At 68.9% G+C, this 56807-nt stretch carries 54 protein-coding genes and 1 riboswitch (2 of these 55 only partly in view); of the genes, 24 read left to right on the forward strand and 30 right to left on the reverse strand.

The annotated features are described in order from the left end of the window. Window positions 1–531, forward strand: the 3' portion of a protein-coding gene (locus tag OHB23_RS02125) for an SDR family oxidoreductase (RefSeq protein ID WP_307109540.1). Its footprint begins 384 nt before the window's first position; 531 of the gene's 915 nt are visible here — the last part of the coding sequence; the start codon falls outside the window, past its left edge; its stop codon occupies window positions 529–531. 35 nt (window positions 532–566) lie between these two features. Then, a complete protein-coding gene (locus OHB23_RS02130; RefSeq protein WP_328810785.1) occupies window positions 567–1748 on the forward strand; it encodes a zinc-dependent alcohol dehydrogenase in 1182 nt (393 codons plus the stop codon). Between the two features lie 8 nt (window positions 1749–1756). Here OHB23_RS02130 and OHB23_RS02135 read toward each other — a convergent pair whose 3' ends face one another. Next, entirely contained in the window at window positions 1757–2122 is a 366-nt protein-coding gene (locus OHB23_RS02135; RefSeq protein WP_051613505.1) for an STAS domain-containing protein, read from the reverse strand. Between the two features lie 204 nt (window positions 2123–2326). On the opposite strand from OHB23_RS02135, the gene OHB23_RS02140 reads away from it, so the two are divergent. Beyond that, window positions 2327–4261, forward strand: coding sequence for an acetoacetate--CoA ligase (locus OHB23_RS02140; RefSeq protein ID WP_328810786.1), 1935 nt, complete (start codon window positions 2327–2329; stop codon window positions 4259–4261). Between the two features lie 9 nt (window positions 4262–4270). Here OHB23_RS02140 and OHB23_RS02145 read toward each other — a convergent pair whose 3' ends face one another. Continuing rightward, window positions 4271–5128: an NmrA family NAD(P)-binding protein gene (locus tag OHB23_RS02145; RefSeq protein ID WP_197027820.1), complete on the reverse strand. Its 858-nt coding sequence runs from the start codon at window positions 5126–5128 to the stop codon at window positions 4271–4273. Window positions 5129–5347: 219 nt separating this feature from the next. Between OHB23_RS02145 and OHB23_RS02150 the strand changes: the two genes are divergently transcribed. Continuing rightward, a complete protein-coding gene (locus OHB23_RS02150) occupies window positions 5348–5671 on the forward strand; it encodes a winged helix-turn-helix transcriptional regulator (RefSeq protein WP_261776138.1) in 324 nt (107 codons plus the stop codon). Here the strand turns inward: OHB23_RS02150 and OHB23_RS02155 are convergent. Next, the gene (locus tag OHB23_RS02155) at window positions 5668–5901 is read right to left on the reverse strand and encodes a DUF3072 domain-containing protein (RefSeq protein ID WP_027506404.1); all 234 of its coding nucleotides are present in this window, start codon (window positions 5899–5901) and stop codon (window positions 5668–5670) included. The two genes, OHB23_RS02150 and OHB23_RS02155, sit on opposite strands and share 4 nt — an antisense overlap. Before the next feature lie 167 nt (window positions 5902–6068). Between OHB23_RS02155 and OHB23_RS02160 the strand changes: the two genes are divergently transcribed. Continuing rightward, window positions 6069–6230 carry a hypothetical protein gene (locus OHB23_RS02160; protein WP_155957078.1) on the forward strand — a complete coding sequence of 54 codons (162 nt, stop codon included), beginning with the start codon at window positions 6069–6071 and terminating at the stop codon, window positions 6228–6230. 32 nt (window positions 6231–6262) lie between these two features. On the opposite strand, the gene yczR is transcribed toward OHB23_RS02160, so the two are convergent. The 3 genes from yczR to OHB23_RS02175 form a co-directional block, all read right to left on the reverse strand. Then, the gene (gene yczR / locus OHB23_RS02165; protein WP_328810787.1) at window positions 6263–7726 is read right to left on the reverse strand and encodes a MocR-like transcription factor YczR; all 1464 of its coding nucleotides are present in this window, start codon (window positions 7724–7726) and stop codon (window positions 6263–6265) included. A gap of 44 nt (window positions 7727–7770) precedes the next feature. Further along, window positions 7771–8133: an LGFP repeat-containing protein gene (locus tag OHB23_RS02170; protein WP_051613506.1), complete on the reverse strand. Its 363-nt coding sequence runs from the start codon at window positions 8131–8133 to the stop codon at window positions 7771–7773. A 127-nt stretch (window positions 8134–8260) separates the two neighbouring features. After that, complete coding sequence (locus OHB23_RS02175; protein WP_027506406.1) at window positions 8261–9550, reverse strand: adenylosuccinate synthase; 1290 nt, start codon at window positions 9548–9550, stop codon at window positions 8261–8263. 292 nt (window positions 9551–9842) lie between these two features. Here OHB23_RS02175 and OHB23_RS02180 point away from each other — a divergent pair, with 292 nt between their 5' ends. Beyond that, complete coding sequence (locus OHB23_RS02180) at window positions 9843–10505, forward strand: hypothetical protein (RefSeq protein WP_027506407.1); 663 nt, start codon at window positions 9843–9845, stop codon at window positions 10503–10505. Here the strand turns inward: OHB23_RS02180 and OHB23_RS02185 are convergent. From OHB23_RS02185 to OHB23_RS02220, 8 genes are all read right to left on the reverse strand, one after another. Next, the gene (locus tag OHB23_RS02185; protein WP_037186296.1) at window positions 10502–11344 is read right to left on the reverse strand and encodes an energy-coupling factor ABC transporter ATP-binding protein; all 843 of its coding nucleotides are present in this window, start codon (window positions 11342–11344) and stop codon (window positions 10502–10504) included. The two genes, OHB23_RS02180 and OHB23_RS02185, sit on opposite strands and share 4 nt — an antisense overlap. Then, complete coding sequence (gene cbiQ, locus OHB23_RS02190; protein ID WP_027506408.1) at window positions 11341–12096, reverse strand: cobalt ECF transporter T component CbiQ; 756 nt, start codon at window positions 12094–12096, stop codon at window positions 11341–11343. Before cbiQ ends, OHB23_RS02185 begins: the two co-directional genes overlap by 4 nt. Next, window positions 12097–12423: an energy-coupling factor ABC transporter substrate-binding protein gene (locus tag OHB23_RS02195; RefSeq protein WP_222638850.1), complete on the reverse strand. Its 327-nt coding sequence runs from the start codon at window positions 12421–12423 to the stop codon at window positions 12097–12099. It lies immediately after the preceding gene. Then, a complete protein-coding gene (locus OHB23_RS02200) occupies window positions 12416–13099 on the reverse strand; it encodes an energy-coupling factor ABC transporter permease (RefSeq protein WP_204869804.1) in 684 nt (227 codons plus the stop codon). The genes OHB23_RS02195 and OHB23_RS02200 overlap by 8 nt, the downstream gene beginning before the upstream one ends. 1 nt (window position 13100) lies before the next feature. Beyond that, a riboswitch (adenosylcobalamin (AdoCbl) riboswitch) is annotated at window positions 13101–13247 on the reverse strand. A gap of 57 nt (window positions 13248–13304) precedes the next feature. Beyond that, complete coding sequence (locus tag OHB23_RS02205; RefSeq protein WP_222633144.1) at window positions 13305–14219, reverse strand: cation diffusion facilitator family transporter; 915 nt, start codon at window positions 14217–14219, stop codon at window positions 13305–13307. Between the two features lie 129 nt (window positions 14220–14348). Then, a complete protein-coding gene (locus OHB23_RS02210; RefSeq protein ID WP_328810788.1) occupies window positions 14349–15221 on the reverse strand; it encodes a type IV toxin-antitoxin system AbiEi family antitoxin domain-containing protein in 873 nt (290 codons plus the stop codon). Between the two features lie 153 nt (window positions 15222–15374). Further along, window positions 15375–16547, reverse strand: coding sequence for an FUSC family protein (locus OHB23_RS02215; protein WP_204869801.1), 1173 nt, complete (start codon window positions 16545–16547; stop codon window positions 15375–15377). A gap of 10 nt (window positions 16548–16557) precedes the next feature. Continuing rightward, complete coding sequence (locus tag OHB23_RS02220; RefSeq protein ID WP_027506413.1) at window positions 16558–16974, reverse strand: DUF3151 domain-containing protein; 417 nt, start codon at window positions 16972–16974, stop codon at window positions 16558–16560. Window positions 16975–17031: 57 nt separating this feature from the next. Here OHB23_RS02220 and OHB23_RS02225 point away from each other — a divergent pair, with 57 nt between their 5' ends. Beyond that, window positions 17032–17559 (forward strand): Rv0361 family membrane protein, encoded by a 528-nt coding sequence (locus OHB23_RS02225; protein WP_222638852.1) that lies wholly within the window; start codon window positions 17032–17034, stop codon window positions 17557–17559. 9 nt (window positions 17560–17568) lie between these two features. On the opposite strand, the gene fbaA is transcribed toward OHB23_RS02225, so the two are convergent. Then, complete coding sequence (gene fbaA / locus OHB23_RS02230; RefSeq protein ID WP_027506415.1) at window positions 17569–18609, reverse strand: class II fructose-bisphosphate aldolase; 1041 nt, start codon at window positions 18607–18609, stop codon at window positions 17569–17571. A 191-nt stretch (window positions 18610–18800) separates the two neighbouring features. Between fbaA and OHB23_RS02235 the strand changes: the two genes are divergently transcribed. Both OHB23_RS02235 and OHB23_RS02240 read left to right on the forward strand, forming a co-directional pair. Then, window positions 18801–19634, forward strand: a complete 834-nt coding sequence (locus OHB23_RS02235) for a DedA family protein (protein WP_231476412.1) — start codon at window positions 18801–18803, stop codon at window positions 19632–19634. Window positions 19635–19649: 15 nt separating this feature from the next. After that, window positions 19650–20327 (forward strand): DedA family protein, encoded by a 678-nt coding sequence (locus tag OHB23_RS02240; protein WP_051613508.1) that lies wholly within the window; start codon window positions 19650–19652, stop codon window positions 20325–20327. Between the two features lie 10 nt (window positions 20328–20337). Here the strand turns inward: OHB23_RS02240 and OHB23_RS02245 are convergent, their stop codons facing one another. From OHB23_RS02245 to OHB23_RS02255, 3 genes are read right to left on the reverse strand one after another with little or no spacing between them, the layout of a single operon-like run. After that, window positions 20338–21435 (reverse strand): glycoside hydrolase family 76 protein, encoded by a 1098-nt coding sequence (locus OHB23_RS02245; RefSeq protein ID WP_222638853.1) that lies wholly within the window; start codon window positions 21433–21435, stop codon window positions 20338–20340. Between the two features lie 47 nt (window positions 21436–21482). Further along, complete coding sequence (locus tag OHB23_RS02250) at window positions 21483–22157, reverse strand: TrmH family RNA methyltransferase (RefSeq protein WP_027506418.1); 675 nt, start codon at window positions 22155–22157, stop codon at window positions 21483–21485. Between the two features lies 1 nt (window position 22158). Then, window positions 22159–22947: an SDR family oxidoreductase gene (locus tag OHB23_RS02255; RefSeq protein ID WP_027506419.1), complete on the reverse strand. Its 789-nt coding sequence runs from the start codon at window positions 22945–22947 to the stop codon at window positions 22159–22161. A gap of 110 nt (window positions 22948–23057) precedes the next feature. Here OHB23_RS02255 and OHB23_RS02260 point away from each other — a divergent pair, with 110 nt between their 5' ends. After that, complete coding sequence (locus tag OHB23_RS02260; protein ID WP_027506420.1) at window positions 23058–23468, forward strand: hypothetical protein; 411 nt, start codon at window positions 23058–23060, stop codon at window positions 23466–23468. Then, window positions 23465–23971: a methylated-DNA--[protein]-cysteine S-methyltransferase gene (locus OHB23_RS02265; RefSeq protein WP_222626475.1), complete on the forward strand. Its 507-nt coding sequence runs from the start codon at window positions 23465–23467 to the stop codon at window positions 23969–23971. Before OHB23_RS02260 ends, OHB23_RS02265 begins: the two co-directional genes overlap by 4 nt. On the opposite strand, the gene OHB23_RS02270 is transcribed toward OHB23_RS02265, so the two are convergent. Then, window positions 23892–24590 (reverse strand): lysoplasmalogenase, encoded by a 699-nt coding sequence (locus OHB23_RS02270; protein ID WP_328810789.1) that lies wholly within the window; start codon window positions 24588–24590, stop codon window positions 23892–23894. The genes OHB23_RS02265 and OHB23_RS02270 overlap by 80 nt on opposite strands. A gap of 76 nt (window positions 24591–24666) precedes the next feature. Between OHB23_RS02270 and OHB23_RS02275 the strand changes: the two genes are divergently transcribed. From OHB23_RS02275 to thiD, 4 genes are all read left to right on the forward strand, one after another. Next, window positions 24667–25113 carry a MarR family winged helix-turn-helix transcriptional regulator gene (locus tag OHB23_RS02275; protein WP_056444311.1) on the forward strand — a complete coding sequence of 149 codons (447 nt, stop codon included), beginning with the start codon at window positions 24667–24669 and terminating at the stop codon, window positions 25111–25113. After that, window positions 25110–26351: an MFS transporter gene (locus OHB23_RS02280; RefSeq protein ID WP_222638856.1), complete on the forward strand. Its 1242-nt coding sequence runs from the start codon at window positions 25110–25112 to the stop codon at window positions 26349–26351. The genes OHB23_RS02275 and OHB23_RS02280 overlap by 4 nt, the downstream gene beginning before the upstream one ends. A 205-nt stretch (window positions 26352–26556) precedes the next feature. Further along, window positions 26557–28032, forward strand: a complete 1476-nt coding sequence (locus tag OHB23_RS02285) for a hypothetical protein (RefSeq protein WP_328810790.1) — start codon at window positions 26557–26559, stop codon at window positions 28030–28032. Window positions 28033–28107: 75 nt separating this feature from the next. After that, the gene (gene thiD, locus OHB23_RS02290; RefSeq protein ID WP_056443661.1) at window positions 28108–28896 is read left to right on the forward strand and encodes a bifunctional hydroxymethylpyrimidine kinase/phosphomethylpyrimidine kinase; all 789 of its coding nucleotides are present in this window, start codon (window positions 28108–28110) and stop codon (window positions 28894–28896) included. 3 nt (window positions 28897–28899) lie between these two features. Here the strand turns inward: thiD and pyrE are convergent, their stop codons facing one another. The 4 genes from pyrE to OHB23_RS02310 form a co-directional block, all read right to left on the reverse strand. Next, window positions 28900–29436 carry an orotate phosphoribosyltransferase gene (gene pyrE / locus OHB23_RS02295; RefSeq protein ID WP_037186299.1) on the reverse strand — a complete coding sequence of 179 codons (537 nt, stop codon included), beginning with the start codon at window positions 29434–29436 and terminating at the stop codon, window positions 28900–28902. A 24-nt stretch (window positions 29437–29460) separates the two neighbouring features. Continuing rightward, a complete protein-coding gene (locus tag OHB23_RS02300) occupies window positions 29461–30027 on the reverse strand; it encodes a hypothetical protein (protein ID WP_156380596.1) in 567 nt (188 codons plus the stop codon). A 69-nt stretch (window positions 30028–30096) separates the two neighbouring features. Then, a complete protein-coding gene (locus OHB23_RS02305) occupies window positions 30097–30885 on the reverse strand; it encodes an SDR family NAD(P)-dependent oxidoreductase (RefSeq protein ID WP_204869786.1) in 789 nt (262 codons plus the stop codon). A 55-nt stretch (window positions 30886–30940) separates the two neighbouring features. After that, entirely contained in the window at window positions 30941–31570 is a 630-nt protein-coding gene (locus tag OHB23_RS02310) for a hypothetical protein (protein ID WP_056444305.1), read from the reverse strand. Window positions 31571–31784: 214 nt separating this feature from the next. On the opposite strand from OHB23_RS02310, the gene OHB23_RS02315 reads away from it, so the two are divergent. Next, window positions 31785–37253, forward strand: a complete 5469-nt coding sequence (locus tag OHB23_RS02315; protein ID WP_328810791.1) for an ATP-binding protein — start codon at window positions 31785–31787, stop codon at window positions 37251–37253. 82 nt (window positions 37254–37335) lie between these two features. Here OHB23_RS02315 and OHB23_RS02320 read toward each other — a convergent pair whose 3' ends face one another. Beyond that, entirely contained in the window at window positions 37336–38181 is an 846-nt protein-coding gene (locus OHB23_RS02320) for a hypothetical protein (protein ID WP_328810792.1), read from the reverse strand. A gap of 118 nt (window positions 38182–38299) precedes the next feature. Here OHB23_RS02320 and OHB23_RS02325 point away from each other — a divergent pair, with 118 nt between their 5' ends. Further along, the gene (locus OHB23_RS02325) at window positions 38300–39706 is read left to right on the forward strand and encodes an amino acid permease (protein WP_027506428.1); all 1407 of its coding nucleotides are present in this window, start codon (window positions 38300–38302) and stop codon (window positions 39704–39706) included. An 18-nt stretch (window positions 39707–39724) separates the two neighbouring features. Here the strand turns inward: OHB23_RS02325 and OHB23_RS02330 are convergent, their stop codons facing one another. Continuing rightward, window positions 39725–41257: an HNH endonuclease signature motif containing protein gene (locus tag OHB23_RS02330; RefSeq protein WP_328810793.1), complete on the reverse strand. Its 1533-nt coding sequence runs from the start codon at window positions 41255–41257 to the stop codon at window positions 39725–39727. Between the two features lie 32 nt (window positions 41258–41289). Further along, complete coding sequence (locus OHB23_RS02335; RefSeq protein WP_328810794.1) at window positions 41290–42234, reverse strand: helix-turn-helix transcriptional regulator; 945 nt, start codon at window positions 42232–42234, stop codon at window positions 41290–41292. A 95-nt stretch (window positions 42235–42329) separates the two neighbouring features. Here OHB23_RS02335 and OHB23_RS02340 point away from each other — a divergent pair, with 95 nt between their 5' ends. From OHB23_RS02340 to OHB23_RS02355, 4 genes are all read left to right on the forward strand, one after another. Continuing rightward, window positions 42330–42698, forward strand: coding sequence for a VOC family protein (locus OHB23_RS02340; protein WP_222633156.1), 369 nt, complete (start codon window positions 42330–42332; stop codon window positions 42696–42698). Between the two features lie 106 nt (window positions 42699–42804). Continuing rightward, window positions 42805–44400 (forward strand): MFS transporter, encoded by a 1596-nt coding sequence (locus tag OHB23_RS02345; protein ID WP_037186303.1) that lies wholly within the window; start codon window positions 42805–42807, stop codon window positions 44398–44400. A 65-nt stretch (window positions 44401–44465) separates the two neighbouring features. Further along, complete coding sequence (locus OHB23_RS02350; RefSeq protein WP_328810795.1) at window positions 44466–46238, forward strand: EAL domain-containing protein; 1773 nt, start codon at window positions 44466–44468, stop codon at window positions 46236–46238. A 22-nt stretch (window positions 46239–46260) separates the two neighbouring features. Then, window positions 46261–47436, forward strand: coding sequence for a GTP-binding protein (locus tag OHB23_RS02355; protein ID WP_328810796.1), 1176 nt, complete (start codon window positions 46261–46263; stop codon window positions 47434–47436). 10 nt (window positions 47437–47446) lie between these two features. Here the strand turns inward: OHB23_RS02355 and clpB are convergent, their stop codons facing one another. Continuing rightward, entirely contained in the window at window positions 47447–49993 is a 2547-nt protein-coding gene (gene clpB, locus OHB23_RS02360; protein ID WP_328810797.1) for an ATP-dependent chaperone ClpB, read from the reverse strand. 206 nt (window positions 49994–50199) lie between these two features. Here clpB and OHB23_RS02365 point away from each other — a divergent pair, with 206 nt between their 5' ends. After that, a complete protein-coding gene (locus tag OHB23_RS02365) occupies window positions 50200–51363 on the forward strand; it encodes a globin domain-containing protein (protein WP_027506432.1) in 1164 nt (387 codons plus the stop codon). On the opposite strand, the gene OHB23_RS02370 is transcribed toward OHB23_RS02365, so the two are convergent. Both OHB23_RS02370 and OHB23_RS02375 read right to left on the reverse strand, forming a co-directional pair. Then, on the reverse strand, window positions 51357–51614 hold the full coding sequence (locus OHB23_RS02370) for a DUF2277 domain-containing protein (RefSeq protein WP_027506433.1): 258 nt from the start codon (window positions 51612–51614) through the stop codon (window positions 51357–51359). The genes OHB23_RS02365 and OHB23_RS02370 overlap by 7 nt on opposite strands. Window positions 51615–51744: 130 nt before the next feature. Then, window positions 51745–52038, reverse strand: coding sequence for a WhiB family transcriptional regulator (locus OHB23_RS02375; RefSeq protein WP_027506434.1), 294 nt, complete (start codon window positions 52036–52038; stop codon window positions 51745–51747). A 232-nt stretch (window positions 52039–52270) separates the two neighbouring features. On the opposite strand from OHB23_RS02375, the gene otsB reads away from it, so the two are divergent. Beyond that, window positions 52271–54823, forward strand: a complete 2553-nt coding sequence (gene otsB, locus OHB23_RS02380; protein WP_328810798.1) for a trehalose-phosphatase — start codon at window positions 52271–52273, stop codon at window positions 54821–54823. On the opposite strand, the gene OHB23_RS02385 is transcribed toward otsB, so the two are convergent. Beyond that, complete coding sequence (locus tag OHB23_RS02385; protein WP_056444302.1) at window positions 54820–55908, reverse strand: LacI family DNA-binding transcriptional regulator; 1089 nt, start codon at window positions 55906–55908, stop codon at window positions 54820–54822. The genes otsB and OHB23_RS02385 overlap by 4 nt on opposite strands. A gap of 183 nt (window positions 55909–56091) precedes the next feature. Here OHB23_RS02385 and OHB23_RS02390 point away from each other — a divergent pair, with 183 nt between their 5' ends. Next, a protein-coding gene (locus OHB23_RS02390; RefSeq protein WP_328811573.1) for a metal ABC transporter solute-binding protein, Zn/Mn family crosses the window boundary here: on the forward strand, window positions 56092–56807 show its 5' portion. Its footprint extends 196 nt past the window's final position; the window shows 716 of its 912 coding nt (coding positions 1–716); its start codon is at window positions 56092–56094; the stop codon falls past the right edge of the window.

A 56807-nucleotide genomic window follows, 5' to 3' on the forward strand; every position in this document is an offset into this window, starting at 1 on the left:
ATCGACACCGCGGTGCGCGAACTGGGCGGTCTCGACATTCTCGTGAACAACGCGGCGTTCCAGATGGCCCAGAGCGGCGGTATCGCCGACATCACCACCGAGCAGTTCGACCGCGTACTGAAGACCAACCTGTACGCGTTGTTCTGGCTGTCCAAGAAGGCTGTGGCCGTGATGGATCCGGGCTCGACCATCGTCAACACCTCCTCCGTCCAGGGCGTGAGCGCCTCACCCGAACTGCTCGACTACGCCACCACCAAGGCCGGCATCATCAATTTCTCCAAGGGGCTCGCGAGCGACGTCGCCCGACAGGGCATCCGCGTGAACGTCGTGGCACCCGGACCCATCTGGACACCGCTGATCCCGGCCACGATGCCGTCGGACAGTGTCGACGGTTTCGGCGACCAGGTGCCGCTCGGACGTCCGGGACAGCCCGCGGAACTCGCACCCGCGTACGTGTTCCTCGCCTCGGGCGAGTCCAGCTACATCACCGGGCAGGTCATCGGCGTGACCGGCGGTTCCCCGATCACCTGAGCATTCCCGCATCCGCACGACACGAAAGGCACATCATGAGAGCAGTGACCTGGCACGGCAAGCGCGACGTCCGCGTCGACAACGTCCCGGATCCGACGATCCAGGATCCGACGGACGCCATCATCGAGGTGACGTCCACCAACATCTGCGGCTCCGATCTGCACCTCTACGAGGTGCTCGGGCCGTTCATGAACGTCGGTGACATCCTCGGCCACGAACCGATGGGCATCGTGCGCGAGGTCGGCAACGCCGTGTCGACGCTGGCGGTGGGCGACCGCATCGTCGTCCCGTTCCAGATCTCGTGCGGCTCGTGCTTCATGTGCGATCAGTCGCTGTACACCCAGTGCGAGACCACCCAGGTACGCGAGACCGGTATGGGCGCAGCACTGTTCGGCTACTCCGAGCTCTACGGATCGGTGCCGGGCGGCCAGGCGCAGTACCTGAGGGTGCCGCACGCCGACTTCACCCACATCAAGGTCCCGGAGGGCCCGAGCGACGAGCGATTCGTCTACCTGTCCGACGTACTGCCCACCGCGTGGCAGGCCGTGCAGTACGCGGGGGTGCCCGAGGGCGGCTCGCTGACCGTGCTGGGCCTCGGTCCGATCGGCGACATGGCGGCACGCATCGGCACCCATCTCGGATACCGCGTCATCGGCGTCGACCGCGTACCCGAACGGCTCGAGCGTGCTCGCGCTCGCGGCATCGAGACGGTGGATCTTCGGGCCCACGGCGGGCAGGTGGGGGACGTGGTCCGCGAACTGACCGACGGCCGCGGTACCGACTCGGTCGTCGACGCGGTCGGAATGGAGGCCCACGGCTCACCGGTGGCCAAGGCCGCGCAGCAGGTGGCGGGTCTGCTCCCGGACGCCCTCGCGAAACCGTTCATGGAGAAGGCCGGAGTGGACCGCCTCGACGCGGTCTACTCGGCGGTCGACATCGTACGCCGCGGCGGCACGATCTCACTGTCCGGCGTGTACGGCGGCGCGGCGGATCCGATGCCGATGATGACCATGTTCGACAAGCAGATCCAACTGCGCATGGGTCAGGCGAACGTCAAGAGGTGGGTCGACGACATCATGCCGTTGCTGACGGACGACGATCCGTTGGGCGTGGACGATTTCGCGACCCACACCCTGCCGTTGACGCAGGCGCCGCACGCCTACGAGATCTTCCAGAAGAAGCAGGACGGAGCCGTGAAGATCATCCTGCGTCCGTGACGAGCGGGTCAGCTCGCGAGCGGCTCCGGTTCCACCGAAGCCACGACCGGCACGAGACGGGTGAGGCCGAGGACACCGAGAGTGCGCCGCACCCGAGGTGACGGCGAGATCACGACGTCGATCGCGGTCGGGGCGTCCGACAGGACGTCCTCGATCGCGGTCACGCCGGCCGAGCTGAAGAACCGGACGTCGGTGAGGTCGACCGTAACGGGGCCGTCCGAGACGGCCGCTCGGAGGCAGCGGGTCAGGTCGCGCGCGGTGACGAGGTCGACGTCGCCACGGACGGCGACGATGCGGCGGCCGTCGTGGCCTGCGTGGACGACGACGTCGAACGGGCTGGAGGAGTGGTGGGAAGGAGCAACCGTGGTCATCATGTTCCTTCTGCGGCGCTGCTCGGACGCGGTGTCTCGCACCGGTACCGAGGGTGTAGCGAAGGGCCCTGGGCTGGACCGCCTTGCAGACAACTCTGATCGATCGACATCGCGGTTCGGCCAACCGGAACATCACGATCAGGTCACGGCGAGTAACGGAATGATCACGGCGCCGGGCTCGCCGAGCGGGTTCATCAGACTGTCCTCATGAACCCCCGCCCTCTCGCCCGGTTCTCGGACTCGGTCGTCACGTTCACGGGACGCTCCTCTTACGACTACGGCGCGCTGCATCGCTGGTCGGTCGACGAGCCGGAACAGTTCTGGACCGGTGTCGGCACCTTCTTCGACGTGCCGCTCACCGGTCACGAGTCCGTCCTGTCCCCCTCGGAGGACCCCCGCGTGTTCAGCGGGCGGCAGTGGTTCCGGGGTGCCCGCGTGAACTACGTGGATCGCGTACTGGCGTGGTGCGACCGGTCACCCGAGTCCGTGGCGATCATCGACGACACCGAACCGGGCGGGCTCGGCACCCGCACATCGTCGTACGCGGAACTGGCCGAGCAGATCTCCTCGATCGCCGCCGCGCTGCACCGCCTCGGCGTGCGGAGCGGCGACCGGGTGGCCGGTTACGTCCCGAACACGACCGAGGCCGCCGTCACGTTCCTCGCCACCGCCGCACTCGGCGCCGTCTGGACCTCGTGCGGGCAGGACTACTCCGCGGCCGCCGCGGTGGACCGGCTCGGACAGCTCGAACCGACGGTGTTGGTGACCGCCGACGGCTACCGCTTCGCCGGTGTGGACCGCGACCGCCGGGACCAGGTGGCGGTACTGCAGGCCTCGATTCCCTCCCTGCGGGCGGTGATCGCCTTCTCCCGACTCGGCACCGACGTACCCGGAGCCGTCCGATGGGACGATCTGCTCGACGAGGGGCGCGGTGGCCCACGGGTGATCCCCGAGCCTGTCCCGTTCGACCACCCACTGTGGGTGCTGTTCTCCTCCGGCACCACCGGGCGCCCCAAGGGCATCGTTCACGGACACGGCGGTGTGCTGCTCGAGCACCTCAAATCTGCTGCGCTGCAGTCGGACATGACCGAGGACGACGTGTTTCTCTGGTACACCTCACCCAGCTGGATGATGTGGAACTACCTGCTGGCCGGGCTGCTCGTGGGCTCGACCGTCGTCTGCTACGACGGCAGCCCCGGCCATCCGGACGCCGGCGCACTGTGGGAGCTCGCTGCGCGGCACCGCGTGACAGTGCTCGGCACCAGTCCCGGGTACCTCCTGCACTGCGAGAGTGTCGGGGTCGAACCGGCTCGGGCACAGGACCTCTCGGCACTGCGCATTCTCGGGGTCACCGGGTCGGTCCTCCCCGCCGCGGCGCACGGCTGGGTGGCGGAGCACGTGGGGCGGTCGGTGCACCTCGCGCCGGTGTCGGGCGGCACGGACGTCGTCAGCGGATTCGTGGGAGCGCCCACCGGGGTGCCCGTGGTCCCCGGCGAGATTCCTGCCGTGAATCTCGGTGTCGCTCTGGAGGCGTGGAGCGACGGCGGGACCCCGCTGGTGGACGAACCGGGTGAGATGGTCATCGTCGCGCCGATGCCCTCCATGCCCGTCGGGTTCTGGAAGGACCCGAGCGGTGACCGCTACGCCGACGCATACTTCTCCACGTTCCCCGGCGTCTGGCGGCACGGCGACTCGATCACCGTGACCAGCGGGGGCAGCGTGGTGATCCACGGACGATCGGACGCCACGCTCAACCGCAACGGTGTGCGCATGGGCAGCGCCGACATCTACGGCGTGGTCGAGCGTCTGCCCGGCATCGCAGAGAGTCTCGTCGTGGGTCTCGAACGCCCGGACGGCAGCTACTGGATGCCGCTGTTCGTCGTCACGTCCGACGACGTGGAGCTCGATGACGATCTGCGCGAACGCATCTCGGCGGCGCTGCGGAGGGAGGCCTCGCCGCGTCACGTCCCGGACGACATCATCGAGATCCGCGCCGTGCCGCACACGCGGACCGGGAAGAAGCTCGAGATCCCGGTCAAGAAGATCCTGTCGGGTGCGGACCCGTCGACCGTGGCCGATCCGGAGTCGGTCGACGACCCCGACGCGCTGCGCTGGTTCGCGGCGCTGGCGCCGGGGTCCTGACCGGTCGGCTCAGCTCAGCGTGGCGCGCAACGCGTCGACGGCCGAGACCGGCTCACGCTCGAGCAGTCGAGTCAGATCGCCCGACTCGGTGTCGAGGTCGCCGCGGGCGATGCCCGCGTCGGCGCTCGCCAGCATCTGCGCGACAGGCGCGGGCAGTCCCGCACCCTCGAGCGCGCCGATGTGCTCGTCGGTGCTCAGATCCTGGTACTCCACCGGCGCGCCGATGATCTCGGAGATCGCACCCGCCAGACCCTCGTACGTCAGACGCTCGCCGCCCAGCTCGTACACGGCGCCCGCCTGGTCGTCGGCGATCAGCACCGCGGCCGCGGCCGCCGCGTAGTCGGCCCGAGCAGCACCGGCCACGACACCCGACCCGCCGCTCCCGATGATGGCGCCGGTGTGCTGTGCCTGGCCGATCGACGCCGCGTAGTTCTCCCAGTACCACCCGTTGCGCAGCAGCACGGACGGCACGGAGGACGACGCGAGGCGCTCCTCGGTGGCGACGTGCTCGGGCGCGAGACTGATGCCGCTCGTCGGCGCCTTCAGCACACTGGTGTACGCGATGAGTGAGACACCGGCCGCCTCGGCAGCCTCGATGACGTTGGTGTGCTGCGGGATTCGCTTACCGGGCTCGGAACCCGACACGAGCAGGAGCTTGTCCACCCCGTCGAGAGCGGCGCGCAACGCAGCGGGATCCGCGTAGTCGGCGACGCGGACGACGACACCGCGCGCCGCCAGGTCGGCGGCCTTGGCCTCGTCGCGCACCACGGCCACGATGTCGCCCGCGGCGACCCCGTGATCGAGGAGCGATCGAATCACTGCGCTGCCGAGTTGTCCGGTCGCGCCGGTCACCGCTGTCGTGGTCATGAGCATGTCTCCCTGGAGAGTGAGCGTCGTCCGGCGCACCACGAGGGTGTGCCGCTGCGACCGATCCGGCCGTCGGCACCACTATGCACTTACTATTCGTGCAGTGCACCATTCCTCGTAATCACTTACAGACCAGCTGGTAGGATGGGGCTCGTGCCCGACACCGACCCGACACTCGAAGCCGACGTGTTCTCTCGCCACTGCTCGTCCCGCGACACGATGCAGGACATCACCAGTCGCTGGGGCCTGCTGGCGCTCGCCGCGCTGTACGAGGGGCCGTACCGGTTCGGGGCTCTGCGGCGGCGCGTGGACGGGGTCAGCGAGAGGATGCTGTCGCAGACACTGCAGCGGCTGGAGCGTGACGGGCTGATCACCCGCACCGTGCTCGAACAGATTCCGCCGAAGGTGGAGTACGCACTCACCGACCTCGGGCGCGAGACGGCGACCCGGCTCGTCGGCCTCATCGAGTTCGTCGAATCGACGCTTCCGACCGTGACGGCCGCGCGCGCCGAGTACGACGCGCGCGGCACGGACGGGGTCTAGCTGGTTCCGCGGCCCGTCTCGGACTGCAGCTTGTCGATCATCTCGGACGCCTGCGCCTTGGTCAGGTCCGACGGCACCTCTTCACCGGCCTCGCGGGCCAGCGTCTCGAGGTAGCTCAACTGGGGGCCGGTGGGCGGCTCGTCGCCGGTGACCCAGTCGGACGGATCCTTCTCCGCGCTCTGGTCGACGTCCGCATTGCCTGTCTTGGTGGTGTCATTCGCATCGCTCATACGTTCGACTGTACCCACGAGTACCTCCGCGCAAACCGACGCGAATCGGCGAGCGGGCAGCCGCCGAGCGCGCCGATCGAGATTCATTCCGGTTTACTCCGTAAGAAACCGATCCAAGTCTCGCGTTTCACAGAATGTTTTCAGTTCGAGGTGCTACAAACGGAATCGTGATAGTCGTCGTGGTCGTCGGAGTGGTGTGGCTGCTGGTCGCCGCGGGTGCCGCAGTGCTGCTCGGACGCGCCGCATCGCGCGCGGACCACGAGGAACTCGGATCCGAGCTCCAGTGGGACATGGCCGAACTCGATCACGAGGTCTTCGGCTCCCGCTGACTGGCCGACCATTCTCCGTCGGCCGCCCCACTTCACAGCACGACGGCAGAATAATCCCCGTCGGTCGGTTTCAGGGATTGGTACGCGAACGCAATTCGGTCGATCGCAGCCTCCAATCGATCGGCACCCTCCGTGTACGGCAGGCGCACGTGGCGCTCGAACGCCCCCTCCACCCCGAACCGCGGCCCCGCCGCCAGCGCCACCCCGTGGGCCGGCGCGATCGCGGCGAGAGCCGTGGACGCCGCGGCAGGCATCTGAACCCACAACGACAGGCCGCCCGGCGCCGGGTCGTACGACCAGTCCGGAAGGTGCCGCGCCAGAGCCGCCGTCAGCGCATCGCGGTTACCACGGAGTTCCGCGCGGCGGGGAACCAAGATCTCCTCGTGCCGCTCGATCAGTGCCGCGCACGCGAGCTGATCCATGATCGGCGTGCCGATGTCGACGGCGGCCCGCGATGTCGCCAAGCGAGAGATCAGCGACGGCGACGCCCTGATCCAGCCGACCCGCAGACCACCCCAGTATGCCTTCGACGCGGACCCCACGGTGACGACGGTGCCGGGATGCCCCACCGCCGCGACCGGAGCGGGCGGCGCCTCGTCCAGCCACAGGTCGGCCATCGACTCGTCCACCACCAACGTGGTGCCGGTCCAGCGGGCGTTCGACGCCAGTTCCGCGCGGCCGGCGACATCGAGCAGAGCACCCGTCGGATTGTGGAAGTCGGGCAGCACGTACGCCATTCGCGCCCCCGTCTGCACCGTCGCGTCGCGAATCGCGTCGAGGTCCCATCGCCTCGACGAACGCGCCGATCCAGGGGTCGAGTACTCCCGCGGCCTCAACGGAACGGGCACCGCGCGCGCCGCAGTTCGTCGAATCGCTTCCAGCGCATTGGGATACGTCGGGTGATCGACCACCACCCGGTCACCTGGCGACACCAGCACCTCGAGCAGCAGCCGCCAGGCCTGCTGCGCGCCGGACGTCACCATGATCTGGTCCGGCGACGTGGGCAGCCCCCGCTCGTCGTACCGGCGAGCCAGGGCCTGCCGCAGTGTCGCGAGACCGACCGGCTCGATACCGTGACCCGTGTAGTAGGCCGGAAGTGCCTCCAGCGCAGCGGCGTACGCCTGTGTCACCTCGTCGGACGGGGCGGTGACGGCGGCATGGGTCAGATCGATCACCGACGCCGCCGCGCGGGCCGGCCGCCCCGCCAGGGTGGTCCGCGGCAGTGCGACCGTGCTGCGGGAACCCTGCCTGCTCAACAGGTACCCCTCGTCACGCAGTGCCGCGTACGTGTTGGTGACGGTGGTGCGGGACAGCGACAGGGCTCCCGCCAGATCGCGCTCGCTGGGCAGGGCGACGCCCAGGGGGATGCGGCCGTCGTGCACCAGGAGCCGGATCCCGTCGGCGAGTGCCCGGTAGACCGGTCGGTGCCGCCCCGACGGCCGCCAGTGCCCGAGGTCCCGCGAGAGAGTCGACGCACCGATCACGCGAGTCACCATGAGGTCCAGTATCCACCTCGGTGGACGCCGGCATGCAGCCCAGTTCAGGCGGTGCGGACGGATCCCATGAGGAATGCCCCGGTACCCGGGAGCCATCCGACGGTGCCGTTCTCGAACACGTTGTAGCGGCCGTGGCCCGTCGGAGTGCGCTTCTCGTCGGTGAGCGGGTAGCCGAGCGATCCACTCGGGCCGCCGTGCGCGAGGTACCAGGCGAGGATGTCGCCGTGCACCTCGTGCGCGCCGCCCTCGGGGAGCGCGAAGACCATGGCGTGCTGGAACTCGAGCATCCCACCGCCGCGCGGCCCCAGCATCAGCTCGCCGACACGGTCACCGATCCACGAGTGCTCGAAGCTGAAACGCTCGAACTGGCACTGGAAGACCTCGAGCCCGACGTAGGTGCTGTCCATAGCGGTCCTCCACTGACCTGCTCTCGCCGAGAGGGGGATCCGTTTTGTTCCACCTCATAGCGAACCTGAGCCACAGTATGAGCCATCCTGGCGTTATCGTCACGCCATTTGTGATATCTCGACCGTGTCAGGACAGGATGTCGCGCCGCACGATGGTCTGGTCACGGCCCGGACCGACGCCGATGTACGACATGTACGACCCCGAGAGCTCCTCGAGACGCAGCACGTACCTCTGGGCGTTGACGGGCAACTCCTCGAAGGTCCGCGCCCCCGAGATGTCCTCCCACCACCCGGGCATCTCCTCGTAGATCGGCTTCGCGTGATGGAACCCGGTCTGCGTCATCGGCATGTCGTCGTGACGCACGCCGTCCACGTCGTACGCGACGCAGATCGGGATGGTGTCGAGCGAGGACAGTACGTCGAGCTTGGTGAGGAAGTAGTCGGTGATGCCGTTGACGCGCGTGGCGTACCGCGCGATGACGGCGTCGAACCAGCCGGTGCGCCGGGCGCGGCCGGTGGTGACACCCACCTCGCCGCCCTGCTTGGCCAGGTACTCGCCCGACTCGTCGAACAGCTCCGTCGGGAACGGGCCCGAGCCGACGCGCGTGGTGTACGCCTTCAGGATGCCGAGGACGGTGGTGATCCGACCCGGGCCGACGCCCGAGCCCACGGCCGCGCCGCCCGCCGTCGGGTTGGACGACGTGACGAACGGATAGGTGCCGTGATCGACGTCGAGGAGCGTGCCCTGCGAACCCTCGAGCAGCACCGTCTCGCCGCGCTCGAGCGCCTGGTTCAACGCGAGCCGGGTGTCGGCGATGCGGTGCTTGAAGCCCTCGGCCTGGCCGAGCACCTCCTCCACCACCTTCTCCGACTCGAGGGCGCGCCGGTTGTAGATCTTGGCGAGCACCTGGTTCTTGAATTCCAGTGCGGCCTCGACCTTCTGGGTCAGGATCTTCTCGTCCAGGACATCCGCCGCGCGCACTCCGACGCGGGCGATCTTGTCCTGGTAGCACGGGCCGATGCCGCGTCCGGTGGTGCCGATCTTGCGGGCACCGAGGAAACGTTCGGTGACCTTGTCGATGGCCACGTGGTACGGCATGATCAGGTGCGCATCGGCGCTGAGCAGCAGCTTCGACGTGTCCACGTCGCGCTTCTCGAGGCCGTCGAGTTCGGTGAGCAGCACACCTGGATCCACGACGACGCCGTTGCCGATCACGTTGTTCACACCGGGCGAGAGGATGCCCGACGGGATGAGGTGAAGCGCGAACTTGTCGCCGTTCGGCAGCACCACGGTGTGGCCGGCGTTGTTGCCACCCTGGTAGCGCACCACCCACTGCAGTCGCTCGCCGAACAGATCCGTGGCCTTGCCCTTGCCCTCGTCGCCCCACTGGGCGCCGATGAGGACGATTGCCGGCATGTGTTGCTCCATCACTCGGGTGGACAGCCGGACCATCCCGGGCTGTGGCACGTGTCGGAACGCACTTCGTGACGTGCGGAACGCGCACCGACCATGACCGGTGACACAGTGTACCGCCCGAGACGACACGTGCCGCTCACAGCCGACCGCACACCGTACTGCCTGGTCTTCTGTCGCGGCGGCACGGTCAAAGCGACGCGAAATCGAGACCGGGCAAGCGCCTTCCCGGGGTCCACGACGACCGTGTCCTGATTAGGGTGGGGCAGACCCGTCCGGCTGAGAAGGAATTCGCGTGACTCCGTTCGTCTTGCAGTGCGGCAGGCCCTTGCTGCCCATCGCGCTGTCCTCGCTACCGCTCACCGCGGTACCCGAGGTGCCGTCGAAGGAGGAGTGCGACGCCCTGCTCGCCGAACTCGACGCGGTACACGACCCCCGGCTGATCGTGCTCGGCACCGACGCCTCGCTCGCCGCCGTCCTCACCCGGTTGATGCGGCGCGACCGACTCGACATCGAGCTCGCCTACGTCGCCGAGACCGCCAGCGAGGCCAGCCACCTCTTCCGCGTCGGCACCGGATCGCGCGCCGCCAAGGTCGCGCTGTCCGGCACCGCCTCCCCCACTCCCCTCATCCGTGACGACGCCGGATCGGCCGTCGTCGGACTCGCCACCGTCTCGGGGCCGTCGGGCCACCTCGTCGGCGAGGCCTACGTCGACGACACCAAGCTCTTCTCCGGTGAGGTGCCGGGCATCGAGGTCACCCCGACGCTCGAGATGCCGGGACTCCGAGCTCGGGTGCAGGGCAAGCGCGGACTGTTCCGCCGCCGCTGGATCACCGGCCGGGCGATGCAACTCGGAGCCACGGCGGCGCGTCTGACGAAGGACGGCATCGACATCCCCCGCGAGACCACCAGGTCCACCATCTACCGCCACGACAAGCAGTGGTTGCTCGTACGTTAGCGCCGACTGATACTGCTGCTCAGCATCTTTCGTAGTTCTTCGGCGTCCCGTGGTCGCGATCCCGGTTCGAGCATTCCGTCCCGGACGAGGTCCGCCGCGAGCGCCAACGGCCACGGTGTCCGCAACCTGGCCCGTCCCAGCAGGTCGATGTCCGACAGCAACGTCACGGGATCCCCCTGCACCACAGCGCCGTCCACGACCACGGCGACCGAGTGCGACCACTCCAGCGCCAGGGCCACGTCGTGTGTCGACAGCACCACGGTCGTGTGGTGATTCTCCAGGCGGTGCAGCGCAGCGAACATCTCGTCGACGCCCTGCGGATCGAGCCCGGCCGTCGGTTCGTCGAGCAACAGAATGCACGGCCGCATGGCCACGGCGCCGGCCGTCGCGACGCGCTTGCGCTCACCGTAGGACAGCTGGTGCGTCGGCCGGGACCGCAGATGGTCGATGCCCATCACCTCGAGCGCCGCCTCCGTGCGCTCGCGCACCTCGTCGGGCCCCAGGCCGAGGTTCACCGGACCGTAGGCGACGTCTCGGTACACGTCGACCGAGAACAACTGATCGTCCGGATCCTGCAGCACCAATTGCACTTCCTGGCGATGTGCCCGCAGGCCCGACCGGCTGTGGCGCAGTGCGACGTCGTCGATCTCCACCCGTCCGCCATCGGGAACGATCGCTCCGGACAGGCACCGCAGCAGGGTCGTCTTGCCCGAGCCGTTGGCGCCCAGGAGCGCCACCCTCGCCGCGGCGGGAACGCTCAGGCTCGCGCCGGCCAACACCGGCGGCCCGCCCTGATACCGCACCTCGAGGTCGCGGGCGGTGAGAGTGCGGTGGCTCATGCGCGATGTCCCAGCAGGGACAGCGCCACCACGGCTCCCAGCACCGCCACGACGGTCACCAGGAAGCTCGGCGAACTGCGCTGCCGGTCGACCGGATCCGCCGAGACCGCGTCGCCGAACTCGCGACCCGCCAGCCCCGCCTCGAGCCGCGAGGCCCGGTCCCACGACTTGATCAGCACGGCGGCCGTCAGCAGACCCGCGGAATGCAGCGACCGGCGCGGCGACGAGTAGCCGAGGCGGGCGGTCTGCGACTGGCGGATGGTACGTACCGACGACAGCAGCACGAACAGGAAGCGGTACATCACGGCGGCGACGTCGATGCATGCCTGCGGTACCCGCAGCCGTCGCAACCCGGTCAGGATGTCGATCATCGGTGTCGTGACGGCCAGCAGGAGCACGGCCGACGTCCCGGCGATCGCGTGACCGGACACCTCCAGCGCTCGTCGCGCGCTGTCGGCCGTGACCCCGACACTCCAGTCCGGCGTGGCGGTCACCGTGACGGCGACGGAGACGGCGCCGAGGGCGATGAAGGCTGCGGGCGCGGTGAGCGCACGCAGCACCGGCCGGAGCGGTGTGCGGGCAGCCCCGACGGCCGCACCGAGCGCGACCACCGTGACGATCAGCGCGCCGGGCCACGGCGGGAGCAGCAGCGCGCACAGCACGAGACCCAGCGACAGTGCCGCCTTGTCCCCCACCGCGCGCGTGCGCCACGGACTGGCCCAGGCCGCGTCGTCGACCGCGAGACCCTGCACCTACGTCCGTTCGAGTTCGGTGCGGAGCGCGTCGAGCTTGCGCCGACCGCGCAGCGCCGCCAGCACGTACCCGAGGACGAGCCCACCCAGCGCGGCCTGCAGCGCGAAGAGACCCGACTCCACCTCGCCCGACGTCGGCGAGAACACCGACTCGAACCACGGCACGTAGTCCGGGTGGTCCTCCTCGATCTGCGACGTGGCGGCCGAATCGGTACCGACGAACCGCTCCTCGTCGCCGCTGCGTCCCGCGTCGAGCACCAGCGCGGCGCCGACGATGAGGACGATCCCGAGGACGAGCAGCAGGTTGATCACGACGTTCCTACGCATCGACGGCACCCTTCTCGCGGCGCAGCACTCCGAGGTCCCGCAGCTCCGGCGTCGCCACGGTCCGCAGGACGCGGAACACCAGCACACCCAGCAGGCCCTCCGCGATGGCGAGCGGAATCTGGGTGACAGCGAAGATGGACAGGAACTTGGTGACGGCTCCGAGTACGCCGCTCTGCGGATCCGGGAACGCGAGCGCGATCTGCACCGACGTTGTGCAGTACGTCGACAGGTCGGCCAGCATCATCGCGAAGAACACCGACAGCGACAGACCACCGCCCAGCCTGCCGGTGAGACGGAACGCGGCGTACCCCACCCACGGGCCGACGATCGCCATGGAGAACGCGTTGGCGCCCAGCGTCGTCAGGCCGCCGTGCGCGAGCAGCAACGCCTGGAAGAGCAACACCACCGTGCCCAGGAACGCCATGACCGGCGGCTTGAACAACACCGCCCCCAGCCCAGTTCCGGTGGGATGACTCGAGCTGCCCGTGACGGACGGCAGCTTGATGGCGGAGAGAACGAAGGTGAAGGCACCGGCAGCACCCAGCAGCAGACGGCTGCGGGGGTTCTCCCGGACCTGGACGACGACGGCGCGAGCGCCGTGAACGACGAACGGCGCCGCGGCGCACGTCCAGACTGCCGCGTGAACGGGTGGCAGAAAACCCTCGGCGATGTGCACGAGTGGAACTCCTCAGATTGCGCGTCCGATTCGAGTCTCACGTGCCGGATCGGCGATCTGACTCACGGACGACGAGGCCCGCTCACAGTGGCGCGACCGTTCCGGATTCTCACCGGATTCCCCTCGCCAGCACGTCGCAGGTACTGACCTGCCGTGTCATGGTCGCACAGGTGTTCCGATGCCTGTCACCATCCCGGCCGGCCTGCTACCAGGTGAGCTCGTCGCGGCAGGTGGCACCGTGCACCGCGGGCTCGACCTGCACGGTGGCGTGGTCCAGGCCGTAGGCCGAGAGCACTTCCTTCCCGCGGGCCAGCATCACCGATCCGGAACCGTCCGACGTGATGTGCACCGTGGCGACGTCCATGCCGGTGGTGAGGGTCCAGACGTGCAGGTCGTGGACGTCGACGACTCCGGGCAGCGCCCGCAGATCGGCCTCGAGCGCACCGATGTCCACCGACGACGGGCTGGCCTGCGTGAGGATGCGCAACGACTGGCCGGCGAGCGAGAGTGCCCGCGGCACCACCCACAGCGAGATGGCGATACCCACGACGATGTCCGCCCACGTCCAGTCGAACGCCAGGAGCAGCACACCGGCGACGAGCACCCCGACGCTGCCCACGGTGTCCGCGAGCACCTCGAGATAGGCCCCGCGTACCGCGATGGAGTCCTTCGCGTCGGCGCGGATGAGCAGCATGACGACGATGTTGGCGACGAGTCCCGCGGCGGCCGTCAGCACCATCGCGAGGCCCGGGATGTCCGGCTGGTCCCCGATGCGGCGGATCGCCTCGACGAAGATGAAGACCGCGACCCCGAGCAGCAGCACCGCGTTGGCGACAGCGGTGAGGACCTCGGCCCGGTGCCACCCGAATGTCCGTGCAGCGGAACTCGATCCGCGCCGGGCCATCGTGAGCGCGACGAGGCCCATCGACATGCCGATGATGTCGGTGAGCATGTGCCCGGCATCGGCGAGCAGGCCCAGCGAGTTGATGATCAGGCCGACGGTCAGCTCGAGGGCGAAGAACGCGACGAGCACGAACCACGCGATCCCCATGCGTCGCAGCCGCCCGGTGCCGGCCTCACCAGCCGCCGGTGTGTGCGCATGTCCGTGCCCCGCTCCCATGATCGAGACCATACATGCGAATGTGTGCATATGGTGAGTCACGCTTCCCGCAGGGCTTCCGTACTCGAGGAGGGGTTGCAGCCTCCGCGGGAACACGGAACGGCAGCGGGAACCCAGAGACCTCCGGCGTCAGCGGAACGCGATGGCCATCCCGGCCGCGAGCAGACGCCGTAGCCGTTCGGGATGACGCAGGTCGTCCCACGTCCACCGCACCACATGGCAGCCGAGCGCGCGGAGGGCGTCCTCGCGCAGCTTCTCGTCGATCACCGACTGTGCTCCGCCGCGATACTTCGTCAGCCCGTCGAACTCGCCCACCAGCCGACCGTCCCAGTCGAAATCGGTGCGGGCCACGATGCGACCACGATCGTCGAGGAAGCGATGCTGCAGCCTCGGCGAGGGAATCTCGGGCCACTGCATCATCAGGGCTCGGCTCCACGATTCGCCGATGCTCTCGGTGAGAGGGCTCGCGAGGTCCACCGCGCGGCGGGCGGTGGCGATGCCGCGACGGCGCCCGAGCCGTGCGAGGCACTCCTGCAGATCCGGCGCCTCCGTGCGGAGTGCGGACTCGACAGCGCACAGCGCACGATCGAGTCCCACTGTGCACGCGATGTCGAGCGCCGTCCGCGTCGGCGTCGTGACCTGCACACCGTCGACGGTGGTGACGTCCAGCGGGGACAGCGGCACCCGGTGCTCGGCGACCCTCCTCGTCGACGCACCACCTCCTCGACCGTCGACGCTCACATGCACTCGGTCTCGGTCGGGAGCGAGAAGGGGGAGCCGATGCAGCGCCGCCGCGGACTCGTGACTGGCGACGGCCACCGCGGTGCGTCCCGCCATGACTCCGAGCACGCGCAGGCGGTAGCGCTCGTCTGGTGATGCCGACGCCCACTCCGAGCCGGGGCCGTAGGAGCCGCGGCTCACGCGGACCAGTTCGCCGCGCCTCACCAGACCGCGCAGCGCCGCATCTGTCACGTCACCGGTCGCGCGGCGGTGCAGGTCCATGGCGGTGAGTGTCGATCACGCGCGGACGGGGACACGCCTTCATGTCGCCCGCCTGTGGAGCATCTTCGTCCTGTGTACCGGCAGCTCCCGCGGGGCTTCCGTACTCGAGGAGGGGTTGCAGCGTCCGCGGGAACACGGAACGGCAGCGGGAACCTAGTAGTCGAGCTCCGGCGGCACGGCGGGGTGGTCGACGGTCGGGGGCAGGGTCGCCAGCGCGGAGATCCGCGAGAGCCCTGCCACCTGGAGCAGGTCGACGACGATGGACCGTATCTGCGCGAGCACCACCACCGCGGACAGGCCGGCGTCCTGCATGAGCTCCGCCTTCGCACCGACTGCCACGTGCCGGAGAACCCGCGCTGCCTCGGCTCGGTCGGGTTGCTCGCCGGGATCCGCGAGCATCATCTTCCGCACCACCTCGGTGGCCTGCGCGAGCTTCTCGACGAGGTCGACCAATCGGGGGTCGAGAATCTCGTCGTCGCGCACCAGGGACAGGGAGCGCCTGGCGAGAACCCGGATGTTGCGCACCGCGTTGTCCAACGGATCCGCCGTCGCGGCGAGCTCGGCCAAGCGCTGCTTGCTGTTCCAGTACAGCGGGGAGATGCGGCTGATCTCGCGCCCGCCCTTGAGATCGGTGCGCATCGCGTCGATGGCCGGTTGTGTGGCGCGCGCAGCCTTCAGCGCCTTGGCGATCGGTTCCGCGTCGTTGGCCAGGAGACCGTCCGCGACGAGTTGCAGTACCCGGCCCGACGTGGCGATGACGGTGGCCGCGTCCTTGCGTGCGCGGCGCACGGGGTGCGTCGGCACGACGGCGACGACGGCGAGTCCCACCAGACCGCCGATCAACGCGTCGACCATGCGGTTGAGTCCGCCGGCGTTGCCCGGCGGGATGAGCGTCGCCACCAGCACGGCCGACGATCCCGCCTGCATCGCGATGATGGCGCCGCTGTCGAGGAAGACGGCGGTCGACATCGCGAGCGCGACGACCAGGGCGATCTGCCACGGGCCGGTCCCGATGAGGGCGATGATCGCGTCACCGACACCGATGCCGACCGTGACGCCGACGACGAGTTCGGCCGAGCGTCGCATCCGCGCCCCGAGGGACACACCGAGCGAGACGACGGCCGCGATCGGTGCGAAGAAGGGCGTGACGTGCCCGACGACGTCCGTCGCCACGAACCACGCGATGCCCGCGGCGAGCGCGCACTGGATGATCGGCAACCCGGAGACACTCAGTCGCCGCAGCGACGCGTCGATCCGCGCGGAACCGCGGGTGCGCAGGCCGAGATGCGGGGCCGTGAATCGTGGGTAGCTCCCGAATCGGCCCATGAAGCTGGTGCTAGCCGACGCCGAGTTCGTCCGCGGCGCGCGGATCGCAGTCCTCGAGCAGGTCGAGGCAGCGGGCGTACTCGTCCGTCTCCCCGATCGACTGCGCGGCGCGGGCCAGGACGGCCACGCAGCGCAGGAAGCCGCGGTTGGGCTCGTGGCTGTACGGCACAGGTCCGAAGCCCTTCCAGCCGTTGCGACGCAGCTGGTCGAGCCCGCGGTGGTAGCCGGTGCGTGCGTAGGCGTACGCGGTGATGGTGCGGCCGTCGGACAGGGCGGCCTCGGCGAGGTAGGCCCACGCGATCGACGCGGTGGGGTGCGCCGCGGCCACCTCCTCGGGGGCCGTGTGGTTCAGCAGAGCGGACTCGGCCTCGTCGTCGCCGGGCAGCAGGGTGGGCTGGGGACCGAGGAGATCACCGAAGGAAGTCATGACGACAGTCTCCCACGGAGCGCGCGGGAGACGTCGGGCGCTGGATAAGGTGCACGCGTGTCCCCGGATAACTCGCGCCCCGCCGCACCGCGCCGCATCGAACCCAGCGCCGCACCGAAGAAGGTGTCGACACGCTCCGGTGGACGGCGGCGCGGACCGTGGATCGCGGCGGCCCTCGTGGCCCTGCTGGCGATCGCGGGTGTCGTGGCGTTCGCACTGCTGCGTGGCGGCACGAGCGTCACGGGTCCGAGCGACGACGAGAAGATCCGCACCTCGATCGACACCTTCACCACGGCGTTGCGTGACGGCGACCTGACCGCTCTGCGCGGCGTCACGTGCGGCGCGCTGGCGTCCTTCTACGGCGGCATCTCCGAGGCCGACTTCGCCGCGACGCACGACGCCGCCGTCGCATCCGGAACGGTGCCGGTGGTACAGAGCGTCGACACCATTCAGATCACCGAAGCGGAACCGCCGGATCAGACGACGGCGATCGCACAGGTCACCGCGCGCACCGAGGGCGCGGAGCCCTCGGCGCGCACGTTCGACCTCGCGCTGGACGGCGAGACCTGGAAGGTCTGCGCCTGACCGCGCTCGTCAGCCCGCTGACACACTCCGACCGGCGGACTTCAGGTCGTTGCACGCCTCGACGACGCGCGCCGTCATACCGGCCTCGGCCTTCTTGAGGTAGCTGCGCGGGTCGTAGGCCTTCTTGTTGCCCACCTCGCCGTCGACCTTCAGCACGCCGTCGTAGTTGCTGAAGAAGTGGCCGGCGATGGGCCGACTGAACGCGTACTGGGTGTCGGTGTCGACGTTCATCTTCACGACGCCGTACTCGAGGGCCTCCTCGATCTCGCTCTTGGCCGAGCCCGAGCCGCCGTGGAAGACGAAGTCGAAGGGCTTGGAGCCGGCAGCGAGTCCGAGCTTCTCGGTGGCGACGCGCTGGCCGTCCGCGAGCACCGACGGCTTGAGCTTGACGTTGCCCGGCTTGTAGACGCCGTGGACGTTGCCGAACGTCGCGGCCAACAGGTAGCGCGATCCGGCATCGCCGGCACCGAGCGCCTCGACCGTCTTCAGGAAGTCCTCGTTCGAGGTGTACAGCTTGTCGTTGATCTCCGCCTCGACGCCGTCCTCCTCGCCGCCGACCACGCCGATCTCGATCTCCAGGATGATGCGCGCCGCGGCGGCCCGGGCCAGCAGATCCTTGGCGATCTCGAGGTTCTCGTCGATCGGCACCGCGGAGCCGTCCCACATGTGCGACTGGAAGAGGGGGTTCTTCCCGGCGTCGACGCGCTCCTGCGACACCGCGAGGAGCGGACGCACGTAGGTGTCCAGCTTGTCCTTGGGGCAATGGTCGGTGTGCAGCGCGATGGTGACGTCGTACTTCGCGGCGACGACGTGGGCGAACTCGGCGAGCGCGACGGCGCCGGTGACCATGTCCTTCACACCGAGGCCGGACGCGAACTCCGCGCCACCGGTGGAGAACTGGATGATGCCGTCGCTGCCCGCGTCGGCGAAGCCCTTGATGGCCGCGTTGACGGACTCGGATCCCACGCAGTTGATGGCGGGAAAAGCGAACTTGTGTTCCTTGGCGCGGCCGAGCATCTCGGCGTACACCTCGGGAGTTGCGATCGGCACGAAGAAACCTCCACGGTGAGCGAACGGGGCACCCGATCAGGTGCGGTCACTAGCAGTATGTCAACCGAGGTGACGCCGGTCGCGCCCTGCCCGATCTACTCGCCGGTAGTTGCTGAGAGTTGCTCGTGAGTTGTACTACCCGCCACTCGGCGTGCGGGTATCGGCTGCTCTCGCCGGTACTGTGGGCGCTTGTGACTACCGTGGCCGCCTCCGTGACCGACCTCGCCCTGCTGCCGGGGTTCCTCGATCCCGTCAACCTGCTGAACTCGTTCGGCACCTGGGTCCTGGTCGGTCTGCTGCTGGTGGTGTTCATCGAGTCGGGCCTGCTGTTCCCGCTGCTCCCGGGCGATTCGCTGCTGTTCACGGCCGGTCTGATCGCCGCGTCGAAGAGCGCGGAGATCGAGCCGTTCGCGCCGCTGTGGGTGCTGTTGGTGACCATTCCGATCGCCGCGGTGCTGGGTGATCAGGCGGGATATCTGATCGGCAAGAAGGCCGGCACGGGCCTGTTCACGGACGACGCCCGCTTCCTGAAAAAGCGCTACATCGACGAGTCGCACGCGTTCTTCGAGAAGCACGGTCCCATCACCATCTTCCTGGCGCGCTTCGTGCCCATCGTGCGTACGTTCGCGCCGGTCGTGGCCGGCGCCTCGGGCATGCGCTACCGCACGTTCATCACCTACAACGTCGTCGGCGGCATCGTCTGGGGCTCGGGCGTCACGCTGCTCGGCTACCTGCTGGGCCAGATCGCCGTCATCCGCGACAACGTCGACATCATCTTCCTGCTCATCGTCGCCGTGTCCGTCCTGCCCATCGCCTGGGAGGTCGGCAAGCGGATCGTCTCCTCGCGCCGCACCCCGCTGGGTGAGGCCGTCGACGCGTTCGACGGCAAGCTCGACGGCAAGGTCGAGCCGTCCAAGTGGTCCGAGCCGGCCCAGAGGTCGGACACTGCTCAGCGGTCGGAACCAGCTCAGTGGTCCGAGCCCGTCCAGCGCACCGAGCCCGCTCCGCGCGACTCGTCCTCGTAGATCGGTCCCCCGTTCATGCTTCTCGCCGGTAGCACCGTGCTCGCCGAAGGCGGCGCGATGGGATTCCTCGAATCGGCCGGACCCACCCTGGTCTGGCTCATCGTGGTGTCCTTCGTGTTCCTCGAGTGCGCCGTCATCGTGGGCCTCTTCCTTCCCGGCGACTCGCTGCTGATCACCGCCGGTATCGGACTGGCCGCCCACGCCTCGGGCACCTCGCACGTGTGGGCGCTGTCCGCGGGCGCGTTCCTGGCCGCCATCGCCGGTAATCAGGTGGGGTACATGATCGGTAAACGCACCGGTCATCGCCTCGTGGCGCGCAAGAACGGCAAGTACGTCAACACCGCGAATCTGGAGAAGGTCAACCGACTTCTCGAGAAGCACGGCTTCTGGGCGGTGCTCGTCGCGCGCTGGATCCCGTGGGTGCGGACCCTGTGCCCGATGGTCGCCGGTGCCGGTGGGATGAACCACCGCCGCTACACCATCGCCAGCACGCTGGGTGCGCTCATCTGGGCACCCGTGCTGCTGCTGATCGGGTTCTACTTCGGAGCAGTGCTCGACAAGGTGTCGTGGCTGTTCCCCACCGTGCTCACGCTGATGATCGTCTCGATCGTGGTCGGCACCATCTTCGGTCTGTACCAGTACCGCAAGGAGATGAAGAAGCCGGTGGAGACCACCGAAGTGCACGATCTCTGACGGCTGACGTTCAGCCGAGGCTGTGCGCCGCCTCCATCAACATCCAGCCGCCGAGCTGGACGGAGAAGTCGCGCTCCGGCACGGACGACGACGTGACGGTGCCGGCGCTGAACCGGGCGATCGACGCACCGAACGAGGGCAGCTTGGCGATGGCGGACCAGTCGCTCCCGAACAGCGGCAGGCCCTCGATGGACAGGCAGTTGTCCCACGCGGCCTCCGCCGACGCCAGCACGATGTCGGCGGCGACCGAGCGCGCCTCGTGGTCCTCGTCGTCGTCTCCGGGCAGCGACGTCGCCACCAGTGCGAGGTACCGGGCGAGGATCCCGTTGAACAGGCCGCCGTCCCCTCCCCCGCCGCCGATGATCACGCCGTCTTTCGTGAGGTGCTGCTGCACGGCGGCGACGAGTCGATGCACGCGCTCGCGGTGCTTGTCGTCACCGAGGCTGATCGCGAGTTCGGTCTCGGCGCCGAGCACGACGCCCTGGCAGTAGGAGTAGATCGGCGTCTCGACGCGGCCGTCGGCGTGGATGCCGTCGAGCACGAGATGGGTCGTCGGATCGACGAGAGTCGCGTCGATCCAGTCGGCCATGGCCTGGGCGCGCCACAGCTTGCCGGTCCGTGCGAGCAGCACCGCCGCCGGGCCGTTGGCCGGCACGTTGAAGAAGTCGCTCTTCCTGGACCAGCGGATACCGCCCCCGTGCGCCGGATCCCAGGCGTCGAACAGTTCCGACTCCAGGGCCGCGATCGCGGTGCGATTGTCGACGAGGTGCAGACGCTGCGCTCGCTCGAGGGACAGCCCCAGCCACGCCATGTCGTCGTAGTACGAGTTGGTCCAGCCGGTGAGGTTGCGCAGCCGGTGGGTGCGCGCGATCCGGGCCAGCCGTCGTCGGCGGCGCGCCGACGGCGCCCGCTCCTCGGCGTCGACCACACAGTCGATGAGGTGCGCCTGCCACCAGTAGTGCCAGCGGAAGAACAGCCGCTCCCGTCGGACCGGCGGCCACGCCACGACACCCAACGCCGTCCCCGGCAGTCCCCACAGACGGCGGACGTGGCGAGAGAAGACGGCCTCCTCGGCGGCGTCCGCCCTGGAGGACCACGTGTCGTGCATGATTCGATCCTGCCAGTACCCCTCGGCTCGGGAGCCGTCGGGCACGGTCACCAGGCCAGGTCGGGATCCGCGTGCTGCCGGATCCAGGCGTGCATCGTGATCCCGGCTGCGACACCGGCATTGATACTGCGGGTGGAGCCGAACTGCGCGATGGACACCGTCATCGACGCGGCGGCGCGCGCGTCGTCGGTCACGCCCGGGCCCTCCTGACCGAAGAGCAGCAGCGCATTCCGCGGGAGAACGGCAGTCTCGAGCGGGACGGACCCGGGCACGTTGTCGACGGCCACCACCGTCAGGCCCGCCTCCGCCGCGTACGCCGTCAGCGCCTCGACGGTCTCGTGATGCTCGATGTGTTGGTAGCGATCGGTGACCATCGCACCGCGACGGTTCCAACGCCGACGCCCGACGATGTGCACCGCGGCGGCGCCGAACGCGTTGGCCGTGCGGACGACCGTCCCGATGTTGGCGTCGTGCGCGAAGTTCTCGATGGCCACGTGCATCGGATGCCGGCGCGTGTCCAGGTCCGCGACGATGGCCTCGCGCGTCCAGTACCGGTACGCGTCGACGACGTTGCGCCGATCCCCCTCGTCGAGGAGTTCCGGGTCGTAGCGGGGATCGGTGGGCCGAGGCCCGTCACGCTCGACGTCCCAGGCGGGTACGCCGCGCGGGTGCTCACCCCACTCGGTGGCACCCGCCTCGTCGCTGCGGTCGTTCTCGGTCAACTCAGGAATGGGACAGACGGCGGTTGACCTCGCGGGTCAGCCAGACCGGGGAGAACCGCGAGCCCATGGACAGTGCCTTGGACGGGAGCCCCACCGGGAAGTGCACCTTGTGGTAGATCCGCTTGGCGGGCTGCGTCGACTTGAAGATCGCGTCGGCGACGTCCTGCGCGGTCAGCTTGATGCCCAGCGAGCCGGTGGTGCCGGTCTGGATCCCCTTGGTCATGGCGGTCTGGACGAAGAGCGGCCACATGGCCTTCACGGCGATGTCGTGCTTGTGCCACTCGAGGTCGAGCGCCTCGGTGAGCCCGCGCACCGCGAACTTGGTCGCGCCGTACGTGGCGAGCTCGGGCTGGCCGTAGATGGCGGAGGCGGAGCACAGGTTCACCACCTGGGCGCCGCGCGTCTTCTTCAGGTACGGGAACGCTTCGAGCAGCCCGTTCAGCACGCCGCCGACGTTGATGTCGAACTGCTTGCGGTGCGTCTCGATGGCCTGCTCGGCGAACTGGCCCGCGATGAGGATGCCCGCGTTGTTGATGAGCACGTCGAGTCGCCCGCCCGCCGCCTCGTCGAACTCCTTCAGTCGCTCGGTGAACTGCGCGGTGTCGGTGACGTCGAGGATTCCCGTCGTCGACGTCGAGCCCTTCGCCGCGATCTCCTTCGCGAGGGAGGCCAGTCCCGTCTCGTCGATGTCGTACGCACCGACGTGGTACCCGGCGGCGGCGAACGTGAGTGCGGTGGCCCGCCCGATGCCGGCTGCTGCGCCGGTGATGAAGACAGTAGGTTGAGACATGTCTGAAGAGTAAAGGGTCGGGCTGAGCTGCAACAGAGCGGTGAGCCGAAAACTTACCGCCGAGTAGCTTCCGGCGTCCTCGGAGGCGCTCACGGGAGGGATCCGAGTCGATGGACCACGAGAGAGTGGGTCGGGCGGTGGCCGTGGTCACCGCCATCTACGTCGTCGTGCTGGCGGTCTGGGCGCTCGTGCTGCTCCCCAAGGCCCCGGACGGCACCGTTCCGTATCAGATCGCTGCGCTGGTCGCGGGCTTCGGCGCGGCACTCGGACTCGCGATGATGGCTGCCGGGCGCCCCACCGCCGACGAACGCCGCATGCGCGACCACGGGCTCGAGGGGTGGGCCGTCGTCGACGAGGTACGGGAGGTCGGAGCCGAGACGGAGGTCGACCTCACGATCACCGTGCCGGGGTCGGGGTCCTACCCGGGCACTGTCCGACGCACGGGGTCCGTTCGGTACGAGGTCGGCGCGACCGTTCCTGTCGTCGTCGATCCCGACGACCGGACGCGGATCCGGTTGTGACACCGACCGACTCGACCCGGCACCACACCGTTCTCGACACCCCGGTGGGTCCTCTCACCGTCGTGCGCACCGGGACGGCGCTGTCGGGCGTCTACTTTCCCGGTCACCGTCCGGCACCGGCTCCCGGCCGGATCGGCACCGCCCGGGCGGACGGGTTCGACGAGATCCGCGATCAGTTGGCGGAGTACTTCGGCGGCCGGCGGCGCCGCTTCGATCTCGAGCTGGCCCCGGTGGGCACCGAATTCCAGAACGAGGTGTGGGCCGCGCTCCGCACGATCCCCTACGGCGAGACGTGGACGTACTCCGCTCTGGCCGTCGCCGTCGGCCGGCCCACCTCGGTGCGAGCGGTGGCGTCGGCCAACGCCCGGAACCCGTTGTCGATCGTCGTGCCGTGCCACCGCGTCATCGGAATGTCCGGCAGCCTCACGGGTTTCGCCGGCGGCGTCGAGCGCAAACGCCTGCTGCTCGATCTCGAGTCGGGAACCCCGACGCTGTTCCCGTGAGGGAGTCGACGAGCGCGTACTGAGCGCCGATGTAGGTCGCGAGCACCGCGACCTCGAGGACGTCGCGCAGGCGCGCGTCGGCCGTGGTCCGCCGCACGAGCACCATGCCGTCGGAGACGGTGAACAGCGTCGATCCGACGACGGCACGGGTGTCGCCGTCCGCACCGAGAAGGGACATGGCACCGAGGGCGACGCCGTAGGCCATGGAGATCGGTGCAATGGTCGGGGCGCGTCTCGTGGCCAGCACGGCGCCGCCCGCCCATCCAGCCGCTCGAAGCAGAGCATGGTGCGGCCGCGCGCGAGAACCGTTGCGATGCAACAGCACCGACCAGCACCCCTGCATGACGGCGAACGACGACGCCCCCGCGGTGAACCGGCGATCGTCGTCCGGATCGATCATCGCCACGTCGCCGAGCGTCGCCGCCGAGAGCCCCGCAGCCAGCAGTGGCGAGCGGTGGGCGCCGGATCGCACCGCGAGAATCGGCATGAGGAGCGGCTTGCACACCGTCTGCACGACGGGTCGGTGCGTGGCGGCACCGACGATGGTGCCCGCCGCAGCGACGGCGTAGGCCAGGGCCGTGGCCCTGCGGACCAGCGTGGCGGACGACCCGGACGGCATGCGGACACCGTAACCGACCCCACACTGGATTTCGATAGTTAGCTTATGTAACGTTAAGGGAGTGCAGACCACGGCGATGCGAACCGACGAACTGAGGACACTGCTGTCCGAACTGGTCACCACGACCTCGCGCTTCACCCGGCTCGCGGCCTCGGTCGCGCCCGCGGAGCATCCCCGTACGTGGTCGCGCGCGCTCTCCCTGCTCGACGAGTACGGCGCGATCCGGATCAGCGAGTTCGCCCGCCTCGACCGATGCTCGCAACCCTCGGCGACAGCCCTGCTGCGCACGCTCCACGAGAACGGTCTCGTCGACCGCATGACGGATCCGACCGACTCCCGCGCCGTGGTCGTGTCGATCTCGGACCACGGACGCACTTGGCTCGCCGACTCGCGTCGCGCCATCGGCGACGGACTGCTCCGCCACCTGGGCGAGCCCGATCCCGACCAACTCCGACGCATCGTCGAGGGCCTCGACGACCTGCGCTCGGTACTCAAGAACACAGCACGAAAGGAACACCCGTGACGACGATCGAGGAGAAGAAGGACGCGTCCCAGCCGAGCCTTCTGCAGCAACCGAAGGCCGTGTGGGCAGTGGCGTTCGCCAGTGTCATCGCCTTCATGGGGATCGGCCTCGTCGATCCCATTCTCAAGCCCATCGGCGAACAGTTGAACGCGACACCGTCGCAGGTGTCTCTTCTGTTCACGTCCTACATGCTGGTGACGGGCGTGGCGATGCTCGTCACGGGCGTCGTCTCGTCGCGCTTCGGCCCGAAGAAGACACTGCTGGCCGGTCTCGCGATCATCATCGTGTTCGCCGCGCTAGCAGGCTCGTCGAGCACCATCACCCAGATCGTCGGGTTCCGCGCCGGCTGGGGACTGGGCAACGCACTCTTCATCGCGACCGCCCTGGCGACGATCGTCGGCGCCGCGAGCGGTGGCGTCGCGCGGGCCATCATCCTGTACGAGGCCGCACTGGGCATCGGCATCGCCACCGGCCCGCTGGTCGGCGGCGTCCTGGGCAGCATCAGCTGGCGGGGCCCGTTCTTCGGCGTCGCCGTCCTGATGGCCGTGGCCGTCGTGCTGCTCGTCGTCATGCTGCCGGAGGGCGAGAAGCCCACGCACCGAACCTCTCTCGCGGACCCCTTCCGCGCACTGCGGCACCGCGGGCTGCTCACGGTCGGCATCACGGCACTGCTGTACAACTACGGATTCTTCACCCTGCTCGCCTACACGCCGTTCCCGCTCGACCTCGGCACCTACGCGATCGGCTTCATCTTCTTCGGCTGGGGACTCGCGCTCGCGGTGGCCTCGGTGTTCCTCGCACCGCGCCTGCAGCGCCGGTTCGGGACGCTGAACATGATGATGCTCGCGCTGCTCCTCTTCGCCGCCGACCTCGCCGCGATGGCTCTGTTCACGGAGAGCAAGCCGGTTCTGATCGTGTGCGTCGTCCTCGCCGGACTGTTCCTCGGCGTCAACAACACCCTCATCACCGAGACCGTCATGATCTCGGCGCCGGTCGAACGGTCGACCGCCTCGGCGGCCTACAGCTTCGTGCGGTTCGCCGGCGGCGCTGCCGCCCCGTACCTCGCCGGCAAGCTCGGTGAATCCAATGTGCACGTGCCGTTCTGGGTGGGCGCCGCCTGCACCTTCCTGGCCATCGGCGTCCTGGCGACCGGCCGGAAGGTCCTCGCACACGTCGACGACCACGACCCGGCACCGCACAGCGTCGACGAGGCGACAGCGCTCACCGTCGGCGACTGACCAGGGAAAACCGAATCACACCAGTCACATTCACCGCATGAACACCATCTGCACCAAAGGTCACACTTCGATGACGAAGTAACTCTGAAGTAAAGGTCTAGGCGGACCGGAAGGTACGTTCTGTTCGGTCGGGGGACGCGTACACCATTCTTCACCGCTTCTCGGATACGGCAGGAATGCCGTCTTCGGTATCGAAAGGCCATTCATGTCGGACAAGTCCATCACCCGTGCCCGCAGGACGCGGCTCGCTGCAGCAGGCGCCGTGCTCGCCGTGTCGCTGGCTGTCGCCGCACCCGCCGTGGCCGTCGCCCAGCAGGATCAGCCGGACAGCTCGGAGAGCAGCGAGTCCTCCACGAGCACCACCACCGAGGCTCCCGCCACGTCGAGCACCGAGCAGGAACCCTCGGCGACGGATGCGCCGCCGGTCACCACCGTGCCCACCACCGCTCCCCCGGCCCGGCCGCTGCCGCAGGTCACCGGTTCCGTCGTGGTCGACGACGAGGGCAACTCCTCCATCAAGGTCGACATCGACGCGAAGCTGACCGAGGACGAGAAGAAGGCACTGCAGGTGGCCAAGGACGCCACCAAGGCCGCCGTCGACGCCATCAAGAAGGCGCAGGCATTCCTCGACGACGCCATCGCCGCAGCGCAGGGCGGCGACGCCGCTGCCGAGGCCGAGGTCGACGAAGCGAAGGCCGAGCTCGAGGCATCCAAGGCCGAGGAATCGGCGTCGGTCGCCGAGCAGGAGAGCATCGTCGCCGCCGGTGTCGCCGCCAAGGCGCAGGAAGAGGCGGACGCCGCCAAGGCTGCAGCGGACGAGGAGAAGAGCAAGGCGGACGCCGCTCAGGCCGAGGCCGACGCTGCGAAGGACAAGGCCGACGAGCTCGAGGGCGACGCTGCCGCGGATCCGACCGAGGCAGAGGCCGCGCGTGCGGACGCCGATGCGAAGGCCGAGGCCGCAGCCGCCGCGCGCACCGCCGCGGAGGAGGCCACGAAGGCTGCCGAGGAGTCGTTGACGGCCGTCGGTGACGCGTTCGCGACGCTCGACGCCGCCAAGGTCACCACGGCGATCCAGGCCGCGTATGCGAAGGCGTCGACGCTCTTCGCCGCTGTCGTCAAGGCAGCGACGACGCAGGTGGCCGCCACGGTCGCCGAGGAGAACGCGAAGCGGCTCGAAGCAGCCGGTGACGCCGAGGCGGCAGCAGCAGCCGAGGCCGCCGCAGCAGCGAAGGCCGAGGCCGACGCAGCTGCGAAGGATGCCGCGGACAAGAAGGCCGCCGACGAGGCTGCCGCGGAGAACGCCGCCAAGGAGACCGTCACGGTCGAGGTCGGCGACGAGAAGAAGGAGGACGTCGAGGTCGCCACCATCGACTCCACCACGGTCGAGGTCACCGCCTCCGGAATCCGTCTCATCGGCTTCTACGTCGACGGCCCGACGCGCACGTTCAAGGTGGTCGACTACTTCACCGACGACGAGGAGGGCAACGTCATCGTCGCCGGCGAACTGCCGGAGATCGGTCTCGTGTCGTCCGAGTCGAGCCTCGCGGGGTCGGATCAGGCGAGTGCCTCGAACGACGAGGGCGGACTGCCCGTCGCCGCGATCGGCACCGGCGTGGCCGTCGTCGCCGTCGCGGGTGTCGGTGCGTTCGCACTCTCGCGTCGCAAGGGCACTCGCTCCTGACGACCGAGCGCGTGGGTGCGGGGGCTCTCTCGGCCCCGCACCCACGCGCTCTCGGCGTTTTGGGATGATGAAGACATGCCGACACTCGCCTACGTCATCGCCGGATCCGAAGCCACGGGAGGCGCCGGCCTGCAGGCCGACCTCAAGACGTTCGAGCGGCTCGGGGTCTACGGCGTCGGCACCATCACCTGCATCGTCTCGTTCGATCCGAAGGCCGGGTGGGGCCACCGTTTCGTCCCCATCGCCGGACCGGTGATCGCCGACCAGATCGAGGCGGCGACGGCTGCCCACTCACTGGACGTCGTGAAGATCGGCATGCTCGGCACACCCGAGACCGTTGCCACCGTCGCCGAGTCGCTCCGTCAGCAGCCGTGGCGACACGTCGTCGTGGATCCCGTCCTCATCTGCAAGGGCCAGGAGCCGGGCGCGGCGCTGGACACGGACAACGCCCTGCGCGCCGAGATCCTCCCGCTCGCGACCGTCGTCACGCCCAATCTCTTCGAGGCGCAGACCCTGTCGGGAATGGACTCGATCGAGTCCGTCGACGATCTGTCGGAGGCCGCCCGCCGCATCGCGGACCTCGGACCGCGCTACGTGGTGGTCAAGGGCGGCGCGGGTCTGCCCGGCGACGAGGCCGTCGACGTCCTGTTCGACGGCACCGACGTCTCGGTGTTCCGTGCGCCGAAGATCGGCGAGGAGCGCGTCTCCGGAGCCGGCTGCATCTTCGCCGCCGCCATCACCGCCGAGCTGGCGAAGGGTTCCTCGGTCCAGGACGCGGTGGCCACGGCCAAGGACTTCGCGCACGCCGGCATCGTCGGCCGCGTGACGACGAACGCGCCCTTCACCGCCGTCGGCTGGCAGTAGAGCTCAGAGGTTCAGGTCGCCCAGACCGAGGAGGGACCGGTACTCGAGACCCTCGGCCGCGATGACCGCGTCGGCGCCGGTGGCGCGGTCCACCACCGTCGCGACGCCCACCACGACGGCACCGGCGTCACGCAGAGCCGCGACGGCCGTGAGCGGGGAGTTGCCGGTGGTGGTGGTGTCCTCGACGACCAGGACCCGTTTGCCCACGATGTCCGGGCCCTCGATCTGGCGCTGCATGCCGTGGGCCTTGGCCGCCTTGCGGACGACGAACGCGTCGATGGGACGGCCCGGCGCGTGCATGACCGCCAACGCGACGGGGTCGGCACCCATGGTGAGTCCGCCCACGGCGTCGAAATCCCAGTCCGACACCAGTTCTCGCATGAGCTGCCCGATGAGGGCACCGGCGCGGTGGTGCAGCGTCGCACGGCGGAGGTCGACGTAGTAGTCGGCTTCCGTGCCCGACGACAGCGTCACCTTCCCGTGCACGACGGCCAACTCGCGGACCAGTTCTGCCAGTTCGGACTTCTCGGTAGCTGCCACGAGCAGTGAATCTATCGGGTGCGCTCAGGCGGCGTGCTGCGGCGCCCGCAACCATGCCGTGTCGGCGTCCGCGGTCTCGGCGAACACCTCGGGCGCCCGGACGCCCAACAGCCGGACGACGGGTCCGGACAGCGGCGAGTCGGCGAGCGAGGCCAACGACGAGGCCTGCGTGTTGTACACGCGGACGGCCCCGGCGACGCGATGCTCGATGCGATCGAGTTCCGTTGCGGGCGAGCTGAAGTCCCACCCGAGAGGCCCACTGGCCCGACCGTCGAAGAGCACCTCGTGCAGCGCGACCGACAGCGCGTTCTCGGCGCCGGCCCGGGCGCCGAGCTCGGCGCGCCGATCCCGCATCATGGCCGACAGCGACCGCGCTCCGACGAGTTGGTTCACGGCGGCGCGGTCGAGATCGGCGTCGACGGCAGCGCGCACGAGATCGGGGATCACGGCCCGTCGTCGATCGAGCTCGATCTCGAGCAGGTTCAGTCCGGCAGCGACGGAGTCGGCCGACCGACGTGTCCGCCGGACGACCGACACGATCCAGCCGATACCGATGATCATCACGAACGCCACCAGGGCCACAACAGTCACACCAGAAACATAGCGCCGTCGAGTATGAACGTCGACCCGAGGTCGAGGGTTCGCCCCGGCCGCCGGAGCCTACGTGCGACCGCGCGCGCTGCCGACCAGGGAGACCACGCGGCGAGCGATGGTACGGGGCACCAGACGCGATACCGAAGTCAGTGACTTGTACTGAAGCCCAGGCACACTCAGCACGGTGTTCTTCTCCAGGTCGGCGAGCGAGGCGTCGACGACCTGGTCCACGGAGAGGTACATGAACGACGGAATCGACGACATCTCGATGCCGGCGCGCTCGTGGAACTCGGTCCGCACGAAGCCCGGGCACAGAGCCTGGATGCGGACGCCGGTGCCGGCGAGACCGCCCGCGAGACCCTCGCTGAACGAGACGACGTACGCCTTCGACGCGGAGTACGTGGAACCGCGACCCGACATCAGGCCGGCGACGCTGGCCACGTTGATCACCGAGCCCTTCGCACCCGCGATCATCGACGGCAGCGCCGCGCGGGTGAACTGCATGACGGCGGTGACGTTGACGTCGAGCTGCGACTGCAGCAGCGCGGGATCCGCCGTCCAGAACTCGCCGGACGTGCCGAAGCCGGCGTTGTTGATCAGGACCTGCACGCCCTCCTGCAGTCGGGCGACCACGGCAGCGCGGCCCTCCTCGGTCGCGAGGTCCGCGCCCAGGATCTCCGACGAGGTGCCGTACGACGCGCGTAGCTCGTCGGCCAGTGCCTCGAGCCTGACGGTGTCGCGGGCGACCAGGACGAGGTCGTGGCCACTGGCGGCGAGACGGCGGGCGAACCCGCCGCCGATGCCGGACGTCGGACCGGTGACGAGTGCGATGGGCCGCGGTGTTGGAGTCGACATGCGCACGAGACTAACGGGTGAGGTTCCTCACGGCAGCACGTGGCTGATGAAACGATCAGTCGTCGCGTCCGGGTGCTGCGCGGCGCCGCGAGGGCGGCAACACGTGCAGAAGGCCGGACAGGCGGGTGACGGCGTCGATCGCGGCGTCCCAGTCGCGTCCCGAACTGCCCACCGGAACGGTGCCCAGCGTCCACGGACCCTCGCTCCACAGCAGCTGCACCACATCGGGCACCGAGTGCGTGAATGCGACCATGCGCTGGTCACAGACTCGCCGTGCCACGTCGAGGTCGGTCGCGAAGATGATGCGCGGACCCAGCGAGCCGAGGAGCTGCATGTCGGCCTCCTTCGGCGGCGGCGTCGTGCGGGACCGCAGATCGAGGTCGACGTCGGATCCCACCTCGCGGCGCACCGCCACGACGGTCGCGGCGTCCTCGAGGTCGAACAGGACGAACTCCTCGCCGCGTCGCACACCCTCGACCACGTCGACGGCACCGAGGAACTCCTGGTTCGCCATGGCCGCGCGCGAGAAGGTCGACGGCAGGTCGGGATCGGCGGGAACGTAGTGGTAGCCCTGCGCTTTCGCCCAGATCTGACGCACCCGGCCCTGCTGTCCGCGGCGGGCGCGATCGATGTACAGCAGTGCCACCGCACCGAGGAGTGCGATCAGAGCAAGGCCGAACCACATCGCTGTCATCGCTCTCCACTGTACTTTTCCCGAGGCACGGCGCCGTCGTCGGCCCATCGTGTCATTACCCGCCGGTATACCCGTGGGTAGCGCATCGCCACAGGTCAGTGACCGATCACGACCCTTTCGGGCGTTGGTGAGATGTACTCGCCAGTACGCTCGTGGACCGTCACACTGGCTCGGAAGACACTTTCCCTTCGAGACGGCGGAGCGCATGTTCACACGCATAGCAGTAGTCAACCGAGGCGAAGCAGCTGTTCGCCTCATCCGAGCGGTACGCGAGCTGAACAACGAATCGCGGTCCGCCGAGCCTCTGCGCGTCATCGCTCTGCACACCGACGCCGAGCGGAAGGCGATGTTCGTCCGCCAGGCCGACGAGGCCGTCACGCTCAGCAAGACGGGCGTGCAGAACCCGTACCTCGACTATGTCGAACTCGAGCGCGCACTCGTCGAGGCCCGCGCCGACGCCGTGTGGGTCGGCTGGGGCTTCGTCGCCGAGGACCCGACCTTCGCCGACATCTGCGCTCGCCTGGGCATCACGTTCATCGGCCCGTCCGCTGCCTCGATGCGCCTGCTCGGCGACAAGGTCGAGGCCAAGATCCTCGCCGAGAAGGTGGGCGTCCCGGTCGCGCCGTGGAGCGGTGGTCCCGTCGAGACCCGCGCCGATGCACGTCGGCACGCCGCCGCCATCGGTTATCCCCTGATCATCAAGGCGCGCAGCGGCGGTGGCGGTCGCGGTATCCGCAAGGTCTTCGCCGAGGACGAGCTCGAGCTCGCACTCGAGCGCACCCAGGGTGAGGCCGAGCGCTCGTTCGGCGACCCTGTCGTCTTCCTCGAGCGGCTCGTCACCGAGGCGCGCCACGTCGAGGTCCAGGTCATCGCCGACACCCACGGCAACGTGTGGGCACCCGGCGTCCGCGACTGCTCGATCCAGCGTCGCAACCAGAAGGTCATCGAGGAGTCCAGTTCGGCCGTCCTGACCCGGGAGCAGGCCGACGAGCTGCGCGCCGCCTCCGCGGAGCTGGTCCGCGCCGCCGGATATCACGGCGCCGGCACGGTGGAGTACCTCTACCAGCCCGAGCAGAAGATCTTCACGTTCCTCGAGGTCAACACGCGCCTGCAGGTCGAGCACCCCATCACCGAGGTGACGACGGGCCTCGACCTGGTCAAGCTGCAGATCCTCGTCGCGGGCGGCCACGTGCTCGAGGGCGACTGCCCGACCGAGTTCGGTCACGCCGTCGAGGCACGACTCAACGCCGAGGACGCCGACAACGGTTTCGCACCGGCGCCCGGCACCGTCCGGTTGCTGAAGTTCCCGCTCGGATCGGGCCTGCGCGTCGACACGGGCATCGCCCAGGGCGACGTCATCCCGCCCGACTACGACTCCATGGTCGCGAAAGTCATCGCCTGGGGCCGTGACCGTTCCGAGGCCCTCGCCCGGCTGCGCACCGCACTTCGCGAGACCACCGTCGTCATCGACGGCGGCACCACCACGAAGTCGTTCCTGCTCGACCTGCTCGACCGCGAGGAGCTCATCGACGCCACTGCCGACACCGGCTGGCTCGACCGCACCGGCGCGGGCACCGCGGAGGGCCCCACCCGCGTCGCCGACGTCGCACTGATCGCCGCGGCCGTCGACGCCTACGACGCGGACGAGGCCCGTGAGCGCGCCAAGTTCCTGCTGTCCGCCCGCGGCGGCCGTCCCCGCGCCAGCCACGACATCGGCCGCACGGTCGAGCTCAACTACCAGGGCCAGGGCTACCGCCTGACCGTCGGCCAGGTGGGACCGCACCGCTACCTGGTCGCGGTCGACGACCACGAGATCACCATCGACATCGAGCGGCTCGGCACCTTCGAGCGTCGCGCCGAGATCGACGGCACCCGCTACTCCGTCGTCACCGTGCCCGGCCCCGCCGGGTATCTCGTCGAGATCGACGGCGTGAGCCACCAGATCAGCCAGGACGAGGCCGGCCTGGTGCGCGCACCTGCCCCCGCCGTCGTCGTCGCCGTGCCGGTCGCCGTGGGCGACGAGGTCGAGGCGGGACAGACGCTCGTGGTCCTCGAAGCCATGAAGATGGAGACCGCGGTGCGCGCCGCCTCTGCCGGTCGGGTGAGCGAGGTGCTCGCCGTCGTCAACGCACAGGTCGACAACGGCGCGGCGTTGCTGCGCGTCGACCCGATCGGTGAGACGGCCGCCGCCTCCACCACCGCCCGGGTCGAGTTCCGCTCGCCGTGCGGCGACGCCGACCGCGACGACCGCATCGACGCACTGGCCCGTCTCGACGAACTGCGGGCTCTTCTCAGCGGATTCGACGTCAGCGCGTCCCGTGCGCTCGCCACCATCGCCGAGTACGACGCTCTGCGCGGGGCACTCCCGCGCAAGGACGGCGAGCTGGTCCGCGCCGAGCTGGACCTGCTCACCACCTTCGCCGACATGTGCGAGCTGACGCGTAACCGTCCGACCATGGACGAAGAGGGCACCGACGAGCGCGTCCACAGTCCGCGCGAGCACTTCCACGCGTTCCTGCAGTCGCTCGACGCCGACGTCCAGGGCCTGCCGGACGAGTTCCGCGACAAGCTGGCTCGCGCACTGCGGCACTACGACAAGAACGATCTCGATCGCGGCACCGATCTCGAGGAGGCCGTCTACCGACTCTTCCTGGCGCAGCAGCGCATCGAGAACCAGGTGCCGGCCATCGCGGCGCTCCTCGATCGGTGGATCGCCGACCCGTCGGTCGCCCCCGACGCGGACAGCGCCGTCGGTGAGGTGCTCGACCGCCTCGTCGTCGCGACCCAGGTGCGGTACCCGGTGATCGGCGACGTCGCCCGCAACCTCCGTTTCCAGTTGTTCGACGAGCCGCAGATCCGCAAGGCGCGCGAGCAGGTCTACGACGGTGTCCGCGGCAGTCTGCAGTACCTGGCCGAGCGGCCCGACGCCGACGATCACCAGGAGCGCATCGACGCCCTGGTCGCCACGGAGGAGCCGCTCGTGGAGCTGCTCTCCCAGCGCATGTCCGACCCGGGCGCCCTGCTCGAGGTGATCACCCGCCAGTACTACGAGATCCGTGACTTCGAGGACGTGAAGGCCTTCGATCGCGAAGGGCAGCACTATGTCTCGGGCACCTTCACCCTCGTCGGCGGCAAGGTCAACCTGCTCTCGACGATGACCGATCGCGCCGGCCTCTCGTCGACGCTGGTGGCGCTCACCGAGACCGCGGGGCCGGCACCCGAGAACCTCGCGGTGGACCTGTACCTCTCGTGGCCGACAGCTCCCGAGGACGGCGACCAGGTGGTCGAGGAGCTGCGCACCGAGATCGCCGCACACCCGGCGACCACGTCGTGGCGTCGCGTCACGGTCACCGTCTTCGGACGCGGCACCGGCATCTCGCGCCAGGTGACGTTCCGGCCGCAGGCAGGCGTTCTGACAGAGGACGTCTCGCTCCGCGACCTGCATCCGCTCACCGGTCAGCGACTGGACCTGTGGCGCCTCAAGAACTTCGACGGCACCCGCATCCCCTCCGCACCCGGCACGTACCTGTTCGATCTGGTGGCGAAGGACAACCCCAAGGACGAGCGACTGGTCGCCCTGGCCGAGATACGCGACGCCGCAGTGCAATTCGACGCCCAGGGCAACGTGGTCTCGGTTCCCGCGATCGAGCGCACACTCTCCGCGTGCCTCGACGGCATCCGCCGCGCCCAGGCTCGCCGCGGCAACCGCCGCCTCGACCACAATCGCGTCGTCCTCTACGTGTGGCCGGTGCTGAACCTGCCGCTCGACAAGCTGCGCATCGTGGCCCGGCATCTCGCGCCGCTCACCGTGGCCGCCGGTCTCGAGGAGATCACCATGATGGCCCGCGTCGTGGTGCGCCCCGGCGCGGAGCCCACCATGCAGGCCCTGCGCTTCTCGTACCGACCCGGTACCGGTGTGGTCACCAAGATCACCGACCCGCCCACCGTGCCCATGCGCCCGCTCGACACGTACACGCAGAACGTGCAGCGCTCGCAGGCACGCGGCACCGTCTACCCGTACGAGCTGATCCCCGTGCTGACCAAGCGCGACGGTTCCTTCGTCGAGTACGACCTGGACGAGTCCGGTGCGCTGCAGCCCATCTCGCGTCCGTACGGTCAGAACACCGCGGGCATCATCGTGGGCCTGGTGTCCACGCCGACGGCGCTCTACCCGGAGGGCATGACCCGCGTCGCCCTGTTCGGCGATCCGACCAAGGCGTTGGGCACGGTGGCCGAGGCCGAGTGTGCGCGCGTCGTCGCCGCGATCGACCTGGCCGAGGAGATGAACGTCCCGGTCGAGTGGTTCGCGCTCTCCTCCGGCGCGACCATCTCCATGGGCAGCGGCACGGAGAACATGGACTGGGTGTCGCGGGCTCTGCGCCGCATCATCACCTTCACGCAGGCCGGTCACGAGATCAACGTGATCGTCGCGGGCATCAACGTCGGCGCGCAGCCGTACTGGAACGCCGAGGCCACGATGCTCATGCACACCAAGGGCATCCTGGTGATGACGCCGGAGAGCGCGATGGTGCTCACCGGCAAGCAGTCCCTGGACTACTCCGGTGGCGTCTCCGCGGAGGACAACTTCGGCATCGGTGGCTACGACCGCGTCATGGGCCCCAACGGGCAGGCGCAGTACTGGGCTCCGAACCTCGGAGCAGCGTGCGACGTCCTCTTCGCGCACTACGATCACGCGTATCGCGCACCGGGAGAACGCTTCCCGCGCCGCACGACGACCGTCGACCCGGTCGACCGCGACGTGCGGACCTACCCGCACGTCCACCCGTCGAGCGACTTCAAGACCGTCGGCGACATCTTCTCCTCGGCCACCAACCCGGAGCGCAAGAAGCCGTTCGACATCCGCACCGTCATGCGCGCCGTGGTCGATCAGGACCACGCCGTGCTCGAGCGGTGGGCCGACATGGCCGACGCGGACACGTCCGTCGTCTTCGACGCCCACCTCGCCGGTTACCCGGTGTCGGTGATCGGCATCGAATCGCGTGCCATCTCGCGCAAGGGATGGTTCCCGTCCGACGGCCCCGACCAGTGGACGTCGGGAACGCTGTTCCCCCGCTCGTCCAAGAAGACGGCCCGTGCGATCAACGCAGCCAGCGGCAACCGCCCGCTGGTGGTGCTGGCCAACCTGTCCGGCTTCGACGGGTCACCGGAGTCGCTGCGCAACCTGCAGCTCGAGTACGGCGCCGAGATCGGCCGTGCCATCGTCAACTTCGACGGACCGATCGTGTTCTGCGTGGTCTCCCGGTATCACGGCGGCGCGTTCGTGGTGTTCTCCGGAGCGCTCAACGAGAACATGGAGGTGCTGGCCGTCGAGGGATCGTTCGCGTCCGTCCTCGGTGGTGCACCGGCCGCGGCCGTCGTCTTCACGCGAGACGTCAACAAGCGCACCGCATCCGACCCGTCCGTCCGCGATCTGGAGGCACGCATGAACTCCTCCGAGGACGACACGGAGCGGGCCCGGTTGCAGGTGGAGCTGTCGGCCACCCGCACCGCGGTGCGCTCGGAGAAGCTCGGTGAGGTGGCGTCCGAGTTCGAGGCGGTGCACAACATCGAGCGAGCGCGGACCGTCGGTTCGGTGCACCACATCGTGGCGGCCGCCGAACTGCGCCCGCAGATCGTCGCGGCTATCGAGCGCGGAATGGCCCGCCAGGCCTGACCTGATCGACAGAGAGACACCCTCCCCCGCCTGTGCGGGGGAGGGTGTCTCTCGTTGGGTGGTGTCTGTCGACGCCCCAGCGTCAGTTGAAGCCGATACCGGCGCTGACGATGACCTCGGCGGTGATGGACCCGTCGGCCAGCGGGGTGCCCTGCACCACGATCGAGGTGCCGGGCGCGAGGTCCGCCACCGTGGCGGCGCCGAGCGCGAGGATCTGAGTGTTCGCGTTCGTCACCACGGTGACGGTGGACCCGCCGATCCCGTCCATGACGATGGTGGTGCCGTCGTTCGAGATGATCGTGCCCACGGAGGCCCCCTGGGACCCCAGCGCCTCCCCCACTCCCCCGGGAATCTGCTCCAGACCCGGCAGCGAGCCGAGCGGCGGGACGCTCGTCGACGGCGGCGCCGTGGTCGTGGGCGGGGCGGAGCGCGGCGTGATGGCCGGCGCCGCGGTGCGCGAGGACGACGTCGAGTCGTACAGCAGATAGGCCCCGGTGCCGATGAGTGCGATCACGACGAGCGCCGCCACGACGATGAGTGCGGTCTTCGGACCGCGCGGGGGCTTGCTGTCGCCGTTCTCGAGGAAGGGCGCTTCGCCGTACTGGTTCTGCTGGTACTGGTTCTGCTGGTACGGGGGCTGCTGGTACGGGGGATAGCCCTGCGTCGGATAGCCCTGCTGCTGCGGATGACCCTGCTGTGTCGGGTAGCCCTGAGTCGGACACTGCTGCTGCTGGGGGTAGCCCTGCTCGTACGGCGGTTGCTGGGCGTACCAGTCGCCTGCCGGGAGCGCCTCGGTCGGGTTGTAGCCGGACTGCCCGTAGGCCTTGCCCGGATCCGACGTGTGACCGGGAGTGCCGAGGTACTCCGTCGGCTGGTCGCGGTCGCGAGCCGAGTCGTCGTTGTCGCGCGGTCCGGTCGGCGTCGTCATGACCTCAGGATAGTCCCCGAAAAGACCGGGCAAATCGGACGAGATGTGCCGTGCGCCGGGCACCGAACCGACCGTTGTGATCGACTCGGAAGGTTCGCATCTCACGAGGAGAACTGACATGTCGATCGACAACAAGGACGCGGACCCAGTCAGCGCGACCGGACAACCCGGCGCTCTGGGAACCAGCCTGAAACCACGTCACATCACCATGATCTCGATCGCCGGTGTCATCGGCGCCGGACTGTTCGTCGGATCCGCGACCGCGATCAACCTGGCCGGCCCCGCCGTGCTGTTGTCGTATCTGTTCGCCGGCATCCTCGTCGTCCTGGTGATGCGCATGCTCGGGGAGATGGCGACCGCCAACCCCGACACCGGATCGTTCTCCACGTATGCGACCCGCGCGCTCGGCCACTGGGCCGGGTTCTCCGTCGGGTGGCTCTACTGGTGGTTCTGGGTGCTGGTCATCCCGGTCGAGGCCACGGCCGGTGCGCTGATCATGTCGTCGTGGATCGGCGGTGACCAGTGGATCTGGGCGCTCGCCATCACGCTGATCCTCACCGTCACCAACCTGCTGAGCGTGGGCAACTACGGCGAGTTCGAGTTCTGGTTCGCGCTCATCAAGGTGGTCGCGATCATCGGGTTCATCGCGCTCGGCGTGCTCGCGATCCTGGGTCTGCTGCCGGGCAGCGACGTCAGCGGGGTGTCGCACCTGTGGTCGGACGGCGGGTTCATGCCCTTCGGTTTCGGTGCCGTCATCGCCGCCATGCTCACGACGATGTTCTCGTTCATGGGCACCGAGATCGTCACCATCGCCGCCGCGGAGTCGCCCGATCCGAAGAAGGGCATCACCCGCGCGGTCAACTCGGTGATCTGGCGCATCATGATCTTCTACCTCGGCTCGATCTTCATCGTCGTCGCCCTGGTGCCGGCCGCGGAGCTCGACGCCGAGACCGGCTCGTACCAGTTCGTGTTGGGGCAGATGAACATTCCGCACGCTGACCGCATCATGGACGTCGTCATCCTCACCGCCGTCGCCTCGTGCCTGAACTCCGCGCTGTACACGGCGAGCCGCATGTTGTTCTCGCTGTCCGAGCGTGGCGACGCCCCCGCGGCGGTACGCAAGGTATCGAGCCGCGGCGTGCCCTACGTCGCCGTACTGGCCTCCACCGCACTAGGATTCGTGGCCGTCGTCGGCAACTACGCGCTGCCGGAGAAACTGTTCGGGTACCTGCTCGCGACCACCGGTGCCGTGGCTCTCTTCGTGTACCTCGCCATCGCGGCCAGCCAGTTGGTGTTGCGGCGCACGCTCGACCGGGAGGGTCGCCGACCTCCGGTGCGCATGTGGCTGTATCCGTGGCTGACGTATCTGGCGATCGGCTTCATCGTCGTCGTCCTCGTGATGATGGTGATCATGCCGGAGCAGCGGACGGCCATCGGCTTCTCCGCGGTGCTGGCAGCGGTCACCGTGGTGGCCGGTGTGCTGCGTCAGCGACGCGTGACCGCCGCCGAATCCGCGCGCGTCTGACAGCCCCGCCACCGTCGTTCAGAACGGTGGCGGGTCGTCGATCGCTGCGGCTTCTCGAGCTCGGCGGTTGCGTGCCCGTTCAGCGCGTCGCCGCGCATGAACGGCCGCAAGGCGAGTGCGTCGTCTCGTCGGTGGCGACTCGGTCCCGGGCGGCGGGTGCACCACTGGGTCGTCGAAGGTGACGTCGGCCAGTTCCGGGTGGAGGTCGTATCCGTTGTGAGCCGGACCGGGAACGGTGCGACCCTCCGGGGTGGTGACGGTCGAGAGGACTCTGCCGGGTAGCTCCGGGTCGGGGTACTGATCGTCGAGGAAGTCGGTGAACGTCTTCAGAGTGTGGTGAAAGCGGCACTTGCCGTTGAGATTCACCGCCGTGGTCTGTCCACCGGCGGCCGGGTCGTCGTGGTCGTACTCGGTCACGTGGTCGAGGTCCGCCGTCACCGCCGGGTTGTTGCATCCGGGCCACGTGCAGTACTGGTCCCGGGCACGGACGAACGTCTCGAGTGCCGCGCTGGGCCGATACGGGTCGGCCGGCTGATGGGCTGCGGGCGTCGCGTCCATCCGTCGACGCACGGCATCGGAACGGTTCGCCAGATCCCGCAGGTGGTCGGGCGAGATGACACCGTGACCGTGCAGGAAGCCGGAGCGGCCGGAGGTGTCGGGGGCTGCACCTTCCGGGCTCGATGCAGCTGCGGTGACCGCATCCAGGGTGGCCGCGTCACCCACCACGTGCACGACGACGGTGGTCGCGCTGATCGAGTCGGGGTCGGTCTCCGTGTGTGTGCACGTGGGATCGCCGCACTGACAACCGAATCCGGTGCCGGTGACGAGTGCGAACAGTGCGTCGGACGCGCGAGCGTTGCGGCTGCGCGGATCGCGCGAGCAGACGTTCGCAGCAAGAGCCTCGACACGGGTTGCGACGAGCAGCGCGTCCTCGGCCGCCAGGGTGGCACCGACGGCCGCCATGCCGTCCGGAGCGTTCTCGACCCAGAAGGAGCGATTCTCCTTGGCCTTGATGCGCCTCTCGCGCACCGCATCAGGATCATGACGATGAACGATGCAGTCGACCATGTCCCGCAGCCGGGTGTCGGACCACGAACGGCGACGCCGAAGGGCGGCAGCGATCTCGGCGTCGACCTCGTCGGCGTAGTCGCGGCCGTCCACCAGATCGGTACGAGTGACGATGGTGTGCAGGTGTTTCGGCGCGAGCAGCCCGTCCCGCAGACACTCTGCGACACGCGGCAGGCGATCGCGCAACACGAGGGCGCGAAAGAGAATGCCGTCGGCGGCACCCTGACTGACGGACAGCACGGTGGCGATGCGGGCGGCGCACTGTGTCGCCGCGTCCAGGCGTCGGCGGTCCGAGGACTCGACCGGCGCGACGATCAGGGCGTGGAGGTGCGCGGCCGCCCGGTAGCGAGTCCACTCCAGGAAGCCGAGGCCGGCGGTCGCGTGAACGACGGTGTCCAGAGCCTCCTCGATCGACGCATCGGTCAGCGCCACCGGAAGGCCCATGGCCTCCGGATTCTGCTGCGCCCACCCCGACTCGAACATGTGTGCGAAGATAACAGGAGCCGCCGACACCGTCAGAAATGTCGACGAGCGAGGTCTGCCGCCAGTTCCGCGATGCGTGTCCGCGCCTCGTGCGGCTCCACCACCTCGAGGTGATCGGCGAACTGCAGCAGTTGCCGTACCCCCTCGATGGTCGAGTATCTGATCGACATCTGCGTCCAGCCGTCTCCGGCGGGCTCGCTCGCGGTGATGCGCGATCCGAGCACACGGTGGGCGAGATCTGTTCTGTTCGAACGGAGACGAGCCGTGACGATCACGTCGCCGGGCGCCTCCACCGCCGCGGACAGCTCGGACCACACACCGCGCAGGCCGACGGAACGATGGTGACTCGACTCGCCCGTGACCTCGTACCCGTCCAACCGCGCCAGTGCGAACAGCCGTCCGCGCCCACCGACGTCGGCGACCAGATACCACCGTCCGGCCTTCGCGGCGAGACCGTACGGATCGACCACCACCGCTTCTGCCTCGAGCGCTCCGCTTCGGCTGTAGCGCAGGAGGAGTCGGCGGTCGGAACGAAGGTCGAGTGCCAGATCCCCGACGTTCACGACGTCACGACCGGGTGCGAACCAGCTCGTGTTGTCGACGACGACCAGCTCCGCGAGACTGCGGCTCGCCGCCTCGACGCCTGCTCGACGCGCCGCGATCTTGCGCATCGCCATGTCGTGCGTCCCGGTCACACCGAGTCGCTCACGCTGCTCCTCGTCAAGACCGGCGAGCGTCACCGCGTCCATCTCTGCCGGCTCGAGGTACGACGCATTGAGTCGTGCCCCCGGCAACAGCACGATCCCGCCGTGCCGTCCTCGCTCGGCGTACACCGGCACCCCGGCGGCCGACAGGGCATCGACATCGCGCAGCACTGTGCGCCGACTCACCTCGAGACGTTCCGCGAGTTCACCCGTGGTGATGCGGTGCCGGGTCTGCAGCAGCAGTAGAAGGGCGAGAAGTCGGGAGGACGTCATGACAGGAATTGTGCGCCGAATAGGTGACAGCTTCTGGCAGGTATGGCGCGCTTCATGGAGTCCGTCATCCACCTCACTCACACAGGAGCGTCCTCGTGCCCGCACCCAATCTGTTTCTCGTCTACGTCACCGACATCGACCGCGCGACCGACTTCTACAGTCGGCTGTTCGACATCGAGGCGACCTTCCGCAGCCCCCGCTACGTCGCCTTCGACGCGGGCGGAACCGTCACGTTCGCTCTGTGGAGCGGGCGCCCCGACCATGCGCACTCGGCCACTCCGCGGACGTCCGAGATCGGGGTGATGCTGCCCGGCCCGGCGTCGAGGATCGACGACGTGTTCCGGGACTGGTCCACGACGGCCGGACTCGTCGTCGTCGAATCGCCCCACGACGACGTGTTCGGTCGGACGTTCGTGGTCGCCGACCCGGACGGCAACCTCGTCCGAGTCGCCCCCGTCGACTGACCCGAGCGTGACGGCCACCACACTCGATTGACCGTGACGCAGCGACACAGTTACCTTCTGTCCACCTTCTATGCGTTATCGCATAGAACCGACGGAGCGGGGTTCCATGGCACTGCATCAGGCACCACCCACCACCTCGCTGTCAGGGCGAGGCCGCGCGCTGGCGCTCCTCGTCATCTGCGCGGCCGAGTTGCTGGTGGTCCTCGACAACACCATCGTCAACGTCGCGCTGCCGTCCATCGGCGTCGAGCTCCAGACCTCGATGTCCGGCCTGCAGTGGGTGGTCGACGCCTACACACTGACGTTCGCCGGCTTCCTGTTGGCGCTCGGGCACTTCGGCGATCGGTACGGACGCCGCCGCGTCATGATCATCGGTTTGCTCGGGGTGGCGGCGCTGTCTGTGGTGGGGGCGCTGTCGAGTGACCTCGGCCAGGTCATCGCGGCACGCGCCGTCATGGGCGTCTTCGCGGCGGCAGTGTTCCCGGCGACGCTGGCCATGATCATCACCATCTTCACCGACCCACGTGAGAAGGCACTGGCCATCGCCGCCTGGACGGCCATGGCCGGCTTCGCCATCGCGATCGGTCCGACCGCGGGTGGCTATCTGCTGGAACACTTCTCGTGGCACTCGGTCTTCTGGATCAACGTGCCCGTGGCACTCGTCGTGGCCCTCGCCGCTCGGGTTCTGGTCCCGGAGTCGCGCGCCGAGCACGTCGGCCGCTTCGACGTCGTCGGACTCGTGTCCTCACTGGTGGCGATCACGGCACTGGTGTGGACGATCATCGAGGCCCCGCATCGCGGATGGCTGTCGGCCACCTCCCTCGCCGGCTACGCGCTCTCCGCCGTGGCGATCGCCGGCTTCCTCGCGTGGGAGAAGCGCACGGCCGCTCCGGTTCTCGATCTGACTCTGTTCGCGAACCGTCGCTTCTCGCTCCCGGCCCTGTCGATCGCCGTCGGCTACTTCTCCATGTTCGGCTTCCTGTTCATGATCACCCAGTACTTCCAGGGCGTCCGCGAGTACTCACCGCTCGAGTTCGGCCTGCACTCACTGCCGTTCGCGGTGGCCGTGGGTGTGGGCGCACCGATCGCCACGCTGATCGCTCAGCGCTTCGGTGCCACCGCCGTCATCGTGCTGGGACTGCTCATCGTCAGCACGGGGATGGCCATCGCCGGCCAGACCACCGTGGACACGCCCTATGTCGGCCCGGTATTGCTGTCGATGGTCCTCATGGGGCTGGGACTGGCCGTCGTCCAGGGACCCGCGACCGACTCCATCATGTCCGCGGTCGACCTGGACGGCGCAGGCGCCGGGTCGGCGGTCAACGACACGACACGCGAGATCGGCGGCACACTCGGTGTGGCGGTACTGGGTTCGATCGTCGCCTCGGTCTACTCCGCGCGGGTCACCCCCTTGGTCGATGCGGTGCCCTCGTCGCTGATGACGGACGGCGAGAAGGGTTTCGCGTCCGAAACCGTCATCGCGGTGATCGAGATGGCGAAGCGTCCCACGCCGTCGCTGTTCGAACAGCAGAAGGCGGAACTGATTCTGGCGATGAAGTCCGCAAGCCTCGAGGGATTCCAGTTCGCCTCGTACGTCACGGTGTCCGCGTGCCTGGCGTGCGCCGTGGCCGTCGCGATCTGCATGCCGTGGAAGCCCGCCGCCGACTCGGTTCTGGCCGCAGCACGAACTCGCCGCCGGTAGTCTGACGTCGGAGTGTGCTGATTCCCAGCGCACTCCGGCGCCGCAGACCGTCGAAACGAGTCGTCGTGAGATCACAGCGGATCAGTCCTGATCCGGTTCTGTCGTTTCTCGCGTTGACGCCGAGACCAGCAGAACGATCTCGCGCCGTCATCGCGGGCATCACGGTGCTCGTCGGCTTCGCCGGCCTGCTGCTCCTGCCCTCCGACGCCCTCCGACCGGGCGGCGCGGTGTGGATACTTTTGTTCTCCGCCACGACCGTTCCCGTCGCGGTCGCCTGGTTCACGACCACGCGTCCGAGGCACTTCGAGACCGCCTACGTCGTCTACGCCGACGTGGGCGTGCTCACCGTCGTGACGATGTACGACTCCGCGTTCCTGTCGATGCCGGCATGCGCCGTACTGGTGCTGGTCTCCCTGTTCGCAGCGGCGTTCACCGACACCCTCACCCTCACATTGCATGTCGCCTTCTCCTGCGGCCTGCTCGTCGTGCTCGCCGCCGTCTCGGTCGAGCAGGGCACGGAGATCTGGCTCGTGCTGTCACGCACGCTCGCGCTGATGAGCATGTTCGCCACGCCCTTCGTCATCCGCATGTACGTCTCCTACCTCCGCCGACAGGTCGAGGCCTCGCAACGCGATCCACTCACGGGGTTGCTGACGCGACGCGGGCTCTACAACCGGGTGACGTCGCAATCGCAGTCCGTGCAGAGTCGCCGCACCGCTCTCGGCGTCTTCGTCGAGATCGCCGACTTCGCGGACGTCGAGCAGCGTTTCGGCCGCGGCTCGGGCCGGGAGGTGCTCGAGGAGATCGCCGAGCGGCTCACCACCGAGGCTCCGGCGGACGCCGTCGCGGCACGGTTGAGCACCTCGCAGTTCCTGTGTGTGCTTCTCGTCGGCCCGGACGGTTCCGCCGATCGCGCGATGCGAGATCTGGCCACCGGACTCGAGAGCACCCCTCTGCGCAGCGCACCGGTCACGGTCCTGACGGGCTCGGTGGCGGAGACCGTCGACCCGCATGCCGACGTGGGCACCACGCTGCACCACCTGATGACGCGTGCGGAGGCGACGATGCAGCGTCGCCACGCCAGTCGGGCGTCCGCGTCGGCGGACCTGCGCGACCGTATCGCGGCGCTCATCGCGTCGGGCGGCCCGAGCATCGTCTTCCAGCCCGTCTGCACCACCGACACGGGAGCCGTCGTCGGCTACGAGGCGTTGTCGCGATTCCCCGACGGGTACGGCTCACCGCAGACGTGGTTCACCGACGCGTCGACCGTCGGCCTGCGCGTGGACCTCGAACTCAGTGCCATCCACGCGGCGATCACCGCGTCCAGCGTGCTGCCATCGGGCGCCTTCGTGGCGGTCAACACCTCGGCGGACACCATCCTGTCCAGCGATCTCGCCGCGGACCTGATCGGGCGCGGTGACAGGGGCAGGCGCTGGATCGTGGAGGTGACCGAACACGACCGCATCGACGACTACGACGGGATGGGCGTCGCCGTCGAGATGTTGCGCTCGGCGGGCGTCCTCATCTCGGTGGACGACGTGGGAACCGGCTACTCGGGTCTGCGCCAACTGGTGGAACTGCGTCCCGGCGTGGTCAAACTCGACGCCTCGATCGTGCGCGGCATCGATACCGACCCCATGCGTCGTGCCGCCGCCGTCAGCATCGTCACGTTCTCGCGGGAGATCGGTGCCGTCTGCATCTTCGAGGGCGTGGAGACCGCCGAGGAACTCGCCACGGCGCGCGAGGTGGGAGCGGATCTGGTGCAGGGATACCTGCTCGGCCGCCCCGCACCCGCCTCGGAACTGCTCGTGAGGGACACCCCCCACCCGACTGCTTGATGACAATGATTATCATCACGGCATGGCCCCTCTGCTCCCCGTCACCGTCCTGTCCGGCTTCCTCGGCGCCGGCAAGACCACCATCCTGGAACACGTGCTCGCGAACCGGCAGGGTCTCAGTGTCGCGGTCATCGTGAACGACATGAGCGAGATCAACATCGACGCGAGGCTCATCGACGGGTCGGTCACCGGGTCGACCACGCTGGTCCGCACCGAGGAGCGGCTGGTCGAACTCACCAACGGCTGCATCTGCTGCACGCTTCGCGACGACCTCATCGAGACCGTGGGCACGCTGGCGTCGGCAGGCGACATCGACTACCTGCTGATCGAATCGACAGGTGTCTCCGAGCCCATGCCCGTCGCGGCATCGTTCGACTGGGTCTTCGAGCCCCGAGGGTTGGAGCCGCAGAGCGATGCGCCCGTCAGCCTCGGCACCCTGGCCCGCCTGGACACGATGGTGACGGTCGTGGACGCCTCCACCTTCCTCACGGAGATCTCCCGCGGCGACACACTCGACGACCGTGAGCTCGATGTCGCCGAGGGTGACGAACGATCCATCTCGGACCTCCTCGTGGACCAGGTGGAGTTCGCCGACATCGTGCTGATCAGCAAGACGGACCTCGTCTCCGACGCTCTCGCCGGAGCCACCGACGCCGCCGTGCGACGGCTCAATCCCCGCGCCGAGGTCGTGCGCACGATCAACGGGGTCATCGACCCCGCCCGAATCCTCGACACCGGTCTCTACGACCCCGAGGCCGCGCTACTCGCCCCGGGCTGGGACGACGAGCTCACCGGCACCCACGTGCCGGAGAGCGAGGAGTTCGGCATCTCGAGCTTCGTCTACACCGCCGACCGGCCGTTCCACCCCACGCGCTTGAACCGAACACTCGACCGGTTGCACGATGTGTTGCGAAGCAAAGGTTTCTGCTGGATCGCGTCGCGACCGGACCGGGCGGCGGTGTGGTCGCAAGCGGGCCCGAACCTCACCATCGACGGTGCGCAACCGTGGTCGGAGATCGACGTTCCGGCCGGCCAGGAAATCGTTGTCATCGGAGTACGACTACGCCCGGACATGGTTCGTGACCTTCTCGACACCGCACTGCTGACAGACGCGGAGGTGACAGCGGGTCCGGACGCCTGGAGGGGCTATCCGGACCCGTTGCCCGAGTGGACGATCGATGTTCACGTGCACGGTTGACGCGTCGATCTCAGCTCAGCTCGAGCGTCGCACCGTCCTCCGACGTGTCCACCGTGACCGTGTCACCGTCGACGACCTTGCCCGCCAGCAACAGCTTGGCCAACTGATCGCCGATGGCCTGCTGGATGAGTCGACGCAGCGGCCGGGCGCCGTATTGCGGGTCGTAACCCCGTACGGCCAACCAGAACCGGGCCGATGGCGTGACGTCCAGCGTGAGTCGACGAGTCGACAGGCGGCGCTGCAGTTGCAGCAGCTGGATGTCGACGATGGACTGCAGCTGCTCCTCGCTCAGGGCGTCGAAGACGACCACGTCGTCGAGCCGGTTCACGAACTCCGGCTTGAATGCGCTACGCACCGCCGCCATCACATGGTCCCTGTCGCCACCCGCACCGAGATTCGAGGTGAGGATCAGGATCGTGTTGCGGAAGTCCACCGTTCGGCCCTGACCGTCGGTCAGACGGCCCTCGTCGAGCACGGCGAGCAGGATGTCGAACACGTCCGGATGCGCCTTCTCGACCTCGTCGAACAGCACCACCGTGTACGGCCGACGACGCACGGCCTCGGTCAGCTGACCACCGGCCTCGTACCCGACGTATCCGGGCGGGGCACCGACCAGTCGAGCCACCGAGTGCTTCTCGCTGTACTCGCTCATGTCGATGCGGATCATGGCACGCTCGTCGTCGAACAGGAAGTCCGCCAACGACTTCGCGAGCTCTGTCTTGCCGACGCCCGTCGGTCCGAGGAACAGGAACGACCCGGTGGGCCGGTTCGGATCGGACACCCCGGCACGAGCGCGGCGCACCGCGTCGGACACGGCCTGGACCGCGTCGTCCTGACCGACGACACGCCTGCCCAGCTCGTCCTCCATGCGGAGGAGCTTCGCCGTCTCACCCTCGAGCATCCGGCCCGCGGGGATACCGGTCCACGCCGCGACCACGTCGGCGACGTCGTCCGGGCCGACCTCCTCCTTCAACATCACGTCACCCTGGGGAACGGTGGCCGCGGTCTTCTCCGCGAGCTCCTTCTCCAGCGACGGGATGCGTCCGTAGCGCAGCTCCGCGGCCTTGCCCAGATCACCGTCGCGCTCGGCCCGCTCGGACTCGCCGCGCAGCGCTTCGAGCTGCTCCTTGAGGTCGCGCACCGAATCGATGGCGTTCTTCTCGTTCTGCCAGCGCGTGCTCAGTTCGGCCAGCTTCTCCTTGCTGTCCGCCAGCTCACCGCGCAGCTTCTCGAGACGGGTCTTCGACGCGTCGTCGGTCTCCTTGGCCAGCGCCATCTCCTCGATCTCGAGTCGGCGCACGACACGCTCGATCTCGTCGATCTCGACCGGACGCGAGTCGATCTCCATGCGGAGGCGGGACGCGGCCTCGTCGACGAGGTCGATGGCCTTGTCCGGCAGGAACCGTGAGGTGATGTAGCGATCCGACAGTGTGGCGGCGGCGACCAGGGCGGAGTCGGTGATGCGCACACCGTGGTGCACCTCGTACCGCTCCTTGAGGCCGCGCATGATGCCGACCGCGTCGTCCACGGACGGCTCACCGACCAACACCTGCTGGAACCGGCGCTCGAGTGCGGCGTCCTTCTCGATGTACTTGCGGTACTCGTCGAGCGTCGTGGCGCCCACCAACCGCAGCTCACCACGCGCGAGCATCGGCTTGATCATGTTGCCCGCGTCCATGGCGGACTCGCCCGTCGCGCCCGCACCGACGATGGTGTGCAGCTCGTCGATGAACGTGATGACCTGGCCGGCCGAGTTCTTGATGTCGTCGAGCACGGCCTTGAGCCGCTCCTCGAACTCACCGCGGTACTTGGCGCCCGCGACCATCGATCCCAGGTCGAGCGACACGACGGTTTTGCCGCGCAGGCTCTCCGGGACGTCGCCGGCGATGATGCGCTGCGCGAGGCCCTCGACGATCGCGGTCTTGCCGACGCCGGGCTCACCGATGAGCACCGGGTTGTTCTTGGTACGGCGCGAGAGCACCTGCACCACACGACGGATCTCGGTGTCGCGACCGATGACCGGATCGAGCTTGCCGCTGCGTGCGGCCTCGGTGAGGTCGGTCGAGTACTTCTCCAGAGCCTGGTACGTCGCCTCCGGGTCCGGGCTCGTGACGCGGGCACTGCCACGCACGGTGGTGAACGCCTCGCGCAGAGCCGCCGGTGTCGCCCCGTTCCTCTGGAGCAGCGTCGCGACATCGGAATCGCCCGTCGAGAGTCCGACCACCAGGTGCTCGGTCGAGACGTACTCGTCGTCGAGTTCGGTGGCCAGCTGTTGAGCGGCGGTGATCGCGCCCAGCGCGTCACGTCCGAGCTGCGGCTGGGTGGTGGAGCCGGTGGCCGACGGCATACGGTCCACCAGAGTCTGCGCCTGCGAGCGGATCGCGCTCGGGTCGACGCCGACAGCCTTCAGCAACGGCGCGGCGATGCCGTCCGTCTGGTCGAGCAGTGCGACGAGCAGGTGAGCCGGCCGGATGTCCGGGTTGCCCGCTGCGGATGCCGACTGCAGTGCAGCGGTCAACGCTGCCTGGGTCTTCGTGGTGGGAGTGAACGAGTCCACCGGTCACCTTCCTTCGGGTCGAACGGGTGTGTCGACGAGAACAACCTTAGTCGACTTGAGTCTATTCCGCTCAAGTTTGTTGACGCCGCACCACGCAGGAGGGCGCCGCCCAGCGCGCTGGCCGTGACAGGACACGACCACTACTCTCGGACACACCACTCGCGCACGAACCCGTCACCCGCCACGACTATCGAAGGTGCCCATTGCTGGACCCGCAGGCCCTGGCGCGAGTGCGCGCCGGAGTTGCCTCCGCGCTGTCCGACGACGGCGCGGACACCGTGGCCGGCGCCTTCTACGCTCGGCTGTTCGCCGAGTACCCCGATTTCCGCGGCTTCTTCCCCGCCGCCATGGATCAGCAGCGGCACCGCCTCCTGCGCGCCGTCGACCACGTCGTCCGGCACCTCGACGACCGCGACTTCCTGCCCTTCCTGCATCAACTCGGGCGTGACCACCGCAAGCACGGCCTGACCGGCGCGCACTTCCTCGCCGCCCAGAACGCGCTGGTCGACGCGTTCCGCACCACGGCGGACCCGGACGTCTGGACAGACGAGACCGACGCGGCGTGGCGCCGCGTGGTGTCGATGATCTGCAACTCGATGGCCGTCGGGGCCGACACCGAGGACCTGCCGCCGTACTGGGGAGCGACGGTGGTCGAGCACCATCGCGTGCTCGACGATCTCGCGATCGTGCGCCTGCAGACGGACGCCGACATTCCCTTCGCCGCCGGCCAGTACCTCAGCGTGCAGATCCCGCAGCGTCCACGGATGTGGCGGTACCTCTCCCCCGCGATCGCACCCAACGACTACCGCGGCATCGAGTTCCACGTCCGGCGGGTGTCGGCCGGCTGGGTGAGTCCGGCCATCGTCTCGGAGACCACGGTGGGCGACCGCTGGCTGCTCGGGCCGCCGCTGGGCGGACTCAGTGTGGACACGTCGCCTGGCAGCGAGGACGTGCTCATGATCGCGGGTGGCACCGGCATCGCCCCCCTGCGTGCGCAGCTGATGGACATGGCGATGCGGAGCCGTAATCCGCGGGTGCATCTGTTCGTGGGCGGCGAGTATCCGAGCGACCTCTACGACCTGGACACGCTGTGGAACCTGGCACGCACCAACCCGTGGCTCACCATCGTGCCAGTCGTGGAGCAGCCCGAGGAGCCGTGGTGGCGGCCCGGTCCGGCACGCGAATTCCCGCCGGGCATGAACCACACCATGGTGGGCAAGCTCGGGCAGGTGGTCACGCGGTTCGGATCGTGGGCCGATCGGCAGATCCAGGTGTGTGGATCACCGTCGATGGTGCGTACCACCCTGTACGCACTGCGCAAGGTGGGGACGCCGATGCAGAACGTCCAGCACGATCCCCTGGGTCAGTGAGGGTGCGCGTGCGCCAGGCGGCGTAGCGGCGGCACCGTCTGCGGCGGCTGCTTGCGGGGCGGGAGCACGCTCAGCAACCGGGTGGTCGACGCGGTGACCTCGGCCACGGCGGTCTCGAAGGCGTCCCGGTTCGCGTCCGACAGTGTGCGGAGTCCGCTGACCTTGCGCACGTACTGACGCGCGGCCGCCTCGATCTCCTCGTCCGTCGCCGCAGGCTCGAGCCCGCGCAGTTCGGTGATGTTTCGGCACATGCGAATCACGGTAGACCGGGCACCGTCCGAGGGGAACACCCGAAGAGCTTTACGCTGTACAGGCACCGCGTCGGATAATGTCCACCAATTCAAGCTTCATGCAGTTTTCGATCACCGTGAATTCATCTGTTCAACCGATTGCGCGCTGATCGGAAAGCGCATTTCCCAGCATCCGCTCGGGCGCCGACAAACCACCCCAGACGCCGTACGGCTCACCGGCGGCCACCGCGTAATCACGGCACCGCATCAGCACGGGGCACTGCTCGCAGACCCGTTTGGCCTGCTCCTCGCGGGCTGTTCTCTTATGTCCCCGTTCACCTTCCGGATGGAAGAAGACGGCAGAATCCATACCGCGGCACAATCCGTTCAACTGCCACTCCCACGTCGTGGCAATCGGCTCGGGTAACTGGACGGGCTTCGACATGACGCTCCTCGTTGTTCGCCTCGTATGCGACGTCACGCTCTCAGTATTACATTACGAACAATCGTCCAAAAAGTTAATGCGAATAGTCGTGACACACGATTTCCAGTCATCGCGAGTCACAGACACCCTCGCGGCCGCTCCTCGGACCTCTCTCCCCGATGAGGCGAGCAGGGCCCCCGTCGCCTAGGTTTGACCGAGTGAGAAGCCCCGGTCACCGTCCAGGTCGTGCGCTGTGAGCGCTGTGGACCTCCCCCTCGACCTTCGCCGCGCCCTCGTCGGCGTCGCGCGGGTGCCGAGACTGCTGGTCGCCTCCGACTACGACGGCACCATGGCGCCGTTCGTCTCCGACCCGCAGAAGGCGTTTCCGCTGCCCGAATCGGTCCGCGCACTCCGCGCTCTCGCTGGTCTCGACGGCACCCAGGCTGCTGTGATCTCGGGGCGCGCGCTGCGTGACCTGGCGATCCTCTCCCGCCTGCCCGTCGAGGTACAGCTCGTGGGCAGCCACGGGTCCGAGTTCGACGCCGGCTTCGTCACCGAGCTCGGCGGCGAGGCGACGGCACTGCTCGAGCGCGTGGTCGCCGAGCTCCGCACGGTCGCGTCCCGCGGCGCGAACATCAGCGTCGAGACCAAGCCCGCCAGCGCCGCTCTGCATGTGCGCAACGCCGACCCCGAGGCCGGACAGCGCGCCCTCGACGAGGTCCGTGCGGGCGCAGCCACCTGGGACGGCGTGCAGGTCACCGAGGGCAAGTCCGTGATCGAGCTCGCCGTCATCGCGACCGACAAGGGCCAGGCCCTCGACATCCTGCGGCACCAGGGCGGCGCCTCCGCCGCCGTCTTCTTCGGCGACGACGTCACCGACGAGAAGGCGTTCCGACGGCTGCACGGGCCGGACATCGGCGTCAAGGTCGGCGACGGTGAGTCGCTCGCCGGCTACCGCGTCGACACCCTCGAGCAGGTGGCCGCGGCGCTCGCGTTCCTGTTGGAGGAGCGCCGCACCTGGCTCTCCGGTGCGGACGCCCCGCGCATCGAGCGTCTCACCATGATGGCGAGCCCACGATCGGTGGCACTCCTGACGCCCGAGGCCGGCCTCACGTGGCTGTGTCACCCCGAACCCGACTCCGCCGCCGTCTTCGCACACCTGCTCGGCGGCGACGAGGCGGGCCACTTCACCGTCGGCCCGCTGCGTCCGTCCCTCCCGCTGAGCCAGCAGTACATCGACAGCACCATGACGGTGCAGACCCGCTGGGCCAGCCTGCAGGTCGACGACTACCTCGCGCACGACGTGCCGAGCGATCGCACCGACTTCACCCGCGTGATCACCGGCAAGGCGAAGGCCGTGGTCACGTTCGCGCCGCGCCCCGAGTTCGGGCAGGCACGCGTCCGGCTCGAGGCCGAGGACGACGGCCTCCGCGTGTTCGGCACCAACGACCCGATGGTGCTGCGCGCGCCGGGCATCACCTGGACCGTCACCAGCGAGCACGGCCAGGAGACCGCGCGGGCGGAGATCGATCCGTCCACCGGTCCCGTGATCCTCGAATTGCGCTGCGGGACGTCGGATCTGGGCCCGTCCGAGGTGCCCGAAGCCGAGCGTCGCGCCGAGGCCGAGTCCTACTGGCACGACTGGGCGGCCGGATTGACCCTCCCCCAGCTCAAGCCCGATCTGATGAAGCGGTCCGCGCTCACCCTGCGCGGCCTGGTGCACGCCGACTCCGGGTCGATCATGGCCGCGGCCACGACGTCGCTGCCCGAGGAGATCGGCGGTGTCCGCAACTGGGACTACCGCTACTGCTGGCTGCGCGACGCGGCCCTGACGGCGTCCGCGCTGGTGTCCCTGGGCTCGCTGTCCGAGGCGGAGAACTACCTGCACTGGGTGCACGACGTGCTCGAGACCGTCCCCGGACCGGAACGCCTGCACCCGCTCTACACGCTGTGGGGGCAGTCGCTGCCTCCGGAGGCCGTCATCGACGCCCTGCCCGGGTACGCGGGATCCCGCCCCGTGCGGGTGGGCAACGCGGCCAACCAGCAGGTGCAGCTCGACGTCTTCGGACCCATCGTCGATCTCATCGCGACACTGGCCCGCGCCCGCACCGCGAGCGGCGTCACCGCGAACGCCGAGGTGCTCACCGATCAGGACTGGGACCTGGTGTGCGCCATGGTCGACGCCGTCGAGCGACGCTGGTCCGAGCCGGACAACGGCATCTGGGAGATCCGCGGCAACCCGCGCCACCACGTCTACTCCAAGGTGATGTGCTGGCTCACCGTCGATCGCGCCATCACCCTGGCCGAGGCGTACGGCCGCGAGGCGCAACTCGGCTGGAGCACGTTGCGTGACGTCATCCGTCGTCAGGCGCTCGACAAGGGCTGGAGCGACGAGGCGCAGTCCTTCACGGCCGCGTACGGCGGAACCGATCTCGATGCGGCCACCCTGCACATCGGCCTGTCCGGTCTCATCGATCCGAGCGACCCGCGCTTCGCGGCGACGGTCACCGCGACCGAGGCCGAATTGCGCAGCGGCGCCACGGTGTACCGCTACCACCACGACGACGGCCTCCCCGGCGGCGAGGGCGGGTTCCACCTGTGCGCCGCCTGGCTCGTCGAGGCGTATCTTCTGATCGGGCAGCGACTTCCGGCCGAAGCGCTCTTCACCCAGCTCGTCGCCGCGGCGGGCCCGACGGGCCTGCTGAGCGAGGAGTACGACCCCGTGGCCGAGCGCTCGCTGGGCAACCACCCGCAGGCCTACAGCCACCTCGGCCTGCTGCGCTGCGCACAGCTACTGGCCCGCTAGCCGGTCCGCACCGGGCCGAGCGTCACCCCGGCGAGCAGATGCGTCGGGAGGTGCTCGGTCCGGTCCACCCCGGAATGGCTGACGCCCAGCACGATCTCACCGACGAGCCGACCCTTCTCGAGGACCGGCTGCTGGACCGACGTCAGGCCGATGCGGCGCGCCTCGTCGACGCCGTCGAAACCGGTGACCGACATCTGTTCGGGTACCGAGACACCCTGCGCGGCACAGTGATCGAGCGCACCCAGAGCCAGCACGTCGGACGTGCACACCAGCGCGGTGGTGTCCGGCGCCGCCCGGAGCGCCTCGGCGGCCGCCGACCGTCCGGCCTCCCGCGTGTGGTCGAAGCGCTCGACGATCACGATGTCGGGATCGACGCCGGCCGCGATCATCGCGTCGCGGATGCCGGCGAGACGCTCGCGCTGGACATGGAAGGTGATGCCGCTCCGGCGTTCCGGATCGACGAGTCCGTCGTGCCGGTCGCGGCGCAGCCGCATGCAGACCACGCTGATGCGAGTGTGGCCCCTCGCGAGCACCTCCTCGGCCATCCGTCGCATCGCCACCCTGTCGTCGATTCCGACGAGCGAGGTGTCCTCCGCGTCCCGAGGCTGGTCGCACACGACCGTCGGCAGATGACGGTCACGGACCGCCGTCAGGTGCGGATCGTCGTCGGACACCGAGTAGACGACGAATGCGTCGACCCCCGCCTGCTGCACGACGGCCGCGGCGTCCTCCGGCGTCGAGGCGGGCCCCGCGGGAATGAGCAGCAGACCGCGTCCGGCCCGCTCGCACGACTCGGCGAGGCCGGTGAGGAATTGCACGGCGGCGGGATCGGAGAACGAGTAGCTGAGCGCCTCTGTGAGGACGAGCCCCACCGCACCGGCGCGCCGGGTGCGCAGCGAGCGGGCGACCGGATCGGGCCCCGGATAACCGCGGGCCCTGGCCGCGTCGAGCACACGTTCCCGCATCTCGGGTGAGAGCTGGTCCGGGCGGTTGTAGGCGTTGGACACGGTGGTGCGCGAGACGTTCAGTTCGGCGGCCAGCGACGCGAGCGTGGCCATCCGTCGCGGTTCCGTCGACCTCGCCATGAAGAGACGGTATCCGGTCGGGGTCGCGCACGTCGGCTCCGGCACGGTTTCGCCGTCGGGGTGGTGGGGCGGTAAGGTCACGACAACGGTTTCCATTAACGATAACGTTCGACCGACCCAGGAGCACCCCTCGTGTACGCACCCGCCCGAATTCCCCTCCGTACGCTCGTCACCGCCCTGGGTATGACCGCCCTGACGGCGACCGCCCTGGTGGGATGCAGCTCCGACGACACCGCGACGGCCGAGTCCGGTCGGCCCACCGTCGTCGCGTCGACGAACGTGTGGGGCTCGGTCGCCGAGGCCGTCGTCGGAGACCGAGCGGACGTCACGGCGATCATCTCGGATCCGTCCGCGGATCCGCACTCCTACGAGGCCAGCCCCGGCGACGCCGCGGCACTGTCCGAGGCCTCGCTCGTCGTGTACAACGGCGGCGGCTACGACGAGTTCGTCGACGACGTGCTCGGCTCCGCGGGCGACGTGCCCTCCGTCGACGCGTACTCGCTGCTCGAGGGGCACGCGGACGACGCCGACCACGCCGACGAGGCGGGTGCCCACGACCATTCGGGCGAGACCAACGAGCACGTCTGGTACGACCCGGAGATCGCGGCGGCCACCGCCGAGTCGATCGCCACCGAACTCGGTAAGGTCGACCCCGACAACGCGGCGTACTACACCGAGAACGCCGAGGCGTTCCACGACGACATCCACGAGATCACCGACATCACGGATCGCATCGCCCAGCAGAATCCGGGCGCACCCGTCGCGCAGACGGAGCCGATCGCGCACTACCTGCTGGAAGGAGCCGGGGTGGACGACAAGACCCCCGAGGACTTCGAGGACGCGATCGAGGAGGGCAACGATCCCTCGCCCGCCGCCGTCGCCGCGACGCGTGACCTGTT

This window comes from Rhodococcus sp. NBC_00294 (assembly GCF_036163995.1).
Taxonomy (GTDB): Bacteria; Actinomycetota; Actinomycetes; order Mycobacteriales; family Mycobacteriaceae; genus Rhodococcoides.

Excerpts from the sequence above, each read along its gene's own strand:
- OHB23_RS02130 (WP_328810785.1), top strand. The coding sequence starts at position 567 with ATGAGAGCAGTGACCTGGCACGGCAAGCGCGACGTCCGCGTCGACAAC.
- OHB23_RS02140 (WP_328810786.1), top strand. The coding sequence starts at position 2,327 with ATGAACCCCCGCCCTCTCGCCCGGTTCTCGGACTCGGTCGTCACGTTC.
- OHB23_RS02325 (WP_027506428.1), top strand. The coding sequence starts at position 38,300 with ATGTCGATCGACAACAAGGACGCGGACCCAGTCAGCGCGACCGGACAA.
- OHB23_RS02185 (WP_037186296.1), bottom strand. The coding sequence starts at position 11,344 with ATGAGCCACCGCACTCTCACCGCCCGCGACCTCGAGGTGCGGTATCAG.
- OHB23_RS02320 (WP_328810792.1), bottom strand. The coding sequence starts at position 38,181 with ATGACGACGCCGACCGGACCGCGCGACAACGACGACTCGGCTCGCGAC.
- OHB23_RS02275 (WP_056444311.1), top strand. The coding sequence starts at position 24,667 with ATGCGAACCGACGAACTGAGGACACTGCTGTCCGAACTGGTCACCACG.
- OHB23_RS02245 (WP_222638853.1), bottom strand. The coding sequence starts at position 21,435 with ATGCACGACACGTGGTCCTCCAGGGCGGACGCCGCCGAGGAGGCCGTC.
- OHB23_RS02170 (WP_051613506.1), bottom strand. The coding sequence starts at position 8,133 with ATGGACAGCACCTACGTCGGGCTCGAGGTCTTCCAGTGCCAGTTCGAG.
- OHB23_RS02175 (WP_027506406.1), bottom strand. The coding sequence starts at position 9,550 with ATGCCGGCAATCGTCCTCATCGGCGCCCAGTGGGGCGACGAGGGCAAG.
- OHB23_RS02150 (WP_261776138.1), top strand. The coding sequence starts at position 5,348 with ATGCAGGACATCACCAGTCGCTGGGGCCTGCTGGCGCTCGCCGCGCTG.
- yczR (WP_328810787.1), bottom strand. The coding sequence starts at position 7,726 with ATGGTGACTCGCGTGATCGGTGCGTCGACTCTCTCGCGGGACCTCGGG.
- OHB23_RS02220 (WP_027506413.1), bottom strand. The coding sequence starts at position 16,974 with ATGACTTCCTTCGGTGATCTCCTCGGTCCCCAGCCCACCCTGCTGCCC.
- OHB23_RS02375 (WP_027506434.1), bottom strand. The coding sequence starts at position 52,038 with ATGTCGAAGCCCGTCCAGTTACCCGAGCCGATTGCCACGACGTGGGAG.
- OHB23_RS02305 (WP_204869786.1), bottom strand. The coding sequence starts at position 30,885 with ATGTCGACTCCAACACCGCGGCCCATCGCACTCGTCACCGGTCCGACG.
- OHB23_RS02385 (WP_056444302.1), bottom strand. The coding sequence starts at position 55,908 with ATGGCGAGGTCGACGGAACCGCGACGGATGGCCACGCTCGCGTCGCTG.
- OHB23_RS02370 (WP_027506433.1), bottom strand. The coding sequence starts at position 51,614 with ATGTGCCGAAACATCACCGAACTGCGCGGGCTCGAGCCTGCGGCGACG.
- OHB23_RS02260 (WP_027506420.1), top strand. The coding sequence starts at position 23,058 with ATGGACCACGAGAGAGTGGGTCGGGCGGTGGCCGTGGTCACCGCCATC.
- OHB23_RS02310 (WP_056444305.1), bottom strand. The coding sequence starts at position 31,570 with ATGTGGTTCGGCCTTGCTCTGATCGCACTCCTCGGTGCGGTGGCACTG.
- OHB23_RS02240 (WP_051613508.1), top strand. The coding sequence starts at position 19,650 with ATGCTTCTCGCCGGTAGCACCGTGCTCGCCGAAGGCGGCGCGATGGGA.
- OHB23_RS02285 (WP_328810790.1), top strand. The coding sequence starts at position 26,557 with ATGTCGGACAAGTCCATCACCCGTGCCCGCAGGACGCGGCTCGCTGCA.
- OHB23_RS02215 (WP_204869801.1), bottom strand. The coding sequence starts at position 16,547 with ATGGGCCGATTCGGGAGCTACCCACGATTCACGGCCCCGCATCTCGGC.
- OHB23_RS02210 (WP_328810788.1), bottom strand. The coding sequence starts at position 15,221 with ATGGACCTGCACCGCCGCGCGACCGGTGACGTGACAGATGCGGCGCTG.
- OHB23_RS02195 (WP_222638850.1), bottom strand. The coding sequence starts at position 12,423 with ATGCGTAGGAACGTCGTGATCAACCTGCTGCTCGTCCTCGGGATCGTC.
- OHB23_RS02315 (WP_328810791.1), top strand. The coding sequence starts at position 31,785 with ATGTTCACACGCATAGCAGTAGTCAACCGAGGCGAAGCAGCTGTTCGC.
- OHB23_RS02155 (WP_027506404.1), bottom strand. The coding sequence starts at position 5,901 with ATGAGCGATGCGAATGACACCACCAAGACAGGCAATGCGGACGTCGAC.
- thiD (WP_056443661.1), top strand. The coding sequence starts at position 28,108 with ATGCCGACACTCGCCTACGTCATCGCCGGATCCGAAGCCACGGGAGGC.
- OHB23_RS02145 (WP_197027820.1), bottom strand. The coding sequence starts at position 5,128 with ATGACCACGACAGCGGTGACCGGCGCGACCGGACAACTCGGCAGCGCA.
- OHB23_RS02335 (WP_328810794.1), bottom strand. The coding sequence starts at position 42,234 with ATGACGTCCTCCCGACTTCTCGCCCTTCTACTGCTGCTGCAGACCCGG.
- OHB23_RS02270 (WP_328810789.1), bottom strand. The coding sequence starts at position 24,590 with ATGCCGTCCGGGTCGTCCGCCACGCTGGTCCGCAGGGCCACGGCCCTG.
- OHB23_RS02255 (WP_027506419.1), bottom strand. The coding sequence starts at position 22,947 with ATGTCTCAACCTACTGTCTTCATCACCGGCGCAGCAGCCGGCATCGGG.
- OHB23_RS02135 (WP_051613505.1), bottom strand. The coding sequence starts at position 2,122 with ATGATGACCACGGTTGCTCCTTCCCACCACTCCTCCAGCCCGTTCGAC.
- OHB23_RS02330 (WP_328810793.1), bottom strand. The coding sequence starts at position 41,257 with ATGTTCGAGTCGGGGTGGGCGCAGCAGAATCCGGAGGCCATGGGCCTT.
- OHB23_RS02355 (WP_328810796.1), top strand. The coding sequence starts at position 46,261 with ATGGCCCCTCTGCTCCCCGTCACCGTCCTGTCCGGCTTCCTCGGCGCC.
- OHB23_RS02345 (WP_037186303.1), top strand. The coding sequence starts at position 42,805 with ATGGCACTGCATCAGGCACCACCCACCACCTCGCTGTCAGGGCGAGGC.
- OHB23_RS02205 (WP_222633144.1), bottom strand. The coding sequence starts at position 14,219 with ATGGGAGCGGGGCACGGACATGCGCACACACCGGCGGCTGGTGAGGCC.